Source organism: Neoroseomonas eburnea (assembly GCF_018129005.1).
GTDB classification, from domain to species: Bacteria; Pseudomonadota; Alphaproteobacteria; order Acetobacterales; family Acetobacteraceae; genus Neoroseomonas; species Neoroseomonas eburnea.
On record NZ_JAAEDL010000001.1, the window covers coordinates 111,065 to 166,118 of the forward strand.

53 protein-coding genes, 3 tRNA genes and 2 pseudogenes (2 of these 58 cut by a window edge) are annotated in these 55,054 nt (G+C 71.4%); 36 read left to right on the forward strand and 22 right to left on the reverse strand.

Features of this window, described 5'->3' with window-relative positions:
• From GXW74_RS00540 to GXW74_RS00600, 13 genes and pseudogenes are all read left to right on the forward strand, one after another.
• Positions 1-579 carry the end of a DUF5666 domain-containing protein gene (locus tag GXW74_RS00540; protein WP_211844319.1) on the forward strand. Its footprint begins 696 nt before the window's first position, so the window shows 579 of its 1,275 coding nt (coding positions 697-1,275); the start codon falls outside the window, past its left edge; its stop codon occupies positions 577-579.
• Positions 580-926: 347 nt separating this feature from the next.
• Positions 927-2,153, forward strand: coding sequence for a rhamnan synthesis F family protein (locus GXW74_RS00545; RefSeq protein ID WP_211844320.1), 1,227 nt, complete (start codon positions 927-929; stop codon positions 2,151-2,153).
• A gap of 568 nt (positions 2,154-2,721) precedes the next feature.
• Positions 2,722-2,806, forward strand: a tRNA-Leu gene (locus GXW74_RS00550).
• Between the two features lie 44 nt (positions 2,807-2,850).
• A pseudogene (locus tag GXW74_RS28730) lies at positions 2,851-3,219 on the forward strand (trigger factor); the annotation flags it as partial.
• A 684-nt stretch (positions 3,220-3,903) separates the two neighbouring features.
• Positions 3,904-4,683: pseudogene (gene tig, locus GXW74_RS28735) on the forward strand (trigger factor); the annotation flags it as partial.
• A gap of 297 nt (positions 4,684-4,980) precedes the next feature.
• Positions 4,981-5,751: an ABC transporter ATP-binding protein gene (locus tag GXW74_RS00565; protein ID WP_338148101.1), complete on the forward strand. Its 771-nt coding sequence runs from the start codon at positions 4,981-4,983 to the stop codon at positions 5,749-5,751.
• The gene (locus GXW74_RS00570; protein ID WP_211844322.1) at positions 5,744-6,490 is read left to right on the forward strand and encodes an ABC transporter ATP-binding protein; all 747 of its coding nucleotides are present in this window, start codon (positions 5,744-5,746) and stop codon (positions 6,488-6,490) included. Before GXW74_RS00565 ends, GXW74_RS00570 begins: the two co-directional genes overlap by 8 nt.
• Positions 6,491-6,557: 67 nt before the next feature.
• A complete protein-coding gene (locus tag GXW74_RS00575) occupies positions 6,558-7,799 on the forward strand; it encodes an ABC transporter substrate-binding protein (protein ID WP_211844323.1) in 1,242 nt (413 codons plus the stop codon).
• A 71-nt stretch (positions 7,800-7,870) separates the two neighbouring features.
• Positions 7,871-9,109: an ABC transporter substrate-binding protein gene (locus GXW74_RS00580; RefSeq protein WP_211844324.1), complete on the forward strand. Its 1,239-nt coding sequence runs from the start codon at positions 7,871-7,873 to the stop codon at positions 9,107-9,109.
• A 78-nt stretch (positions 9,110-9,187) separates the two neighbouring features.
• On the forward strand, positions 9,188-10,417 hold the full coding sequence (locus GXW74_RS00585) for an ABC transporter substrate-binding protein (protein WP_211844325.1): 1,230 nt from the start codon (positions 9,188-9,190) through the stop codon (positions 10,415-10,417).
• Between the two features lie 18 nt (positions 10,418-10,435).
• Positions 10,436-11,320, forward strand: coding sequence for a branched-chain amino acid ABC transporter permease (locus tag GXW74_RS00590; protein ID WP_211844326.1), 885 nt, complete (start codon positions 10,436-10,438; stop codon positions 11,318-11,320).
• A 3-nt stretch (positions 11,321-11,323) separates the two neighbouring features.
• Entirely contained in the window at positions 11,324-12,313 is a 990-nt protein-coding gene (locus GXW74_RS00595; RefSeq protein WP_211844327.1) for a branched-chain amino acid ABC transporter permease, read from the forward strand.
• A gap of 186 nt (positions 12,314-12,499) precedes the next feature.
• Complete coding sequence (locus tag GXW74_RS00600; protein WP_211844328.1) at positions 12,500-13,810, forward strand: NtaA/DmoA family FMN-dependent monooxygenase; 1,311 nt, start codon at positions 12,500-12,502, stop codon at positions 13,808-13,810.
• A 143-nt stretch (positions 13,811-13,953) separates the two neighbouring features.
• On the opposite strand, the gene ppk2 is transcribed toward GXW74_RS00600, so the two are convergent.
• Positions 13,954-14,883, reverse strand: a complete 930-nt coding sequence (ppk2, locus tag GXW74_RS00605; protein WP_246522705.1) for a polyphosphate kinase 2 — start codon at positions 14,881-14,883, stop codon at positions 13,954-13,956.
• Positions 14,884-15,252: 369 nt separating this feature from the next.
• On the opposite strand from ppk2, the gene GXW74_RS00610 reads away from it, so the two are divergent.
• The 6 genes from GXW74_RS00610 to GXW74_RS00635 all read left to right on the forward strand — a co-directional run bounded on the left by GXW74_RS00610 (position 15,253) and on the right by GXW74_RS00635 (position 22,004).
• Positions 15,253-16,236 carry an ABC transporter ATP-binding protein gene (locus tag GXW74_RS00610; RefSeq protein WP_211844329.1) on the forward strand — a complete coding sequence of 328 codons (984 nt, stop codon included), beginning with the start codon at positions 15,253-15,255 and terminating at the stop codon, positions 16,234-16,236.
• A 145-nt stretch (positions 16,237-16,381) separates the two neighbouring features.
• The gene (locus tag GXW74_RS00615) at positions 16,382-17,434 is read left to right on the forward strand and encodes an ABC transporter ATP-binding protein (protein ID WP_211844330.1); all 1,053 of its coding nucleotides are present in this window, start codon (positions 16,382-16,384) and stop codon (positions 17,432-17,434) included.
• Entirely contained in the window at positions 17,431-18,954 is a 1,524-nt protein-coding gene (locus GXW74_RS00620) for an ABC transporter substrate-binding protein (RefSeq protein WP_211844331.1), read from the forward strand. The genes GXW74_RS00615 and GXW74_RS00620 overlap by 4 nt, the downstream gene beginning before the upstream one ends.
• A gap of 206 nt (positions 18,955-19,160) precedes the next feature.
• Entirely contained in the window at positions 19,161-20,108 is a 948-nt protein-coding gene (locus GXW74_RS00625) for an ABC transporter permease (RefSeq protein WP_211844332.1), read from the forward strand.
• Positions 20,109-20,418: 310 nt separating this feature from the next.
• Positions 20,419-21,294, forward strand: a complete 876-nt coding sequence (locus GXW74_RS00630; protein ID WP_211844333.1) for an ABC transporter permease — start codon at positions 20,419-20,421, stop codon at positions 21,292-21,294.
• Positions 21,291-22,004, forward strand: a complete 714-nt coding sequence (locus GXW74_RS00635) for a metallophosphoesterase (RefSeq protein WP_211844334.1) — start codon at positions 21,291-21,293, stop codon at positions 22,002-22,004. The genes GXW74_RS00630 and GXW74_RS00635 overlap by 4 nt, the downstream gene beginning before the upstream one ends.
• A gap of 317 nt (positions 22,005-22,321) precedes the next feature.
• Here GXW74_RS00635 and GXW74_RS00640 read toward each other — a convergent pair whose 3' ends face one another.
• Together GXW74_RS00640 and GXW74_RS00645 are read right to left on the reverse strand one after the other, a co-directional pair.
• Positions 22,322-23,110, reverse strand: a complete 789-nt coding sequence (locus tag GXW74_RS00640; RefSeq protein ID WP_211844335.1) for a DUF3592 domain-containing protein — start codon at positions 23,108-23,110, stop codon at positions 22,322-22,324.
• Positions 23,111-23,138: 28 nt separating this feature from the next.
• Positions 23,139-24,068: a 3-hydroxyacyl-CoA dehydrogenase gene (locus GXW74_RS00645; RefSeq protein WP_211844336.1), complete on the reverse strand. Its 930-nt coding sequence runs from the start codon at positions 24,066-24,068 to the stop codon at positions 23,139-23,141.
• Between the two features lie 63 nt (positions 24,069-24,131).
• Between GXW74_RS00645 and GXW74_RS00650 the strand changes: the two genes are divergently transcribed.
• The 7 genes from GXW74_RS00650 to GXW74_RS00680 all read left to right on the forward strand — a co-directional run bounded on the left by GXW74_RS00650 (position 24,132) and on the right by GXW74_RS00680 (position 30,002).
• The gene (locus GXW74_RS00650; RefSeq protein ID WP_211844337.1) at positions 24,132-24,287 is read left to right on the forward strand and encodes a hypothetical protein; all 156 of its coding nucleotides are present in this window, start codon (positions 24,132-24,134) and stop codon (positions 24,285-24,287) included.
• Positions 24,284-25,000, forward strand: coding sequence for a hypothetical protein (locus GXW74_RS00655; protein ID WP_211844338.1), 717 nt, complete (start codon positions 24,284-24,286; stop codon positions 24,998-25,000). The genes GXW74_RS00650 and GXW74_RS00655 overlap by 4 nt, the downstream gene beginning before the upstream one ends.
• Positions 25,001-25,239: 239 nt before the next feature.
• Positions 25,240-25,770, forward strand: a complete 531-nt coding sequence (locus GXW74_RS00660) for a hypothetical protein (protein WP_211844339.1) — start codon at positions 25,240-25,242, stop codon at positions 25,768-25,770.
• A gap of 522 nt (positions 25,771-26,292) precedes the next feature.
• Entirely contained in the window at positions 26,293-26,550 is a 258-nt protein-coding gene (locus GXW74_RS00665; RefSeq protein WP_211844340.1) for a YMGG-like glycine zipper-containing protein, read from the forward strand.
• An 88-nt stretch (positions 26,551-26,638) separates the two neighbouring features.
• A complete protein-coding gene (locus GXW74_RS00670; protein WP_211844341.1) occupies positions 26,639-27,421 on the forward strand; it encodes an alpha/beta hydrolase in 783 nt (260 codons plus the stop codon).
• 296 nt (positions 27,422-27,717) lie between these two features.
• Positions 27,718-28,833: a THUMP domain-containing class I SAM-dependent RNA methyltransferase gene (locus GXW74_RS00675; RefSeq protein ID WP_211844342.1), complete on the forward strand. Its 1,116-nt coding sequence runs from the start codon at positions 27,718-27,720 to the stop codon at positions 28,831-28,833.
• Between the two features lie 101 nt (positions 28,834-28,934).
• On the forward strand, positions 28,935-30,002 hold the full coding sequence (locus tag GXW74_RS00680) for an alcohol dehydrogenase (RefSeq protein ID WP_211844343.1): 1,068 nt from the start codon (positions 28,935-28,937) through the stop codon (positions 30,000-30,002).
• Between the two features lie 79 nt (positions 30,003-30,081).
• Here GXW74_RS00680 and GXW74_RS00685 read toward each other — a convergent pair whose 3' ends face one another.
• Positions 30,082-30,585 carry a cupin domain-containing protein gene (locus tag GXW74_RS00685; RefSeq protein ID WP_211844344.1) on the reverse strand — a complete coding sequence of 168 codons (504 nt, stop codon included), beginning with the start codon at positions 30,583-30,585 and terminating at the stop codon, positions 30,082-30,084.
• A gap of 67 nt (positions 30,586-30,652) precedes the next feature.
• Here GXW74_RS00685 and GXW74_RS00690 point away from each other — a divergent pair, with 67 nt between their 5' ends.
• Positions 30,653-31,243 (forward strand): cysteine dioxygenase family protein, encoded by a 591-nt coding sequence (locus tag GXW74_RS00690; RefSeq protein WP_211844345.1) that lies wholly within the window; start codon positions 30,653-30,655, stop codon positions 31,241-31,243.
• Positions 31,244-31,311: 68 nt separating this feature from the next.
• Here the strand turns inward: GXW74_RS00690 and GXW74_RS00695 are convergent, their stop codons facing one another.
• The 9 genes from GXW74_RS00695 to GXW74_RS00735 all read right to left on the reverse strand — a co-directional run bounded on the left by GXW74_RS00695 (position 31,312) and on the right by GXW74_RS00735 (position 37,290).
• Entirely contained in the window at positions 31,312-32,130 is an 819-nt protein-coding gene (locus GXW74_RS00695; RefSeq protein WP_211844346.1) for a CHAP domain-containing protein, read from the reverse strand.
• 307 nt (positions 32,131-32,437) lie between these two features.
• Entirely contained in the window at positions 32,438-32,788 is a 351-nt protein-coding gene (locus GXW74_RS00700) for a RidA family protein (RefSeq protein WP_211844347.1), read from the reverse strand.
• A 220-nt stretch (positions 32,789-33,008) separates the two neighbouring features.
• Positions 33,009-33,248 (reverse strand): hypothetical protein, encoded by a 240-nt coding sequence (locus GXW74_RS00705; RefSeq protein ID WP_211844348.1) that lies wholly within the window; start codon positions 33,246-33,248, stop codon positions 33,009-33,011.
• A 44-nt stretch (positions 33,249-33,292) separates the two neighbouring features.
• The gene (locus GXW74_RS00710; protein ID WP_211844349.1) at positions 33,293-33,517 is read right to left on the reverse strand and encodes a hypothetical protein; all 225 of its coding nucleotides are present in this window, start codon (positions 33,515-33,517) and stop codon (positions 33,293-33,295) included.
• Between the two features lie 16 nt (positions 33,518-33,533).
• Entirely contained in the window at positions 33,534-34,511 is a 978-nt protein-coding gene (locus GXW74_RS00715; RefSeq protein ID WP_211844350.1) for a Gfo/Idh/MocA family protein, read from the reverse strand.
• A 200-nt stretch (positions 34,512-34,711) separates the two neighbouring features.
• Positions 34,712-35,095, reverse strand: a complete 384-nt coding sequence (locus GXW74_RS00720) for a VOC family protein (protein WP_211844351.1) — start codon at positions 35,093-35,095, stop codon at positions 34,712-34,714.
• A 65-nt stretch (positions 35,096-35,160) separates the two neighbouring features.
• The gene (locus GXW74_RS00725) at positions 35,161-36,405 is read right to left on the reverse strand and encodes an MFS transporter (RefSeq protein WP_211844352.1); all 1,245 of its coding nucleotides are present in this window, start codon (positions 36,403-36,405) and stop codon (positions 35,161-35,163) included.
• A gap of 19 nt (positions 36,406-36,424) precedes the next feature.
• Positions 36,425-36,799, reverse strand: a complete 375-nt coding sequence (locus GXW74_RS00730) for a hypothetical protein (RefSeq protein ID WP_211844353.1) — start codon at positions 36,797-36,799, stop codon at positions 36,425-36,427.
• Positions 36,796-37,290: a hypothetical protein gene (locus GXW74_RS00735; protein WP_246522706.1), complete on the reverse strand. Its 495-nt coding sequence runs from the start codon at positions 37,288-37,290 to the stop codon at positions 36,796-36,798. The genes GXW74_RS00730 and GXW74_RS00735 overlap by 4 nt, the downstream gene beginning before the upstream one ends.
• Positions 37,291-37,369: 79 nt before the next feature.
• On the opposite strand from GXW74_RS00735, the gene GXW74_RS00740 reads away from it, so the two are divergent.
• Both GXW74_RS00740 and GXW74_RS00745 read left to right on the forward strand, forming a co-directional pair.
• Positions 37,370-38,638: an amidase gene (locus GXW74_RS00740; protein WP_211844354.1), complete on the forward strand. Its 1,269-nt coding sequence runs from the start codon at positions 37,370-37,372 to the stop codon at positions 38,636-38,638.
• A gap of 145 nt (positions 38,639-38,783) precedes the next feature.
• A complete protein-coding gene (locus GXW74_RS00745; protein ID WP_211844355.1) occupies positions 38,784-39,620 on the forward strand; it encodes a sulfotransferase in 837 nt (278 codons plus the stop codon).
• Positions 39,621-39,728: 108 nt separating this feature from the next.
• On the opposite strand, the gene GXW74_RS00750 is transcribed toward GXW74_RS00745, so the two are convergent.
• The 7 genes from GXW74_RS00750 to GXW74_RS00780 all read right to left on the reverse strand — a co-directional run bounded on the left by GXW74_RS00750 (position 39,729) and on the right by GXW74_RS00780 (position 46,552).
• Positions 39,729-40,841 carry a glycosyltransferase 61 family protein gene (locus GXW74_RS00750; protein WP_211844356.1) on the reverse strand — a complete coding sequence of 371 codons (1,113 nt, stop codon included), beginning with the start codon at positions 40,839-40,841 and terminating at the stop codon, positions 39,729-39,731.
• 59 nt (positions 40,842-40,900) lie between these two features.
• The gene (locus tag GXW74_RS00755; RefSeq protein WP_211844357.1) at positions 40,901-42,553 is read right to left on the reverse strand and encodes an NTP transferase domain-containing protein; all 1,653 of its coding nucleotides are present in this window, start codon (positions 42,551-42,553) and stop codon (positions 40,901-40,903) included.
• Positions 42,550-43,290: an XdhC family protein gene (locus GXW74_RS00760; protein WP_211844358.1), complete on the reverse strand. Its 741-nt coding sequence runs from the start codon at positions 43,288-43,290 to the stop codon at positions 42,550-42,552. Before GXW74_RS00760 ends, GXW74_RS00755 begins: the two co-directional genes overlap by 4 nt.
• Complete coding sequence (locus tag GXW74_RS00765; protein ID WP_211844359.1) at positions 43,287-43,616, reverse strand: XdhC family protein; 330 nt, start codon at positions 43,614-43,616, stop codon at positions 43,287-43,289. The genes GXW74_RS00760 and GXW74_RS00765 overlap by 4 nt, the downstream gene beginning before the upstream one ends.
• A complete protein-coding gene (locus GXW74_RS00770; RefSeq protein WP_211844360.1) occupies positions 43,613-44,866 on the reverse strand; it encodes a vWA domain-containing protein in 1,254 nt (417 codons plus the stop codon). Before GXW74_RS00770 ends, GXW74_RS00765 begins: the two co-directional genes overlap by 4 nt.
• 172 nt (positions 44,867-45,038) lie before the next feature.
• Positions 45,039-45,923 (reverse strand): AAA family ATPase, encoded by an 885-nt coding sequence (locus GXW74_RS00775; protein WP_211844361.1) that lies wholly within the window; start codon positions 45,921-45,923, stop codon positions 45,039-45,041.
• Complete coding sequence (locus tag GXW74_RS00780; RefSeq protein WP_211844362.1) at positions 45,920-46,552, reverse strand: SRPBCC family protein; 633 nt, start codon at positions 46,550-46,552, stop codon at positions 45,920-45,922. Before GXW74_RS00780 ends, GXW74_RS00775 begins: the two co-directional genes overlap by 4 nt.
• Before the next feature lie 152 nt (positions 46,553-46,704).
• Here GXW74_RS00780 and GXW74_RS00785 point away from each other — a divergent pair, with 152 nt between their 5' ends.
• The gene (locus GXW74_RS00785; RefSeq protein WP_246522707.1) at positions 46,705-48,120 is read left to right on the forward strand and encodes a sodium:proton antiporter; all 1,416 of its coding nucleotides are present in this window, start codon (positions 46,705-46,707) and stop codon (positions 48,118-48,120) included.
• Positions 48,121-48,133: 13 nt separating this feature from the next.
• Positions 48,134-49,054: a methylisocitrate lyase gene (prpB, locus tag GXW74_RS00790; protein ID WP_211844363.1), complete on the forward strand. Its 921-nt coding sequence runs from the start codon at positions 48,134-48,136 to the stop codon at positions 49,052-49,054.
• A gap of 236 nt (positions 49,055-49,290) precedes the next feature.
• Here the strand turns inward: prpB and GXW74_RS00795 are convergent, their stop codons facing one another.
• Both GXW74_RS00795 and GXW74_RS00800 read right to left on the reverse strand, forming a co-directional pair.
• The gene (locus GXW74_RS00795) at positions 49,291-51,219 is read right to left on the reverse strand and encodes a tetratricopeptide repeat protein (RefSeq protein WP_211844364.1); all 1,929 of its coding nucleotides are present in this window, start codon (positions 51,217-51,219) and stop codon (positions 49,291-49,293) included.
• 100 nt (positions 51,220-51,319) lie between these two features.
• Positions 51,320-52,732 carry an AAA family ATPase gene (locus GXW74_RS00800; RefSeq protein WP_211844365.1) on the reverse strand — a complete coding sequence of 471 codons (1,413 nt, stop codon included), beginning with the start codon at positions 52,730-52,732 and terminating at the stop codon, positions 51,320-51,322.
• A gap of 149 nt (positions 52,733-52,881) precedes the next feature.
• Here GXW74_RS00800 and GXW74_RS00805 point away from each other — a divergent pair, with 149 nt between their 5' ends.
• The 5 genes from GXW74_RS00805 to GXW74_RS00825 form a co-directional block, all read left to right on the forward strand.
• Positions 52,882-54,009: an acetoin utilization protein AcuC gene (locus GXW74_RS00805; protein WP_211844366.1), complete on the forward strand. Its 1,128-nt coding sequence runs from the start codon at positions 52,882-52,884 to the stop codon at positions 54,007-54,009.
• A 7-nt stretch (positions 54,010-54,016) separates the two neighbouring features.
• A complete protein-coding gene (locus tag GXW74_RS00810; RefSeq protein ID WP_211844367.1) occupies positions 54,017-54,511 on the forward strand; it encodes a DUF192 domain-containing protein in 495 nt (164 codons plus the stop codon).
• Positions 54,512-54,555: 44 nt separating this feature from the next.
• Positions 54,556-54,630: transfer RNA gene (locus tag GXW74_RS00815), tRNA-Pro, on the forward strand.
• A 21-nt stretch (positions 54,631-54,651) separates the two neighbouring features.
• Positions 54,652-54,975: an ETC complex I subunit gene (locus tag GXW74_RS00820; protein ID WP_211844368.1), complete on the forward strand. Its 324-nt coding sequence runs from the start codon at positions 54,652-54,654 to the stop codon at positions 54,973-54,975.
• Between the two features lie 34 nt (positions 54,976-55,009).
• Positions 55,010-55,054: transfer RNA gene (locus tag GXW74_RS00825), tRNA-Arg, on the forward strand (it continues 32 nt past the right edge of the window).

A 55,054-nucleotide genomic window follows, 5' to 3' on the forward strand; every position in this document is an offset into this window, starting at 1 on the left:
CAGATCGGCGGGCTCGAAGTGCGGCATGCGCCGGCCATGGGTTCGGACGGCTTCGTCACGGCCACCGGCCGCTACCGGGCTGGCGTGCTGGAGGCCACGCAGGTCGAGCCGGACCGGCTGCCGACCGACCCCGCCGCTGCCTTCCCGGAGGCGACAAGGCGCATTCTCGTCGAATCCTACGTGATGGCGGGGGAGGAGGGGCTGCGGCTCGGCTCGGGGGCCGTGCTGCCGGCGCCCGCGGGGCTGGGCGGACCGGCGCCGCGGCGCGCGCTCGTGGAATTCGAGCGCCAGTCCGGCAGCGGCCTGCTCGCGACCCATCTGCGGATGGAAGGACCCGGCCCGATCGGCGACCCGCCGCCGGAGGCCGGGCGCACCGCAGCCTCGGCGGGGGGCCTCCAGCCGGCGCCCGTGCCGGGCCGCCCGCACGGCAATGTCGGGAGCATTCCGCGGCGGGACTCGCCCGCCGGGCGGGGACAGGCGCCGGTTCGGGGCGGTGCGCGGCAGTTGCGTCCTGCCGATGCCGCCGGCGGCCCGCCCGGCCCGCCGCGCATGCCGGGTCGCGCGGCGCCCCCGCGCTGAGGGACGGCTCGGGACTGCCGGCGCCGACCCGCCGGCCGACCCGGCCGCTCCACGACGGTTTCGCGGATACCTGGGGGATTGAGCCTGTGGGTCGGTGCCGGCGGCCGAGCCGGGCCGTCTCGGACGGGCGTTGCGCGCATCGGCCGGGAAAGCCGCGAACCCCGTACTGCCATTCTGTCCCGGCGCGTACCCGGAAAGGCGCGCCCACCCTCGCTTCCGTTCGCCTGCCGTTCATGGCGGCCCGGGGCGCAATGCAACGAATTGTCATTGCCGCTCTTGGCTCATTGATGTGGGAAAAATTCCCACATATGTCTGGCGCGCCTTCACGGAGAGATCGAGGCCCTTCGATGGAATCCCCGACCACCCCTTCCTTCGCCTGCGCCGGGCGCCTGATCTGGGCGGAGCCTGATCCGGCCACGGATGATGCGGCGCTGCCGCAGCGCGGCCTCTCGCCGGTGGTGGACCGGCCCGACCGGCGGGTCCCCGCCTGGCTGCGGGCATGCTCGCTGTTGGCCCGGCCACGGTCCTACGGCGCGACGCTGCGCGAGGCCGGCGCCGTGCTGAGGGAGGAGATCGCGGCCCTGCGTCACGACCTCGCCGAGGCCCTGCGCGACACGCCGCGCCTGCTCGCGATCCATCCGGGCCTGACGGGCCTGTCGCGGGCCGGCTCGGTCGCCGTCTTCGTCCACTATGCCCCGCTGGCGGCGGTGAGCGGCATGGTGCTGCGCCGGATCGAGCAGCTCCGCGCCGAAGGCTTCGCGGTGGTCTTCGTCAGCAATGCGCCCGGCATCCCGCCCGTAGCGCTCGCGCGGCTCAGGTCCATGTGCGGCCTCGTGGTGCTGCGGCGCAACCACGGGCTCGACTTCGGTGCCTGGCACGATGTGGCGAAGCTGCTGCGCGACGCGGCGCCCACGATGCAGGAACTGCTGCTGGCGAACGACAGCGTCTGCGGCCCCTTCCGCGCCGAGGCGCCGATCCTCGAGGCCATGCGCGCCGCCGGCCACGGCCTGTTCGGCCTGACCGAGAACCTGGCGCCGCGGCCGCATCTGCAATCCTACTTCCTGCTCGCGCGAGGCCGGCCGGTCGTGGCGGACCTCCTGCGCTTCCTCGACGGCTACAGCGTGACCGCGAGCAAGCGCCGCACGATCCGCCGCGGCGAGGTCCGGCTGAGCGGCTGGATGCGCCGCCGCGGCCATGCCGTCGCCGCCTGGTGCGGCTACGAGGCCATCGAACGTGCGGCGCTGCTGCGTGTGGCGGCGCGGCGGCGGCTGCGCGCCCTTCTGCCCGTCGTGTTCCGCGGCATTCCGGAGGACAGTCCGGTCGAGACGGCGATGATGGGAAGGGCGCTGCGCCGGCTGCCGGTCAATGCCACCCATGTCTTCTGGCGGGAGCTGGTCGAAGAATTCGGCTTTCCCTACCTCAAGAGCGAACTGCTGCTGCGCAATCCGCTCGGTGTCTCCGACCTTGCCGACTGGCGCTGGCTCCTGCCGCCGCAAAGGGAGGAGATGAACATCATCGTCTCTTCCCATCTCGCGACCATGGCCCTCGCGCCGCGCGGACGGCGCGACGGGTGATCCCGCTCGATCCGGCCCTGTGGCACTGCGCCGGGCTCGCGGCGCGGCAACTCCTGCGGCTCTGCGTCGCCTGTCTGCGCGGCTGCCGCGCCCGGCCATGGTCGCGATCGGCCGCCGGAACCGCCAGGGTCGCGCTTCCGCGACGGGCGCGACGGCGATCCCGGGACCCGCGCCGGTCCGGCGCCAGGTGATGGCTTCCGAAGGCCTTGGGGCCTTTGCGGGGTGGTCCGGAGGGGGGGGGTGCCCCATGCGCGCGAACATGGAGCGACGAGGGAGCCGGCGAGGGGCCTTGCCCCTCTCCGATCGACAGCGCCACAAATCCGCGCGCAGGGGCCTGAACGCTCCCGGCGCGGCCGGTGCACCAAGGCAGGCGCGCCGGCATGCGGGGCGATTCCCACCCCGCATGCGAAGGGCGGATGGCAATGCCCGCCGAGGAAGGTCGTCGGTCTCCGTGTCCCCTGCGGGGGCCGTGGCCGCGCCCCGCGGGGCGGTCATCGTCCGGCGAAGCTTGGAAACCCCGACATCCTGCGCTACACCCCGCCCCCTGCCGCCGCGCGGCGCCTCGCGGGCGGGCGTGGTGGAACTGGCAGACACGCCGGATTTAGGTTCCGGTGGCGCAAGCCGTGGGGGTTCGAATCCCTTCGCCCGCACCAAGGCGCCGCCGGATTTACTCTAGCTGTTGGATGGACGTCCCTCGATGCAGGTCACCGAGCTCGCGAATGACGGGCTGAAGCGCGCCTACTCCGTCACCGTTTCCGCGGGCGACATCGCCTCCACGCGCGACAAGCGCCTTGCGGAGATCGCCAAGACCGTCTCCATGCCGGGCTTCCGCCCCGGCAAGGTGCCGATGTCGGTGGTGAAGCAGCGCTATGGCGCCGCCGTGCTCGGGGAGGTGCTGGAGCAGCAGGTCACCGACGCCTCCCGCAAGGTGGTGGACGATCGCGGCCTGAAGCCCGCGCTGCAGCCCAAGATCGAGGTCACCAACTTCGCCGATGGCGCCGACCTCGAATTCCGCATGGACCTCGAGGTGCTGCCCGAGGTGCCGATGCCCGATTTCGCCGGCATCGAGCTCGAGCGCCTGAAGGCCGAGCCGTCGGACGAGGCGGTGGACAAGGCGCTCGCGTCCATCGCCGAGCGCAACGGCACGCTTGAGGACGCCGAGCCGCGCGCGGCCGGCAAGGGCGACATCCTGGTCTGCGACTTCACCGGGCGCCTGCCGGCGGACCTGCTGAAGAACGGCCCGGGCCTCGGCGCCCGCCCCGGCAATCCGGGGGAGGTGCCGACCGACTGGTCGCTCGACCTCTCGGACGGGCTGGCGCGCGAGATCGCCGCCATCGGCACCGAGCGCGGCATGCCCTGGTTCGACGCCAAGGTGACCGGCACGGCGGGGGAGGGCGCCTTCATCCGCGTCTTCGCCAGCCGGCCGAACGGCCTCGCGGTGAAGCCCGGCGCCAGCTACACGCTGTCGATGCAGGCGCATGTCGCGGCCGGCGCGCTGCCCGAGGGTGCGCGCGCCCAGTTCGGCTTCAACGAGCGTTCGGCGGACGGCTTCCTGCGCAGCACCCGCGCGCCGTCGAGCCTCAACGCCTATGGCGACCGCGCGACCTTCGAGCTGGTGTCGGATCCGGCGCTCGCCTTCGCGCGCCCGGTGATCGAGATCAGCCTGCCGGCCGGCGCCGCGGTGGACCTGACGCTGCGCGTCGGCCCCGCCCGTGTCTTCGCCGGCGCCGAGGAGCCGGAGGCCCGCGCCTTCGCCGGCGGAGCCGCGTCGGACATGCCGATCGAGGTCGGCGGCCAGGGCTTCATCCCCGGCTTCACCGAGCAGATGGAAGGCCTGGCCCCGGGCGAGACGCGCGACATCGATGTCGTCTTCCCGGGCGACTACGGCTCGGCGGAGCTCGCCGGCAAGCATGCGCGCTTCACCGTCGTGGCCAAGGCGCTGAAGTCGCGCAAGGCGCGCGCGGTGGACGACGAACTCGCCAAGGCCGTCGGCATGGACGACCTCGCCGCGCTGAAGGACGCGATCCGCGGCTCGCTCCAGCGCGAGTACGATTCGCTGTCGCGCCTGCGGGTGAAGCGGGCGCTGCTCGACAAGCTCGCCGACAGCGCCTCCTTTGCCGTGCCGGACGGCATGGTGGAGGCGGAATTCGCCCAGATCTGGCAGCGCGTGGAAGCCGACCTGCGCGCCGGCCGCCTCGACGAGGACGACCGGGGCAAGGACGAGGAGACGCTGAAGACCGAGTACCGCGGCATCGCCGAGCGTCGCATCCGCCTGGGCCTGATGCTCTCGGAGATCGGCCGCGTGAACAACGTCCAGGTCGGCGCCGAGGAGATGGCCCGCGCCGTCCGCCAGGAAGCCTCGCGCTACCCGGGTCAGGAACAGCAGGTCATGGAGTTCTTCCGCAAGAACCCCCAGGCCGCCGAAAGCCTGCGCGCGCCGCTGTTCGAGGAGAAGGTCGTCGACTTCCTGCTCGAGCTGGCGAAGGTGACCGATCGCCAGGTCGCGCCCGAGGAACTCTCCGCCGCCTGACGCAGTGCCGGGGGCGGCGCGGGCGCCGGCCGGGATATCCGGATGGAAGGCCGTCGGGGCGCAGGTCCCGGCGGCCTTGCTGTTTCGCGCCGGCACGGTTGCGGCCGAGCCGGCGCCGTTTCCTGCATGTTTTTCATGCAGACGACGCAGGTCATCATCGACGGGTTCGATTGACGCGAGGAAATACGAAGCGGGTCGTGTGCTGCTGCTTGCGCGGCACAGGGCGCCTCGCCTAGATGCGAGGGAGAGAGAAACGAGCGGCCGGACAGGCCGCCAGGAATGGGGAGAGCATACAGGGTGTCCGACGCCATCCTTGAGACGGCGGGTCTGACGAAGGAGTTCCGGGGTTTCGTCGCGGTGAACGACGTCGCCCTGAGCGTCCGTCGCGGAACGATTCATGGTCTGATCGGCCCGAACGGCGCCGGCAAGACCACCTGCTTCAACCTGCTCACCAAGTTCCTGCAGCCGACGCGCGGGACCATCCGCTACGACGGGCGCGACATCACCGGCATGAAGCCGGCGGAGGTGGCGCGGCTTGGCCTGGTGCGGTCCTTCCAGATCTCGGCGGTCTTCCCGCACCTCACGGTGCTCGAGAACGTCCGCGTCGCCCTGCAGCGGTCGCGGGGCGGCTCCTTCGACTTCTGGCGCGCCGATTCGATCCTGCGCAGCTACGACGCCCGGGCGCGGGAACTGCTCGAGGATGTCGGCCTCTCGGCCTATGCGAACCTGACGGCGGGAGAACTGCCCTATGGTCGCAAGCGGGCGCTGGAGATCGCGACGACGCTGGCGCTCGACCCCGTGATGATGCTGCTCGACGAACCGACCGCGGGCATGACGCATGACGATGTCGGGCGGATCGTCACGCTGATCCGCCGCGTCTCCGCCGGCCGCACCGTGCTGCTGGTCGAGCACAACCTGACGGTCGTCTCCGGCCTGTGCGACTTCATCACCGTGCTGGCGCGCGGGCGGGTGCTGGCGGAAGGCGACTACGCCACCGTCGCGCGCAACCCCGACGTCGTCGCCGCCTATCTCGGCACCGAAGCCCCGACGGAGGCCGCCCATGGCTGACGTGCTCGCCGAACTGCCGATCGCGGCGCAGGACGGCAACGCGCCGCTGATGGTCGTGCGCGGGCTCGAAGCCTGGTACGGCGAGAGCCACGTGCTGCATGGCGTGAACCTCGAGATCCACGAGGGCGAGGTGGTCACGCTGCTCGGCCGCAACGGCGCGGGCAAGACGACGACGCTGCGCTCGATCATGGGGGTGGTGCCGAAGCGCAGCGGCTCGGTCCACTACGCCGGGCGGGAACTGATCGGCGCGCGGTCGGACATCATCGCCCGCGCCGGCATCGCCTATTGCCCGGAGGAGCGCGGCATCTTCGCATCGCTCGACGTCACCGAGAACCTGATGCTGCCCCCGGTGGTGCGCCCGGGCGGGCTGCCGCTCGACGAGATCTACGAACTGTTCCCCAACCTCAAGGAACGGGCACGCAGCCAGGGCACCAAGCTCTCGGGCGGCGAGCAGCAGATGCTGGCGATCGCGCGCATCCTGCGCACGGGGGCGAAGCTGCTGCTGCTTGACGAGCCCTCCGAGGGCCTCGCGCCGGTCATCGTGCAGCAGATCGGCCGCACGATCCGCGCGCTGAAGCAGCGCGGCTTCACCGTGCTGCTGGTCGAGCAGAACTTCCGCTTCGCCCAGACCGTCGCCGACCGCCACTATGTGATGGAGCACGGCAAGGTGGTGGACATGGTGCGCAACGAGGATCTCACCGCTTCGCTCGACCGGCTGCACGAATACCTCGGCGTCTGACGCCGGGACACCGACCAGCGGGCGGCGCGCGGACCGCGCTGCCCGATACCGACCAGGGAGACGACCCATGAGCCAGTTGTCGCGTCGCAGCCTTCTCGCCGCCGGGGCGGCCACCGCCGGGGCCGGCGCCCTGCCGCTGTCGCGCGCCCGCGCGCAGGCGGCGAACACCATCAAGATCGGCGTGCTGAACGACCAGTCCGGCCTCTACCGGGACCTCTCGGGGCCGGGCTCGACCGCCTGCGTCCGCCAGGCGGTGCAGGAACTCGGGGCGCTCGGCTTCAATGTCGAGGTGATCCAGGCGGACCACCAGAACAAGCCCGATGTCGGGTCCAACATCGCGCGGCAGTGGCTCGACCGCGACGGTGTCGACCTCATCATCGACGTGCCGACCTCCTCCGTCGCGCTCGCCGTGGCCGGCATCGTGCGGGAGAAGAACAAGGCCTACATCAACAGCACCGGCGCCTCCTCCGACCTCACCGGCGCGCAGTGCAGCCCGAACACGGTGCACTGGACCTACGACACCTGGATGCTGGCGAACGGCACGGGCAGCGCGATGGTGCGCGCGGGCGGCGACACCTGGTTCTTCATCACCGCCGACTACGCCTTCGGCCATGCGCTGGAACGCGACACGGCGAACTTCGTGCGCGCCGCCGGCGGCCGCGTGCTCGGCCAGGTGCGCACGCCCTTCCCGGGCACCACGGACTTCTCCTCCTTCCTGGTGCAGGCGCAGTCCTCCCGCGCCAAGGTGATCGGGCTCGCGAATGCCGGCGGGGACACCATCAACTGCATCAAGCAGGCGGCCGAGTTCGGCATCACCCGCCGCGGCGTGAAGCTCGCCGGGCTGCTGGTGTTCATCACCGACGTGCATTCCCTCGGCCTGCAGACGGCCCAGGGTCTGGTGCTGACGGAATCCTTCTACTGGGATCTCAACGACCGCACCCGTGCCCTCACGGCGCGCGTGCGGCCCTCCATGCCGAACAACGCGCCGCCGACCATGGCGCAGGCCGGCTGCTATGCCGGCGCGCTGCACTACCTGAAGGCGGTGAAGGAGATGGGCGTCGCCGCGGCCAAGGCCGATGGCGCGGCGACCATCGCGCGCATGAAGGCGATGCCGACCAATGACGACGCCTTCGGCGAGGGCACGATCCGCGTCGACGGCCGCAAGATCCACCCGGTCTACCTCTTCGAGGTGAAGAAGCCCGAGGAAAGCCGGGCCGCCTGGGACTACTACAAGGTCCTGCAGACGACGCCGGCCGACCAGGCGTTCCGCCCGCTTGCCGAGGGCGGCTGCGCGCTCGTGCGGACCTGACCGCCACCAATCCAGCGGTGGAGCGGGGCCGAACCCCGCCCGCCCTTCTGCCAACACCAAGGGAGCCACGTATGACGTCCATCGACCGCCGCAGCCTTCTCGCTGCCACTGCCGCGATCGGCGCGCTGCCGCTGCACCGCGCGCGCGCGCAGGCCGCGAACACCATCAAGATCGGCGTGCTGAACGACCAGTCCGGCCTGTACCGCGACGTCAACGGGCCGGGCTCGGTGGCCTGCGTGCGCCAGGCGATCGCCGATTTCGGCGCGGCGGCGAAGGGCATCAACGTGGAGGTGCTGGTGGCCGACCACCAGAACCGCCCCGATGTCGGCGTCAACATCGCCCGCCAGTGGATCGACCGCGACGCCGTGGACCTCATCCTCGACGTGCCGACCTCCTCCGTCGCGCTGGCGGTGAACCAGGTCGTGCGGGAGAAGAACAAGGCCTACATCAATTCCTCCGGTGCCACCTCCGACCTGACGGGGGCGGCCTGCTCGCCGAACACGGTGCACTGGACCTACGACACCTACATGCTGGCGAAGTCGACCGGCGGCGCGATGGTGCGGGCGGGCGGCGACGCCTGGTTCTTCATCACCGCCGACTACGCCTTCGGCCATGCTCTGGAACGCGACACGGCCGCCTTCATCCGTGCCGCCGGCGGCCGCGTGCTCGGCCAGGTGCGCACGCCCTTCCCGGGGACGACGGATTTCTCCTCCTTCCTCGTGCAGGCGCAGGCCTCCCGCGCGAAGGTGATCGGCCTCGCCAACGCGGGCGGGGACACCATCAACTCCATCAAGCAGGCGGCGGAATTCGGCCTGACGCGGCGCGGGGTGAAGCTCGCCGCGCTGCTGATGTTCATCTCGGACGTCCACGCGCTCGGCCTGGCGACGGCGCAGGGCCTCGTCTGCACCGAGACGTTCTACTGGGACCTCAACGACCGCACCCGCGCCTTCACCCAGCGCGTGCTGCCGTCGATGCCGCAGGGGCTGCGCCCGGGCATGGCGCAGGCGGGCTGCTACTCCGGCACGCTGCACTACCTCAAGGCAGTGGCCGACATGGGCGTCGCCGCGGCCAGGGCAAGCGGCGCCGAGACGATTGCCCGCATGAAGGCGATGCCGACCGACGACGACGCCTTCGGACCCGGCAGCATCCGCGCCGACGGCCGCAAGCTGCACCCTGCCTACCTGCTGGAGGTGAAGGCGCCGGGCGAGAGCCGTGGCCCCTGGGACTACTTCAAGCTGCTGCAGACCACCGCGGCGGACGAGGCGTTCCGCCCGGTGGCCGAGGGCGGCTGCCCGCTCGTGCGGAGCTGAAACCATGATCCTGCCGCGGCACGGGGGGAGACATCCCCGGCCGCGGCGCCACGGGACCGAAACAGGGAGGAAGTACGCATGATCGACCGCCGCACATTGCTTGCCGCAGGCACCGCCGCCGCCGTGATGCCCACGCCGCTGTCGCGCGCACGCGCGCAGGCGAACACCATCAAGATCGGCGTGCTGAACGACCAGTCCGGCAGCTACAGCTACATCGCCGGGCTCAACGGCGTGATCTGCGCCCAGGTCGCGGCACAGGAATTCGGCAATCGCGGCTTCAACGTCGAGATCCTCTCGGCCGACCACCAGAACAAGCCGGATGTCGGCGCCAACATCGCGCGGCAATGGCTCGACCGCGACGGCGTGGACATGATCCTCGACGTGCCGACCTCCTCGATCGGCCTCGCCGTCAACGGCATCTGCCGGGAGAAGAACAAGGCCTACGTCAATGTCGGCTCCGCCACCGCCGACCTGACCGGGCCGCAGTGCAGCCCGAACACCATCCACTGGGTCTACGACACCTACATGCTGGCGAAGTCGACCGGCGGGGCGATGGTGCGCGCGGGCGGCGACAGTTGGTTCTTCGTCACCGCCGACTACGCCTTCGGCCACGCGCTGGAGCGCGACACGACGAACTTCGTTCGCGCAGCCGGCGGGCGGGTGATGGGCGCCGTGCGCTATCCCTTCCCGGCGACGACCGACTTCTCCTCCTTCATCGTCCAGGCGCAGGCCTCCCGGGCGAAGGTCATCGGCCTTGCGAATGCGGGCCAGGATACGACCAACTGCATCAAGCAGATCGCCGAGTTCGGCCTCACGCGCCGCGGCACCAAGGTCGCGGCGCTGCTCATGTTCATCGCCGACGTCCACGCCCTCGGCCTTGACGTGGCGCAGGGGCTGGTGATGACCGAGAGCTTCTACTGGGACATGAACGACCGCACCCGCGCCTTCACCCAGCGCGTGCGGCCGCGCCTGAACAACGGCCAGGTGCCGAACATGGTCACCGCCGGCAACTACTCGGCCACGCTGCACTACCTGAAGGCGGTCGCCGACATGGGCGTGCCGGCGGCCAAGGCCTCGGGCGTCGATGTCATCAACCGCATGAAGGCGATGCCGACCGAGGACGACGCCTTCGGCCGCGCCTCCATCCGCCCCGACGGGCGGCGGATCATCCCTTCCTACCTCTTCGAGGTGAAATCCCCGGCCGAATCCCGCGGCCCGTGGGACTACATGAAACTGCTCCAGACCACCCCGGCGGAGGAAGCCTTCCGGCCCCTCACCGAGGGCGGTTGCCCCCTCGTGCGTTCCTGACAGGAGCCTTCCCACCGCATGGACGAGATCTTCGGCATCCCTGCACCGCTGCTCTTCGGGCAGCTGCTGCTCGGCCTCATCAACGGCGCCTTCTACGCGATGCTGTCGCTCGGCCTCGCGGTGATCTTCGGGCTGCTCAACATCATCAACTTCACCCATGGCGCCCAGTTCATGATGGGCGCCTTCGCGGCATGGATGCTGCTGGAATGGGCGGGGCTCGGCTACTGGTGGGCCCTGCTGCTGGTGCCGATCATCGTCGGCGCCTCCGGCGTCATCATCGAGCGGCTGATGATCAGCCGATTGTACAAGCTCGACCACCTCTACGGCCTGCTGCTGACCTTCGGCATCGGCCTGATCATCGAGGGCCTCTTCCGCAACGAGTTCGGCTCCTCGGGCCTGCCTTACCGCATTCCGGCGGAACTCCAGGGCGCCTGGGACCTCGGCTTCATGTTCATGCCGATCTACCGGGGCTGGGTGGTGGTCTTCGCGCTCTTCGCCTGCCTCGCGACCTGGCTGGTGATCGAGAAGACGCGCCTTGGCGCCTATCTCCGCGCAGCGACGGAGAACGCGCCGCTGGTGCAGGCCTTCGGCGTGAACGTGCCGCGCATGATCACGCTGACCTACGGCGCGGGCGTCGCGCTCGCCGCGCTCGCCGGCGTGCTGGCGGCGCCGATCTATTCGGTGAACCCGCAGATGGGCAGCAACCTCATCATCGTCGTCTTCGCCGTCGTCGTGATCGGCGGCATGGGCTCGATCCTCGGCTCGGTGCTGACCGGCTTCGGCCTCGGCATCATCGAAGGCCTCACCAAGGTGTTCTGGCCGGAGGCCTCGGCCACCGTCATCTTCGTCATCATGGCGATCGTGCTGCTCGCGCGTCCCGCCGGCCTCTTCGGGAGGGCCTGATCCATGGCGTCCGAAACCACTGCCGACGCCATCGTGCCCGCCGGGGCGGCTGCCCAGGGCTTCTGGGGCTTCACGCGGCCGCAGCTTGTCGCGCTGGTCCTGCTGGTGGCCGCCCTCGTGGTGGGGCCGTATTTCCTCTACCCCGTCTTCCTGATGAAGCTGCTCTGCTTCGCGTTGTTCGCCTGCGCCTTCAACCTGCTGATCGGCTATGTCGGGCTGCTCTCCTTCGGCCATGCCGCCTATTTCGGCATGGGCGGCTACATCGCCGGCCATGCCGCCAAGGTCTGGGGCTTCAGCCCCGAGGTCGCGGTGCTGGCCGGCGCCGCCGTCGCCGGCTTCCAGGGCTGGATCTTCGGCTGGATCGCGATCCGCCGTGCCGGCATCTACTTCGCCATGATCACCCTCGCGCTCGCGCAGATGATCTACTTCTTCTGCGTGCAGGCGCCCTTCACCGGCGGCGAGGACGGCATCCAGGCGATCCCGCGCGGCAGCTTCCTGGGCAGCGTCGGCCTCGCCTCCGACTGGTCGATGTACTGGTTCGTCGCCGGCATCTTCCTGATCGGCTTCCTGCTGATCCACCGCATCATCCATTCGCCCTACGGCCAGGTGCTGAAGGCGATCCGCGAGAACGAGCCGCGCGCGACCTCGCTCGGCTACCGGACGGACGACTACAAGCTGGTCGCCTTCATCCTCTCGGCGACGCTCGCGGGCGTGGCGGGCGGGGTGAAGGCGCTGGTCTTCGGCATCGCGACGCTCACCGACGTGCACTGGGCGATGTCGGGCGAGGTGGTGCTGATGACGCTGGTGGGCGGCCTCGGCACGGTGTTCGGGCCGGTGATCGGCGCCGCCGTCATCGTGACGATGCAGAACTACCTGGCCGAGATGGGCGCCTGGGTGACGGTCATCCAGGGCGGCATCTTCGTCACCTGCGTGCTGGCGTTCCGGCGCGGGATCGTGGGGGAGATCGCCAATCTGCTGCGGGTGAAGCTGTAGAAGGTCGGGGGAGGGGAACCTCCCCCGATCCCCCTCCCTTCCGTGTCCTTTGGAGACCGACCTCGGAGGTCAGTTCCCGAGTGCCAAAGAAGCTTGGGGGGCTCGGGGGGAAGTTCCCTTCCCCCCGTCTTTACGCCTGCCCCGCCTCTTGCCACGCTGCACCGCAGCAACGGCGATGAGGCCCCCATGGCGGCGAAGAAGTTCCATCTCGGCTGGTTCCTTCAGGGATCCTCGGTACAGGCCTGGGGCGAGCCCTGGACCGGCAACATCGGCACCGAATGGATGATGCCGGAGTTCTTCATCGAGATGACCCGCAATCTCGAGCGCGCCGGCTTCGACTACGTGCTGCTCGAGGATTCCTCCTACATCGGCGAATCCTATGGCGGCTCGCGGGAGATCTACCTCCACCACGGCCTGTCCGTGCCGCGCCAGGATCCGTCCATCGTCGCCGCGCTGCTGGCGCGCGAGACGAAGCGCATCGGCATCGTCACCACGCTCGGCACCTTCGCCTATCCGCCCTACCTCCTGGCGCGCCAGATCGCGAGCCTCGACCAGATCTCCTCGGGCCGCATCGGCTGGAACGCGGTGACCGGGTCTTCCGACTTCGCCGCGCGGAATTTCGGCCTGGACGGCATGCCGCCGCACGACACGCGCTACGATATCGCCGACGAATACATGGAGGTGGTGCGCAAGCTCTGGGGCTCCTGGGAGCCCGGCGCGATCGTCGCCGATCGCGAGACCGGCGTGCTGGTGGACCACACCAAGGTCCACGCCATCGACCATGAGGGCACCTACTTCAAGGTGCGCGGCCCGCTGAACTCCGGCCCATGCGTGCAGGGCCAGCCGGTCATCGCCCAGGCCGGCGGTTCGCCCCGCGGCCGCGAATTCGCCTCCCGCCACGCCGACACCATCGTCGCCATGGTCAAGGGCACGGCGGGGATGAAGGCCTATCGCGACGACATCCGCGCCCGCATGGCGGCCCACGGCCGCAACCCGGACGACTGCAAGGTGCTTTTCCTCGTCTCCCCGGTGATCGGCGACACCGAGGAGGAAGCGCGCGCGAAGCACAAGCGACGTCTCGCCACCACCGAGGGCCAGATCGCCAAGCGGCTCGCGCATCTGTCGAAGATCACCAATCTCGATTTCGGCGCCCTGCCGCTCGACAAGCCGCTCGGCACGCTCACCACCAACGGGCATCAGCAGTCGCTTGACGAGTTCCTCAAGAAGGCCGGCAACAAGACGCTGCGCGAGGCCGCCGAGATCTACTCCGACCACGGCTCCATCCAGCTCATCGGCACGCCGGCGCAGGTCGCCGAGCAGATGGGCGCGGCGATGGAGGAGATCGGCGGCGACGGCTTCCTCATCACCAGCAACGAAACCTCCCGCCGCGTCATCGCCGAGATCGCCGACGGCCTGGTGCCCGAGCTGCAGCGCCGGGGGCTGACCCGCAGCTCCTACGACCACGCCATGTTCCGCGACAACCTGCTGGCGTTCTGATCGGATCCGCCGGCAGGCGGGGCAGGGCGAGCCCCTCGCGCCAAGCGCCTGCTCCCGATCCGCCGATCCATCGGATCGGGAGGAGGCCCCGCGTGGACCCGGGAACCCGCCGGCCGTCGTGGTGACGGTCGGCGGGGCGGTGCCTATTTCGAGCCGTACACGTCCGGCACGTAGAGTTCCTCCGGCAGCGTCGCCCGCTCGTAGTCCGGGTTGAACACGCGCTCGGGCAGGTCCACCGGCTCGTGCGGCACCTCCTCGTAGGGGATCTTCGACAGCAGGTGCGCGATGCAGTTGAGCCGCGCCAGCTTCTTGTCGTTGCCCTCGACGATGTACCACGGCGCCTCGGGGATGTTCGTGCGTTCGAACATCGCCTCCTTCGCCTTGGTGTACTGCTCCCAGCGCACCCGGGACTGAAGGTCCATCGGCGAGAGCTTCCACTGCTTGATCGGATCGTGGATGCGCATGAGGAAGCGGTACTGCTGCTCCTCGTCGGTGATGGAGAACCAGTACTTCACCAGGATGATGCCCGAGCGCACCAGCATGCGCTCGAATTCCGGCACGTCGCGGAAGAATTCCTCGACCTGGTCCTCGTCCGCGAAGTTCATCACCCGCTCCACGCCGGCGCGGTTGTACCAGGAGCGGTCGAACAGCACGATCTCGCCGGCGGCCGGCAGATGCGGAACATAGCGCTGGAAGTACCATTGCGTCTTCTCGCGGTCCGACGGCGCCGGCAGGGCGATGACGCGGCAGGACCGCGGATTGACCCGCTGGGTGATGCGCTTGATCACGCCGCCCTTGCCCGCGCTGTCGCGGCCTTCGAACAGCACGACGACCTTGAGCCCCTTGTGCGTCACCCAGTCCTGGAGCTTCACCAGTTCCGCCTGCAGGCGCAGCAGCTCGCGGAAATAGAAGCCGCGCTCGAGCGAGCTCTTCTTCCGCCGCTGCTCGAGGACGCGCAGCGCCTCGGGGATGCGGCTGTCGTCGATCTCCTGCTCCAGCTCCTCGTCGAAATCGTCCTCCAGCTCGAGGTGCAGCCAGGGGCGATCTTCCATTCGATCAGCGTCGTCGGTCATCCTGCCGTTCCGGACCATGGGGTGCCCCATTGCTAGCGGCTTCGTGGGATGCCGGTGTGACGGTTTGGAGACGGCCAGGAGGCAGAATCGCCCGCGTCCTCCTCGCTCGCTCCCGGGGGGGCCGGTGGGCGCCGCGACCGGACGCGCCCGCCACGCCGGAAAGACCCCGGCGCGCCGCCTGCCGATCGCCGCACTGCCCACCCGGAAGGCAATGATTGCGGCCCGGTTGGGCGGCCAGCCCCGCCGCCGCGGATCGTTGCGCAGCCTGGGGGCTTGCACGATCGGGCTGCGCGGGCTCTTTGGAGCCATGGCTCGGCCGGTCACATCTTCTTGCGCGCGCCACGCGGGCCCCACTCGCCGGGTGAGGCCATGACGCCGGCGCTTGAGGTCATCGGCCTGACCCTCGACTTCCGCCAGGACGGGCGCGCCGTGCGCGTGCTGGACGGCGTTTCGTTCCGGGTGGAGCAGGGCAGGACCCTTGCCATCGTCGGTGAATCGGGCTGCGGCAAGTCGGTCACCTCGCTCGCCGTGATGGGGCTGCTCCCCGGGACGGCGCGGGTGGGCGGGGCGATCCGCCTCGGAGGGCGGGAGCTGACCGCCCTGTCGCCCGAGGAACACCGCAGGCTGCGCGGCGGCGAGATGGCGATGATCTTCCAGGAGCCGATGACCAGCCTGAACCCGGCCTTCACCGCCGGCGAGCAGGTGGCCGAGGCCCTGCGCCTGCACCAGGGCCTCGACAAGGCCGCCGCCTTCGCCGAGGCCGTGCGCATGCTCGACCGCGTGCGCATCCCCGATGCGGCGCGCCGGGCGCGGCAGTACCCGCACCAGCTCTCGGGCGGCATGCGCCAGCGCGTGATGATCGCCATGGCGCTCGCCTGCCGCCCGAAGCTGCTGATCGCGGACGAGCCGACCACCGCGCTCGACGTCACCGTGCAGGCGCAGATCCTCGCGCTGCTCGACGAGATGAAGCGGGAAACCGGCACCGCCGTGGTGCTGGTGACGCACGACCTCGGCGTCGTCGCCGACCATGCCGACGAGGTCGCGGTGATGTATGCCGGCCGCATCGCGGAACAGGCGCCGGCCGCGACGCTCTTCGCGCGCCCCGAGCACCCATACACCGCCGGCCTGCTCGGCGCCGCGCCGGGGGAGGGGGAGCGTGGCGAGCGCCTGGCCAGCATCGAGGGCACCGTGCCGGACCTGCGCAACCCGCCGCCCGGCTGCCGCTTCGCGCCACGCTGCCCCTTCGCGGTGGCGCGTTGCGAGGCGGAGGCGCCGCCACTCGCCGAGGTCGCGCCAGGGCATGTCTCGGCGTGCTGGCGGGCGCCGCTGGATGGCGTGCTGGAGGCGGCATGAGACAGGCAGAAAGGTCGGGGGAGGGGAACCTCCCCCGAGCCCCCTCCCTTCTTTGTCCTTTGGAGACTGACCTCGGACGTCACTTCCCAAGTACCAAAGAAGGTTGGGGGGCTCGGGGGGAAGTTCCCTTCCCCCCGACTTCCCGATGACCCCCTTGCTCTCCCTCGACGGCCTGGTGAAGCGCTTCCCGGTGCGCGACGCCCTCGGCCGCCGTGCCGGTGCCGTGCATGCGGTGGACGGCGTCTCGCTCTCCGTCGCGCAGGGCGAGGTCCTTGCCATCGTCGGTGAATCCGGCTGCGGCAAATCGACGCTCGGCCGGCTGATGCTCAACCTCATCGAGCCCGACGCCGGCACCGTCCGGTTCGCCGGCGAGGATCTGACGAAGCTCTCCCCTTCCGCATTGCGCGCCCGCCGGCGCGACATGCAGCTCATCTTCCAGGATCCTTTCGCGAGCCTCGATCCGCGCATGACGGTCGAGCAGGCGGTGGCCGAGCCGCTCCGCCTGCACCGCATCGTGCCGCGAAACCAGGAACGCGCCCGCGTCGCCGACCTGCTCTCCCGCGTCGGGCTGCGGCCGGAACTCGCGCGCCGCTGGCCGCATGAATTCTCCGGCGGCCAGCGCCAGCGCATCGCCATCGCCCGCGCGCTCGCCAGCCAGCCGAAGCTGATCGTCGGCGATGAACCGGTCTCCGCGCTCGACGTCAGCGTGCAGGCGCAGGTCGTCAACCTGCTGTCCGACCTGATCCGCGACCTCGGCCTGACCTTCGTGCTGATCAGCCACGACCTCGGCGTGGTGCGCCACGTCGCCGACCGGGTGGCGGTGATGTACCTCGGCCGCATCGTCGAGGAAGGCCCGGCGGAGGACGTGCTCTCCGCGCCGCGGCATCCCTACACGCGCGCGCTGCTCGCCGCCGTCCCGGGGCACGGCATCAAGGCACCGCCGATCGAAGGCGACGTGCCGTCCCCCATCGCGCCGCCGCCGGGCTGCCGCTTCCATACCCGATGCCCCTTCGTCGAGGAGCGATGCCGCGTCACGCAGCCGGAACTCACAGACGGCACCCACCGCGTCGCCTGCCACCTGGCCGGGCGCCTGCCGCCGGCCCCGCCGCGGCCGGAACGCCTTGCCGGTGGCGAGCGCCTGCGGCGCCTGCAATCCTTCTTCCGGGCACCTGCCCCCCAACAGGGAGCGCACCAATGAAGACGACCATCAAGGCCATCCTCGCTGCCGCCGCGGCGATCATTCCCGCCGCCGTCACGCTCGCCCCCGCCGAGGCGCAGAACCTGCGCATCGGCCTGCGCGAGGACCCGGACATCCTCGACCCGACCCTGTCGCGCACCTATGTCGGCCGCATCGTCTACATGGCGCTGTGCGACAAGCTGTTCGACATCAACGAGCGGCTCGAGGTCGTGCCCCAACTCGCCACCGGCTTCCGGTGGGAGAACCCGACGACGCTGCTCATCACCCTGCGCGACGGTGTGCGCTTCCATGACGGCGAGGCGATGGACGCCGAGGCCGTCCGCTACTCGCTGAACCGCCACCTGACGCTGCAGGGATCCTTCCGCCGCAGCGAGATCTCGGAAGTGGACCGCATCGAGGTGGTGGACCCGCGCACGGTGCGGATCGTGCTGAAGACGCCGTCCGCCTCGTTCCTCTCGGCGCTGACCGACCGCGCCGGCATGATCGTCAGCCCCAAGGCGGCCGAGGCGCTGGGGCGCAACTTCGGCACCCGCCCCGTCTGCGCCGGCCCCTTCCGCTTCGTCGAGCGCGTGGCGCAGGAACGCATCGTCGTCGAGCGGTTCCGCGAATACTGGGATGCGGCGAACATCCACTTCGACCGCGTCACCTACCTGCCCATCCCCGACAACACGGTGCGCCTCGCCAACCTGCAATCGGGCGCCGTCGAGTTCGTCGAGCGGATGGAGCCCGACGACATGGCCACCATCGGGCGCAACCGCAACCTGCGCGCGCTGGCGGTGGACGAGCTCGGCTACCAGGGCATCACCATCAACATCGGCAACGGGGAACGCGCGAACAATCCGCTCGGCCGCGATGCCCGCGTCCGCCAGGCCTTCGAGCTGGCCATCGACCGCGCGGCCATCAACCAGGTGGTCTATGAGGGCATGTACACGCCGACGCGGCAGCCCTTCCCGCCGGCCAATCCCTTCCACGTGCGCGACTTCCCGCCGACCCAGCGCAATGTCGAGCGCGCCCGAGCCCTGCTGCGCGAGGCCGGCGTGACCACGCCCGTGCAGATCGAGATGACGGTCCCGAACAACCCCGACCTCCGCCAGGTGGGGGAGGTGATCCAGTCCATGGTCGCCGAGGCCGGGTTCAACCTTTCCCTGCGCGCGATGGAGTTCGCCTCCTCGCTCCAGGCGGCGACCCGGGGCGAGTTCCAGACCTACCTGGTTGGCTGGTCCGGTCGCACGGATCCGGACGGCAACATCTACACCTTCACCCGCACCGGCGGCGGTCAGAATGACGGCCGCTATTCCAACCCGGAGGTCGATCGCCTGCTCGATGCGGCGCGCACCGAACTCGACGTGGAGAAGCGCCGCGATCTCTACGCCCAGGTGCTGCGCATCGCCTTCGGCCAGGATGTGGGACGCATCTATCTCTGGCACCGAAAGAACGTGATGGCGCACACCGCGCGGCTGACGGGCTACCGGCCGATCTCGGACGGCATGATCCGACTGCAGGGCATGAGGATTCAATGAGCATGCGCGCCGAGGCCTTCGCCTCGTCGCCCTCGGGTGCCGGCGCCGCACTCACGTGCGGCCAGGCCTGCGCGGTTGCGCCGGCGGCATCTGATCGTCCGGGCGCGGGCGCGCGTTGCGCTCCCGGATCGCGCATGCGCGCGATCCGCCGACTGCCGCGTGTCTTGGCCGCCCCGCTGCCGGCGCCGGCCGCGGGGACGCCCTAGATGGGCATCTGGCTGCTGCGCAGGGTGGGGCAGGTCATCCCCACCCTTCTGATCCTGTCGATCCTGATCTTCGGGCTGCAGCAGCTCATGCCAGGCGACCCGGCCGTCATCCTGGCCGGAGAGGAGCGCGGGGACCCCGCCGTGCTGGCGCAGATCCGCGCCGAGCTCGGCCTCGATCGCCCGATCTACCGGCAATACGCGATCTGGATGTCGAAGGTCCTGACCGGCGATTTCGGCTTTTCCTGGCGCATCCGCGTGCCGGTCAGCGAGCTGATCCTGGCGAAGCTGCCGGTCACCTTCCAGCTCGCCTCCATGGCCTTCGTCATCGCCATCCTGATCGGCGTGCCGCTCGGCATCCTCTCCGCCGTGCGCAAGGACACGCCGGCGGACTGGGCGGCGAACGGGATCGCGCTGTTCGGCATCTCGACGCCGAACTTCTGGCTCGGGATCATGATGATCCTGCTGTTCAGCGTGGAACTGGGCTGGCTGCCGCCGTCCGGCTACGTGCCGCTGACGGAAGACCCGGTGCAGTCGCTCGCCACCACCATCATGCCGGCCTTCGTGCTCGGGACGGGCGTGGCATCCGTGCTGATGCGCCATACCCGCGCGGCGATGCTGACGGCGCTGTCGCAGGACTATGTCCGCACCGCGCGCGCCAAGGGGCTGAAGGAGCGCGTCGTCGTCTGGAAGCACGCGCTGCGCAATGCGCTGATCCCGGTGATCACGCTCGGCGCCATCGAGTTCGGCCGCCTGCTGGCCGGTGCCGTGCTGACCGAGCAGATCTTCACCATCCCGGGTTTCGGCAAGCTGATCGTCGATGCCGTGTTCAACCGCGACTATCCGGTGGTGCAGGGTGTGGTGCTCGCGACCGCGCTGATCTTCGTCCTGCTCTCCCTGGTCGCGGACATGCTCTACATGGCCATCAACCCGCGCCTGAGGAACGCGTGATGGCGTTCCTCAGCCGCTTGTCCTTGGATTGCCTCAGGCGCCGTCGCGCGCATCCGCGCGCCTGGCTTGCGCGCCGCGCACCGGCGCATCGGCGGCCGCTGCCGGTCCGGGCGCGGTCGCGCCTTGCGCCCGTTCTGCCGTGCTGCCCCATGCTTGGCCGGCAAGGGCCGCCCCGCCCCATGTCTGGTCATGGTTTCGGAAGGCCTTTCGGCCCATGCGCGCCCGATGCCGATGCGAGGCACCGGCAATGGGAACCCGGCCGGGGAGGCCTGGGGGGGCAGCGCCCCCGCAATTCCGGACCATCGACGCCATGAGCGCCACCGCCGCCGCCATCCCCGCCGGCGAAAGCCCGACCCGCCGCGCCATCAGGCGCTTCCTGCGGCACCGCCTGGCCGTCTTCGGCCTGGTCGTCGTCCTCGCCTTCGTGCTGGTGGCGATCCTCGCCCCGCTGATCGCGCCCTACGACCCCTTGCAGACCTCCTGGGCGCGCATCCGCAAGCCGCCTTCGATGGAGCACTGGTTCGGCACCGACGAGAACGGGCGCGACGTGCTCTCCCGCGTCATCTGGGGCGCGCGGGCCTCGATGATGGCGGGCGTGGTCTCGGTGCTCGGGGCGCTGCTGATCGGCGTACCGCTCGGGCTGCTGGCGGGCCTTGCCGGCGGCTGGACGGATGCGCTGATCTCCCGCGTCGCGGACGCCATGCTGTCGGTGCCCTTCCTGATCCTGGCGATCGCGCTCGCCGCCTTCCTCGGGCCGGCGCTGGAGAACGCGATGCTCGCCATCGCCATCACCGCGAGCCCGGTCTTCGTGCGCCTGTCGCGCGGCATGGCGCTGGACGCGAAATCCACCGACTGGATCGAGGCCGCCCGCGCCCTCGGCAACCCCGCCTGGCGCACCGCCTTCGTCCACGTGCTGCCCAACATCATCCCGCCGCTGCTGGTGCAGGCGACGCTCGCCATCGCCGAGGCCATCATCGCCGAGGCGGCGCTCTCCTTCCTCGGCCTCGGCCAGCAGCCGCCGAACCCGTCCTGGGGGTCGATGCTGAACTCGTCGCAGCGATTCCTGACCCAGGCGCCCTGGTTGTCGATCTTCCCCGGCCTGACCATCATGGTCGTCGTGCTGGCATTCAACCTGATGGGCGACGGGCTGCGCGATGCGCTCGACCCGCGCGCGGACAAGACATGATCGAACTGCGATCGGCGCCCGGCGACCTGCCGCGCGGGCGCCGCATCTACGCCATCGGCGACATCCACGGCACGGCGGACCGCCTGCGCGACCTGCACGCGCAGATCGCGGGCGACCTGAAGCGCCGCCCGGCCGGCTCGGCGCTGCTGATCCATCTCGGCGACTACGTGGACAAGGGCACCGACAGCCGCGCCGTGCTCGACTACCTGATCGAGCAGGATCCCGTGCCGGGCCTGCCGACCATGTTCCTCTGCGGCAACCACGAGGAGACGATGCTCGCGGCGCTCTCGGGCGACAGCGCCGCGGCGGCGGACTGGCTCTGGGGGGGCGGGCGCGCGACGCTCGATTCCTGGGGCGTCGATCCCGCGACGCCCCGCGAATCCTGGCCGGACCACTTCGCCCCGCAGCATTTCCGCTTCCTGCGGAGGCTCGGGCTGTGGCACCAGGAAGGCGGCTACCTCTTCGTCCATGCCGGCATCCGGCCCGGCATCGCGCTCGAGGACCAGTCGCGGGAGGACCTGCTGCGCATCCGCCACGACTTCCTGGGCAGCGAGCGCGACCACGGCTTCGTCGTGGTGCATGGGCATACGGCAGGTTTCCAGCCGGTGGTGCGCGACAACCGGATCTGCGTGGACACCGCGGCGTGGTCCGGCGGGCCGCTGACCTGCGCGGTGCTGGAAGGCGACCGGCTCGGATTCCTGCAGGCTTAGAACGGCCGCCCTCGGCATCGGGCCACGGCAGCCGCTCCGGTCCTGCGCCGTCACGACTGTCTTGCCCGGCGGGGTGGTCCCAGGCGGTCGGGATGTGCGCAAGTGCCGGCGCTGCGCAGCTCGCGGGATCGTCTTCGCAGGGGGGGCGGTCCGGCAGGCCGCTGAGGGCAGGGGCCGATGGCCCGGGGAGGAAGCCACGGGGAGGGCGGACGGGGAACGCCGGGCGGCGAAAGGGGCGAGGCTCCGCCTCGCGCTCCGCTCGGGGGCGCCGCCCCCGAGACCCCCGCCAGGGGACCGGGTCCCCTGGACCTCCATCTTCAGCCGCGTCGGACCGGGCCGGCGGCCATGGTCGCGTCGGCGCCCGGGGCAGGCGGTGCCAGGAAGGAGAGGTCCATCCAATAGGGGCCATCCGGCTGCGAGGGGTCGAACTGCACCTGCACCGCCGTCATCTGCCGCATCTGCGGCACAGGGTCGAACGGCAGGGGCGCGCTCTCGAACAGACGAGCCACGCCGCTGCGCGGATCCTGCCAGCGCGCCTGCACGTACCATCGCGGTCCCTCGCGCGTCAGTTCCCGCCGCAACCCGGCCAGCGGCACCGCGAAGGAGGGCAGCGCCGCCACGGCCGCCGCCGCGACCCCACGGCGGCCGAAGACGCGCATCGTCAGCACTCCGAAGCCGGCGAAGATCGCGCCCATCCCGCCGAGCAGCGTCGCCACGAACCAGCTCTCCATGAAGCCGGCCATTGCGGCGCGCTCCGGGCGCGCCGGGTCGTAGCGCACCCGCACCGCCTCGCCCACCGTGCAGCAGGGCGGGTTGGAGGCGACCGAGCCCTCGGCCCGCACCTCCTTTCCGTTCGGCAGGTTGAAGGCGAAGACCGGCGTGTAGGTGCGGGAACTGCGCCCGTCACGGTCGCGGCTGCTGCGCGTCAGCATCTGCACCACGCGGCCATCGGTCTCCACGGCGACGCGGCGGAACTGGATCTCCGACCAGGCGGCGAAGCCGGACCCGGCCAGCAGCCCGAACCCGACCAGCAGCAGGATCCAGGAGACGATGCGCGTCATCCTCCCGCCGTGGCTCACCGTCGTCGTCCGGTAGGTGACCTGCATGGGCTCCTGGCCTTGTGCTGCTACCGAATCATCCTGCCTGATTCCGCTTGTGCGCCGCGAGGGCCATCAGCCGCCGGTCGCGCCAGGCGCTGCGTTCGGCGATCGCATCCCGCGCCAGCAGGCCGCGGCGCGCCGCATCCACGCGGCCGACCGTCTCCGCGTCATAGAGGAAGGGCGCCTGTTCCTCCGTGATGCCGCCCATCAGCGGGCCGAAGCGGGCCGCATAGTCGGCGACGCCGCCGGGCGCGTTGAGGTCGATGGTCTCGAACGGCCCCATGAAGGACCAGCGCAGGCCGAGGCCCTCCTTCACGCAGGCATCGACATCCTCGACGCTCATCACCCCGTCGCGCACCAGGCGGAAGGCTTCCGCCACCAGCGCCGCCTGCAGGCGGTTCAGCACGAAGCCGCGGGTCTCCTTCATCGCGGTCACCGGCACCTGGCCGACCTTGGCCATCAGCGCGCGGGTCCGCGCGACGACTGCCGCATCGGTCCACGGCGCGCCGACCAGCTCGACCAGCGGCACGAGATAGGGCGGGTTCACCGGATGCGCGACGAGGCAGCGCGCCCGCCCCGCCAGACCCTCCGTGAACGCGCTCGCCGGAATGCCGGAGGTGGAGGAGGCGAGCACCACCTCCCGCCCGCACAGCGCATCGAGCTTCGCGAAGGTCTCGCGCTTCACCTCGACGCGTTCCGGGCCGTTCTCCTGCACATGCTCCGCGCCGGCGAGGCAATCCTCCAGCGTCGCCGCCACCGCGACGCGCGCGGCGACGGCCTCGGGCGCCTCGACGATCAGCCCGACGGCGTGCAGGTCGGCAAGCCGCGCCCGCACCACCCCCATCGCGGCATCGGAGGCGCCGTGCGCCGGGTCCCAGATCCGCACCGGGTGCCCCGCCCGCGCGAACACCATCGCCCAGGCGCTGCCGATCAGCCCCGCGCCCACCACCGCAATCCGTTCCATGCGACCGTCCTTCCCTGGCCGTGCGCCTTGAAGGCGCGCTCGCCTTGGGCGATCTAAGGCTCCGTGAGCGATCCAAGCAACGCACCCCATGTCGCGCCGCCGACCGCGCCACCGCCGCTCGGCACGCGCATGCTCGGCTTCTTCCTGCTGGCAGGGACGATGTGGGTGGCGGGGCTGCTCGCCCTGTTCCGCGCCGTCTTTGCGCTGGTGCCGACATGATCTCGGCCTTCTGGCGACGCTGGCTGCTGCCCTTCACCGTGCTGCCGCTGCTGCCGGCCACGCTGGTGAACCTGTTCGCGGGGCGGGAGGTCGCGCTCGCCGGCTGCCTGCTCGGCATCGCCCTGCCCATGCTCGCCACCTGGCTGATGCGGCGCGGCCGGGCAGGGGATGCGCAGCTCGCCGCGGCGACGATGGGCGCGGCGGCGGCGCTCGTCGCCTTCCTCGGCGCCGAGGCCGGCCCGGTCGCCGCCCTGCTGCTCGGTGCCGGCGCCTGGGGCGGCACGCGGCTGCTCTACACCGGCGTCGCCGAGGCCCCGGCGCCACCGCCCCCTGCCGAACCCGCCCCGCCCGGCCCGCTCGACGACGCACGCGCGCGGCTGCTGCGGGTGACCGAGACCGCTCGCCGCGTCTCCGAACCCCGCCTCGTGCCGGTCGCGGTCGCGATCGGCGCCGTGCTCGACGAGTTCGAACGCCGCCCGGGGCGGCTCGAGGAAGCCCGCCGCTTCCTCGGCGTGAACCTCGACGGGCTGGAACGCATCGCCGCGCGGCTCGCCGCCGGCGCCGAGCCGCCGCCCGGCCTGCCCGCGCTGCTGGCGGAACTCGAGGCCGGCGCCCGCGGCCTGCGCGATCGCCTGCGCGAGGAGGAAAGCGCCGCGCTGGAAGTCCAGGTGAAGGTGCTGGGCGATCGGCTGCGGCGCGAGGGCTACGGCTAAGAGGCCGTCCGCGAAGTCCGGCACCGGCCCGCACCCCCCCCACCCAAGCCGGCCAGCCCGTCAGTATCCTGGAATGGGTGGCCGGGTGGGGGGCGGGCCGGTGCCGGACCCGGAAACGCGCCGCGATGCGCGTTTCCGAACGGGCGCCAAGCAAGCCCCCGTTTGATCGGCGTCATGGAACTCGCCTTCAATTGCGAGGTAAAAGAATACGCTTAGATAAAATATTTGGGGAGGCAACAATGCTGCGTCGCTTCGTCCTGGCCGCCGTGCTCGCCGCTGCCGCGTGCGCGCCGGCCCAACCGCCACCCACCATGCCGAGTGCGGCAATGCCCACGGCGGTCACCACCGATCCGATCACGCAGGCCCGCCAGGGTGCGGCCAGCTTCTTCCGCGCACCGCAGGCCGGGCAGCCTGCCCAGGCCGCGCGCGCGATCGCCAACATGGAGTATCTGGCGGAGGCGGTGCCGGCCGATCCTGTCTGGCAGACGGCGAGGTCCAGTTCCCTCGTCGGGCTTGCCCAGGCCAAGAACGAGGGGCGCCGTGCCCTCGGCATTCCGGCCTCGGCCCCGTCGCAGGCGGTGATCGACGGGCTTCTCGCCGCCGCAACCGCGCTCGAGGCGAATGATCGCGCCGGCGTCGCCCGCGCGCTGCCGAGCAACGTCTTCACCGCCGGGCCGGACCAGACCGTCCGTCGCCTCTCGCAGCCGCCGCGGATCCCAAGTGCGAGCGGCGCGCTTGCTGCTCTCTCCCTGGGCCCTGGGGGGCGTTAGATCGGATCCCGATCGGGTGGATTCACCTGGTCGGGTGGAGTTGCTCGCGAGGAGGAGACGCCGGCGTGGTTGCCGTGAGCCAGGGCGCGCCGAAAGCGCTCTGGCGTGCTGTCCGCTTCCCTCGCCGGATCTCCGGTGGAGGAAGCGGACCGACCGGTCGCCGGACCAATGGCCAATGGCCTGGGCACGACGTCCGCAGGATTTTCGAACCAGGACAGGACAGCGGTGCCCGGTGGCACGGATTCGGATCACCGGGCGGAGAGGCTTGAGCCATCGAGGTGTTGGAGCGGCTTCCGGCAGCCGGTGCGAAGGATGAGGGCTCCGGCAAGGCCGCCGCGCGAGGTGCTCCGGTTCGCGCCGGGCGGCGTCGGCATGGCTCGACGGCCCTGAACCGCAGCGGTCGGCATCATCCCATCCTCGCGCAGCCGTCGAGCTTCGGGCGTGCCCACTTCGTGGGAACGCGATCCGGCGGGACTGAACTCCGCCATATCCGCGCCCGCTTCGCGAAGGAGGCTCGCCGCGATGAAGCGCCTTCTGCCGATCCTCGCCCTGCCGCTCGCCGGATGCGTCGTCGTGCAGCCGACACCGGTCCCCATTCCCGTGACACCGGTCTGCGAGGACCCCGCCGCCGGCGCAGCCTATGGCGCCGCCATCGGGGCCGGGATCGGCGCACTCGCCGGATCGGCCAGCGCCGATGCCGGACGGGGGGCGCTGATCGGGGCAGGGGTGGGGGCGCTCGCGGGGATGGCGATCGGGACGCAGCCTTGCGATGGGAAGTGACGACAGGGGCTCCGCCCCTGGACCCCGCCAGGAAACCCGGCTTCCTGGACCTTCGGGAACCGCGCGCCGGAAAGGGGGCATACGGGGATTGCTGACGACCATCGCCGTACTGGCCGCGATACCGCTGCTCCTGGTCGGAGCGCTCTGGGCCGGGCAGGAGCGCATGATCTTCCTGCCCGACACGCGTGCGATCGCCGCGCCGCCCGGATGGACACGGGAAACGCTGCGGACCGAGGACGGGCTGAACCTCGCCTTCCTGGTCGCCGAGGCACCGCCAGGCGCCCCCGTGCTGCTGCACTTCCACGGGAATGGCGGCAATGCCGAGGACCGCACGGGGCTCGGGTCGCTTCTCCGCCGCGCCGGCTATGGCGTTGTTCTTGCGGAATACCGCGGCTACGGGGGCAACCCGGGCAGGCCAGGAGAGGAGGCCATCGCCCGCGACGCGAGGTCCTATTTGGCCTGGACGCGGGCGCGCTTCGCCGGCAGCCCCGTCGCCCTGTGGGGCGAGAGCCTCGGCAGCGCCGTCGCGACGCGCCTCGCCGAGAACCAGGCCGGCATCGCGGCCCTGGTGCTCGAAAGCCCCTTCACCTCGGTCGCCGACATGGCACGCGGCATCTACCCCGTCCTGCCCACCGATTGGCTGCTGCGCCACCGCTTCGAGAGCCTGTCGCGCCTGCACGGGATCGCGGCACCGGTGCTGGTGGTGGCGAGCGAGCAGGACCGCATCACCCCGGCGGAGCACGCGCGGCGCATGGCGGAAGGTGCCAGGAACGGGGCATTGGTGATGCTGCCGGGCGAAGCGCACCCAACCGTGCTGAACGACGCGAGCGGGGAGGGGATGCGCGCCGCGCTCGACTTCCTGCGGCGGTGAGAAAGGCCCCCGGGGGTGCCGCCCCCGGACCCTGCCAGGAAACTCCGATCTCCGGACCTTCGGGGCGTGAGGCGGCGGCGCTTCGCTGCGCGGGGATGCCGATGGTGCCGCGGCACACCGGCCGGATGCGGGGAATTCTCCATCGTCGAGGGGATCGCCGCTCTGGGTCCGGACAGCCACGATGGCCGGGCGTCCCGCGTGCTGGTACAAGAGGCCGGCGTTGTTGTTCCTGTCCCTTCGCCGTGCGGAAGGACGAAGTTGCCGCAGCGAATCCCGGCTCCCGCACTGCGGATGAGATGACAAGGCATTCGGATTTCGAGATCTTCCTTGCGACGGCGCCGGGCCTGGAAGCCGCGTTGTGCGAGGAGGTGCGCGCCAAGGCATTCAAGCGGCCACGGCCCGTTCCCGGGGGCGTCGTCACCAGGGGTGGCTGGCCGGAGGTCTGGCGTGCGAACCTCTGGATCCGCGGCGCCGGTCGGGTCCTGGCGCGCATCGACGCCTTCCACGTCGTTCATCTCGCGCAACTCGACGGCCGCGCGCGCCGCGTGCCCTGGGCAAGCGTGCTGCGCCCCGACGTGCCGTTCCGGGTCGAGGCGTCCTGCGCGGGTTCGCGCATCTATCACAGCGGCGCCGCGGCCCAGCGGATCGAGACGGCCATCCGGCAGACGCTCGGCGCCCCCCATGCGCCGGATGCCGACATCGTCGTGATGGCACGCATCGAGCGTGACCTTTGCACCATCAGCGTCGACACCTCGGGCGAGCCTCTGCACAAGCGCGGCTACAAGGAGGCCGTCAATGCGGCGCCGATGCGCGAGACCATGGCGTCGCTCTTCCTTCGGCAATGCGGCTATGACGGCACCGAACCCGTGGTCGATCCGATGTGCGGGTCCGGCACCTTCGTCATCGAGGCCGCGGAGATCGCGGCGCGGCTCAATCCCGGCCGTTCCCGCCATTTCGCCTTCGAGAGGCTGGCGACCTTCGACGCGGCGGCCTGGCAGCGCATGCGCGAAACCAGGAGCGGCCGCACGCCGGCGGCCCGCTTCCTCGGCAGCGATCGCGACGCCGGGGCGATTGCCATGAGCCGCGCCAATGCCGAGCGCGCCGGCGTCGCCGACATCGCCGAATTCCGGCAGGCCACGATCAGCGAAGTCCACCCGCCGCCGGGCCCGCCGGGGCTGGTCATCGTCAATCCACCCTATGGCGGTCGCCTGGGGGATAAGAACAGCCTGCTCCCGCTTTACCGGGCGCTCGGGCAGACGCTGTCGAGCCGTTTCAAGGGCTGGCGCGTCGGGCTCATCACCAGCGAGCCCCGGCTCGCGCATGCGACGGGATTGCCGTTCCTGCCGCACGGGGCGCCGGTTCCGCATGGAGGACTGCGCGTGTTCCTGTTCCGGACCGGCGCTCTCGCCTGATCCCCCGATGCGGCGCGGTGGCACCCGGCGCGCCCTTGACCGCGCCCGCCCCCCTTGGTCCGATGCCGGGCACAAGTCGCTACCCAACCGGAGGAATCGCCATGCGCGCCTGGGCCGTCATCGAGACCGGGAAGCCGCTCAAGGAAATCGAACTGCCGACGCCGGAGCCCACCGGCAAGCAGGTGCTGCTCGAGATCACCCATGCCGGCGTCTGCCATTCCGACCTGCACATCTGGGAAGGCGAATACGACCTCGGCTCGCGCGGCAAGATGAAGCTGGCCGATCGCGGCGTCGTCCTGCCGCTGGCCATGGGGCACGAGATCGTCGGCAGGGTGCTGAAATGGGGCCCGGAGGCGAATGCCGCCGGCCTCAAGGTCGGCGACCACATGATCGTCTTCCCCTGGGTGGGCTGCGGGAAGTGCGACAAGTGCCTGGCCGACGAGGACAACATGTGCCTCACGCCGCGCTCGCTCGGCGTCTATCAGCATGGCGGCTACGCGACGCATGTGCTGGCGCCGGAACCGCGCCACCTGGTGCCGGTCGGCAAGCTCGATCCCTCGCTGGCGGCGACCTATGCCTGCTCGGGCATCACGGTGTTCAGCGCCATCAACAAGGTCATGCCGATGCCGGCGGATGATCCGATCGTGCTGGTCGGCGCCGGCGGCCTCGGGCTGAATGCCATCGCGGTGCTCAAGGCGAAGGGCCATCGCCGCATCGTGGTGGTCGATGTCAGCCAGGCGAAGCTCGACGCCGCGAAGGCGGAAGGCGCGACCGACACCGTGCTCGCCGACGGCCCCGACACGGCCAAGCGCATCATCGAGACCGCCGGCGGCCCGGTCGGTGCGATCGTCGACCTGGTGAACGGCACGGACACCGCGCGCTTCGCCTTCGACGCGCTGCGCAAGGGCGGCAAGCTGGTGCAGGTCGGCCTCTTCGGCGGCGAGATGAACATCCCGCTGCCCCTGATGCCGATCCGTGCCCTGACCGTGCAGGGTTCCTATGTCGGCAACGTGAAGGAGCTGCGGGAACTCGTCGCCATCGCCCAATCCGGCAGGATGCCGGCGATCCCCATCACCAACATGCCGCTGAACCAGGCCGATGCCGCCCTCAACCGCCTGAAGGAAGGCAAGGTCGTCGGCCGCATCGTCCTGACCGCTTCCGCTGCCTGACGCGACCGCGCCCGGCCATCGGCCGGGCGCCCTCCCAAAGACGGGAGGGGGATTCGGGGGAGGTTCTCCTCCCCCGACCTCATTGCCTCGGATACGCCCGGCCCGTCACCGGATCCTTCTGCGGGTCCTGCACCGCAGCGATGGTGCGTTCGGCGCGCAGCCTTTCCTCCGGCGCGCCGTGCAACTGGTCCGGCGGTGCCGAGCCCTCCGGATAGGCCCCTACCACCAGAAGATCCGCGCTCGCCCCGAGATTCCGGTGCCCGGTCCCTGCCGGCAGCACGACAACGTCGCCGGCGCCCAGTTCGAGCACCACGCCGCCATCCCCGCCGAGCTGCACGCGTGCCTCGCCGCGGACGACGGCGAGCGCCTCATGTGCGTTCGAGTGGTAGTGATGCCAGGCGTGGATGCCGTTCCGCCAGGCCGGCCGCCAGCCATGGCTCTGGAACAGCGCCTCGGCGGCGGAGGGATCGCCCGGGGGCACCGCCGCGCGGTGCAGCACCACCGGCAGGCGCGGGTTGTTCGGAATGTCGTGCCCGGCCGGGAGGAAGAGCATCTCCGCCCCGTCCTTGCGGTGTTCGTGCATCGCGCCCCTTCCTTGTCGCGTGGAATTCGCTTCTCCATGATGGCGCGGAGGACAGAAGGGCTCCACCATGACCGACATCGCCCCGCTCAGGGACTTCATCCGCGCCATGACCCGGCTCGCGGACGAGGGTGCCTCGGAAACGCGCTGGCTGACCGAGGGAGCGGCATTGCTGCGCCGGCTGATCGCCAATGACGCCTGGTTGCCGGAGGACTGCGCCCAGGCCGGTCCGCGCTATCGCCAGTACCTGCTGCATTGCGACCCGCTCGAGCGCTTCTGCGTCGTCTCCTTCGTCTGGGGGCCCGGCCAGAAGACGCCGGTGCACAACCACACCGTCTGGGGCCTGGTGGGTATGCTGCGCGGCGAGGAGATCTCCACCGCCATGCACCCCGGCGCGCCGATGACGATGGGCGAGGTGGATCGTCTGCGGCCGGGGGAGGTGGTGGCGGTCAGCCCCAACCTCCAGGACATCCACGTGGTGGAGAACGCGATCCCCGACGCCGCGAGCATCAGCATCCACGTCTATGGCGGGAACATCGGCGCCATTGCGCGCAGCGTCTTCGACCCGGCGACGGGTGCGCAGAAGCGCTTCGTCTCGGGCTACGACAACGCCGTGGTGCCGAACCTCTGGGACCGCAGCCAGGAAGTCCGCGCCGCCTGACCTGCGCAACGAAAAGGGCCGCCCCGGCGACGGAGCGGCCCCTGTTTCCGTGACGGCCCGGCAGGGGCTCAGCGCCGCGTCGAGCGTGCCGGCGCCTGGGCCACTTCCTCGAGCCCGAGGCTCGCGGCCTGTGCCGCATTCACCCGCAGCGGGCTGCGGCCGGCCAGCATGGTGCCGCCGGTCGTGTCGGGCCGGTTGTAGATGAAGCCCTGGACGGCATAGGTGCGCCCGTAGTTCTCGTTGCTGTGGCCGACCTGCACGCGCACCTGGGTCCAGTCGTTGTTCGGGGAGGCATCGATGACCGACACCCCGCGCATGATGCTGCCGCGGCGGATGCCCGGGCCGCCCCAGTTGGCGTGGTGGATCAGCACCTCGCGGGAGGAGATGACGCGCTCCACCACCGCGACGTGGCCGGCGCGCATGCCGCCCGACCCCGGGAAGGCCATGATGGAGCCGATCTCCGGCCGGTTGCCGCGCGCATAGAGACCAGCGGCGTTGTACCACCACTGTCCGCCATTGCCGCTGATGGCCATCCCGGTCGCCTGCCGGGCATAGGGCACGCAGGAGATGCCGGCCGAATAGCCACCTCCGCTGCGGGCGGCGGCGCGGCGGCCGTTGCGTGCCGCCGCACCGGAGCGGTCGGCCGAGGCCGTACGCACCCCGGCATTGTGGCCGCGCTGGCTGGACCCGCGGGCGGTCGCGTTGGCGGCGCTGCGCGTCGTGGGGCGGGCCGCGCCTTGCGCAGCGGAGGGGGCAGGTGCTGCCGCGGCCCGGGTTGCCGGCTTACCCTGTCGCCCATCGGTTGTTCTTGCGGCAGCGTCCTGCGCCAGCAGGCTGAAGCCACCGAACAGGATCGCCAAGGCGATCGCCGCGCCCTTTGCCCTCATGTGCCCCCTGTGCCCCCAATTCTACCCACGGGCGTTTGTGCGCCCGATCACATGAGTCGGGGTAACAAGGCGGCTCCGCGGCTGGCAACCCGGGCAACTGTTACCGGGCGAAACCTGGTGTGATTCCCGTGAATACGGATCGGAATGCGGCGAAGATTAGGAACTTGATCGTATGAATACGGCTAGATTGGGGCGTGGCAACAGTGTGTTGGCCGAAAAGCAACAGCGCCCGGCATGAGATGCCAGGCGCTGCCGCATTGAGTCGAAGACATCATTCCTGCGCGGTGCCGCACCGCGGAAGGCAGCGTCAGCGGCAGGCGGTGACCATGATCTCCACCAGGTGGCGCGGGTCGGCCATGTTGGCCTCCACGCAGGCACGGCACGGGGCCTGCCCGGCCGGCAGCCAGGCGGTCCACAGTTCGTTCATCGCGCCGCGGTCGCGGATGTCCTTCAGCCAGATCTGGGCGGTCAGCAGCCGGGTATTGTCGGTGCCGTTGGCTTCGAGCGCCGCGTCGATCTTGGCCAGGACCTCAGCGGTCTGGCCCTTGATGTCCTTGGAGAGGTCGTCGGCGGTGATGCCCGCAAGGTAGACGAAATTGTGGTACTCGACGGAGGTCGAGAGGATTTGGTTGGTGCCCTGGCGGGTAATCTTGCTCATGCCGGCCGCTCCTTCGCGATGGTGCGCATGTCGCGCGCGGCGCTTCTAGAACACATTTATTGGGCCCTCAAACGCCGGGCGGGCCGCATCCGCGGCCCTTGGCTTCGCGCGCCCTTGTTGCTCCGGGGGTTGCTGACGGTCGCGCGCCGTCGCGCTTCGCGCTCCCGGCCCGAGGCAGGGCCTCGGGCTGATGGACCCAGGGGGGGCGGGCGCGTCGACTTCAGCCGCGGAGCTTGCCGCGAAGCAGGTCCGCGCAGTGCGGGCAGAGGCCCGCTTCGGCCGGGTCACCCCCGTCGATCAGCAGGCGTGTCTTCGCCTCCGCGCAGGCCTCGGCGGGCGCACCGGGCCGGCAGGCTTCGAGGGCCGCGGGGCCGGCGGACTTCGCTGCCGCGCCGCGCAGGGCGCCGGCGAAGAGCAGCACGGGTAGGGCGGTGGCGGTGAGGCGGCGGCGGGTTGTCATGCGCGCATCATGCACCGTCGGCGGGTCAGGCCGCAGGAAACGCTTCAGGGCGGTGCCGCGTGCCGCCGGCCGCACAGCGGGCAGCGGTCCCAGGCCGGCGGCGGCAGGTCGCGCCGGACCGCCTCGCAACTGATGAAGCGGCCGCCCGGGTCGCCGCAATGGCGGGTTTGCTCCGCCGCGGCACGCGCGGCGGGAAGGACGAACGGCATGGCAATGAGCAGGGCGCGGCGCGGCGGCATCGCAGGCTCCATCATGTCCGGCACGATCATGCCGCCGTCGCACCCCTCACGCCACGCGATAGGTGCTGCCTGAAGCGGCTGCGCCGATCATGGCCTCATAGACCGCGACGCCGTGGATCGCGTCCTCCGGCGGCAGAGGATAGGCCGGCCCGCCGGCGACGGCGGCTGCGAAGGCCGCGAGCTCCGCGTGCTCGATGTCGGTGACGGGGAAGACACGCTCCTCGGGCGTGCCGTCGCGCCGGCAGGTGATCAGTGATTCATGCCCGTGCAGCACCGCCCAGGCATCGGTGCCGAACAGCCCGACGCGCCAGAAGCGCGGCGCCAGCGCGAGGGTGGCGAAATTCGCCGTCGCACCGCTCTCGAAGCGGAACAGCCCGGCCGTGGTGTCGTCCAGCCCGTTGTCGAGCACGCGTGCGTGGGATCGCACCGTCACCTCCGCGATGCGGCCGGCGAGGTTGATGAACATGTCCACCATGTGGATGCCCATGCCGCCCATGCCGCCGAGCGGGCTCTCGGCGCGATTGGCGCGCCACATGCCGGGTTTGTAGCCGAGCGCCCCCGGCCCGCTGAACTGCCCTTCCACGTGCAGCAGCGTGCCGAGCCGGCCATCGGCGAGCATCGCCTTCATCTCCGCGACGGCCGGCAGGAAACGGCGGTTGTGCCCGAGCGCCATCACCACCCCGGCCCGGCGACACGCGGCGACGGCGGCCTCGGCGGAGGCCTTGGTCATGGTGAAGGGCTTCTCGACGAAGACATGCTTGCCGGCGGCCGCGGCGGCGATCACCTGCTCGGCGTGCAGGCCGTGGGGGGAGGCGATGGCGACCGCCTGCACCTCGGGGTCGGCGAGCACCGCGGCGAAGTCCGGCAGGATGCGCACGCCCTGCCTGGCCGCCCATTCCGCCGCGCGCTCCGGCCGGCCGGTGCAGCCGGCGACGAAGCGGATGCCCGCACCGTTCCTGCCCTGCACGCTGTCGACCAGCGTCTGGCCCCACTTGCCCATGCCGATGATGGCGGCCTGCAGCATGAGTCGAATCCTTTCCTGTCCACGGGCGCACGTCGCGCGGCGCTGCTTCCTAGGGCAGAAGCCGATCGGGCGGAATTGTCCGGTCGGGTGAAGATGCGCGTCAAATCAAAGGGCTGGGGCGGTTGCCGTGAGCCGATGTGAACGGAAGCCACTCCAGGGCGCCCCCCAGGGCAAGGCGAGAGCCGCCGCAGAGGCCCTGTTCAGGCCGTGGCCGCCGGCACGGTCATCGCCTCGATCCTGTTGCCGTCGAGGTCGCGGATGAAGGCTGCGAAGTACTCCACCATCGTCGCCTGGCGCAGCCCGGGCGCGCCGTCATCTGCGCCCCCCTTCGCCACGGCGCGCCGGTGGAATTCGGTGACGGCGTCCGTGCTGCGCGCACGCAGGCAGACATGGGCGCCGGTATCGGGCGCCGCCCGCGGCGAATCGGGGCGGGCATTGAGCCAGAACTCCGGGTACTTCAGGCCGAACCCCACGCAGCCGGGGCGCTCCGCCAGGCGCCGGTAGCCGAGCGGCTCAAGCACCTCCTCGTAGAAGGCCACGCTGGCGACGAGGTCGCGCACCTGGATCGAGACATGGTCGATCATGGCTTCTCCTTCCCGTTCTCGTGCGCGCTCCGGCGCGATGCGCCGCCGATGCCGGGCGCGCCGCGTCAGCGCCCCGCGGCGCCGCCCTCCAACTCCGGCGCCATGCGCGGCAGCCGCGCCAGACCCCAGCCGACGGCCAGCAACGACAGCGCCACCGCCACCAGTGTCGGCCAGCGCAGCCCGAAAATCTCTCCCGCCGCGCCGAGCAGCAACGCGCCGAGCGCAGGGCAGGCGCGCGTGATCAGCCCCCAGAGGCTCAGCACCCGACCGCGCATGGCGGGGTCCGAGGCGTTCTGCGCCACGGTCTGCACGCTGATGCCGTGCACCGACCCGGCCGCGCCCATGAAGGCGGCGCAGAGCACGCCCAGGGGAAACCAGCCGGTCGCGACGAAGCCCGCGGTGGCGAACGCCAGCGCCGCCACGCCAAGCACCGCAAGCCGCGTCGTCCCGGCCATCCGTCCTCGCGCCGCGACGGCGAGGCCCGCGACCAGCGCGCCGACGCCGAAGGAGGCGGTCAGCACGGCGAGCGCCCCCGCCCCCAGGCCGAAGGTGCGCTCGACGTAGGGCGGCAGGATCTCCTGCACGCCGCGCAGCAGCAGCGCGGCCACGGCGGCGAAGGTCAGGATCGGCCCGAGGCCGGGATGGCGGGCGGCATAGCGGATTCCGTCCAGCGTCTCGCCGAGCAGGCTCGCCGTCGCCGCATGGCCGCGCCGCGCCGCGGCTTCGACGCGCAGCATCGGCGTCGTCGCGGTGGCGACGAGGTAGGCGAGGGCGTTCATCGCGATCGCCGGCCATACCCCGGCCACGGCGATCAGCGGCCCCGCCAGCGCCGGCCCGATGAAGCGCGCCACGTTGAAGGTCAGGGAATTCAGCGCGACCGCCGCCGGCAGGTCGGCGCGCGGCACCAGCCCCGGCATCAGCGACTGCCGCGCGGGCTGCGCGAAGGAGGCGGCGGTGCCGCCCACCACCTCCAGCACCAGCAACAGGCCGATCGTCATCCATCCGGTCGCGACGAGGATGGCGATCAGCGCCGCGTTCAGCCCGATCGCGGCCTGGCTCAGCATGGTCAGGCGGAGCCGGTCGGCACGGTCGGCGACCGCCCCGGCGATCGGGCTGACGACGACCGCCGGGGCGAGGTCGCAGAAGGCGACGAAGCCGACCCAGAGGGCGCTGCCCGTCAGTTCCCAGGCGAGCCAGGACACCGCGATGCGGTGCATCCACAGGCCCGTCCAGGCGGTCAGCGAGGCGCCGAAGAAGATCCGTGCGTTGCGATGCGACAACGCGCGGCTGAGCGTGCCGAAGGTCGCCATGGCGCGGCGGGCCGCGCCGTCAGTTCCTCCGCCCGCGCGGCGCGGCGGCCGGGGTGCGGTCCGTCGGCTGCGGGCCGGCGGTATTGGCGCGGATGCAGTCGCGGATCAGCTCCTCGCGCAGCACGCGGCGGTTGAAGGCATCCGACTGCACGCGCAGCGAGGGGATGGTGTTGGTCTGGTCGGTCTGGCCGATGTCGCGGTCGAGCCGGGCTTCCTGGCCCCGCTCGCGGAAGTTCACCGCGCGCTCGGCCTCGGCTTCGCAGGCGTTGCGCAGGGCCGTGTCCTGCCCGGCCCCGGCGGTCGCGGAGCTGAGGGAACGCGGCGCATCCGCGGTGGCGCAGGCGCCCAGCAGCAGCGCGGCGAGGAGCGGCAGCGAGGACGCCAGGCGGATCATGCAGGTACTCCGGAAGGAATCGGTCGCGACAATAGCCGCCGAAGGTCCCTTTCGTCGAACCTGGCTGCCGCGTCCAGGGGCATCGCCGCGGCGGCGCGCAGCAGGGCCGGGTGCAGTTCGATCCCCTCCGCCGTCAGGCTGTAGAGCCCGGCGAGCCAGCGCGCCCGCGTCATCACCTCGACCAGCGCGAGCAGCCGCAGGCAGAGCGACAGGCCGGAGAGGGTGCCGAGGTCGTGCCTGGCGTCCACCGCCTCGGCCCAGCAGGCGGCGTCGGCATCGGCGAGCAGCAGTTCCTGCGGCGAGCCATCCCGGCGCTGGAAGAGCAGCCGGCGGGGCGCGCCCCAGCGCTCGGCGGCTGCGGCGGCGCGGGCCTGCTCCCAGGCGGCTTCCAGGTCGCGCGGGGCGACGGCCGGCAGGGCCTCGGGGGGCATCGGAATGGCATAGGCGAGCACCCCGTCCGGGCTGCGCGCGACCCGGATGGGGACTGGCATGGCGGTGATATGGCGCCGCGGGGCGCGCGCCGCCAGGGCGGCGACTTGACCGTCCGCACGGCCGGCGCAGTCTTCGCGCATGACCGAGACCGCCGACCTCACCGCCACTGCCGCCCTCGCCGCAATCCGGGGCGGGCGCCTTTCCGCCGCCGGGCTGATGGAGGCCTGCCTCGACCGCATCGCTACGCGGGAGCCGCTGATCCGGGCTTTCGCCTGGCTGGACCCGGCGGCGGCGCGGCGCTCCGCGGCCGCGCTGGGGCAGGGGGCGCTCACCGGGATTCCGATTGGTATCAAGGATGTGCTCGACACGGCTGAAATGCCGTCGCAATACGGTTCGCCCGCCTGGGCGGGGCACCGGCCGCGCTCGGACGCCGCCTGTGTCGCAGCCGCGCGCGCCGCCGGCGCGGTGGTGATCGGCAAGACGGTGACGACGGAATTCGCCACCCGCCACCCCGGCCCGACCGCCAACCCGGCCAATCCGCGGCATACGCCGGGCGGGTCGTCCTCCGGCTCGGCGGCAGGCGTTGCGGCTGGGTTCTTCCCGATCGCCTTCGGCACCCAGACTGCCGGCAGCATCGTGCGCCCGGCCGCCTTCTGCGGCGTGGTCGGCTTCAAGCCCACCTACGGCACGCTGCACCGGGGCGGGATGAAGGTGATGAGCGAGAGCCTCGACACCATCGGCGTCATGGCGCGCAGCGTCGGGGACTGCGCCCTCACCATGGCGGCTGTGACCGGCCAGGATTTCGGCCAGCCGGAGGCAAAGATGGCGCGCGCGCCGCGGCTCGCGCTGGTCATGGGGCCGTCCTCACTGGAAGCGGCGCCGGAGACGCTGGCGCTGATGGAGCGCGCCGCCGAGGCCTGCCGCCGCGCCGGGGCGACGGTGACGCCGGTCACCCTGCCCGCCGTCTTCGAGGCCGCCTACGCCGCACACCCCTATGTGATGAACATGGAATCGGCCGAGGCGCTGGGCTGGGAACTCGCCCATGCCCGCGCGCAGATCTCCGGGGTGCTGCGGGAGCGGATGGACTGGGGCCGTGCGCAACCGCGGGCCAGGCTGATCGAGGGGCGCGCCGCCTTCGCCGCGGCCCGCGCCGCCTTCCCCGCCGCGATCGAAGGCTTCGACGCGGTGCTCTGCCCCGCCGCGCCGGGCGAGGCGCCGGAGGGCCTCGGCTGGACCGGCGATCCCGCCTTCAACACGCTCTGGACCCTGTTGCACGGGCCCTGCCTCACCGTGCCGGCGGGCACCGGGCCGCGCGGCTTGCCGCTCGGCGTGCAGGTGGCGGGGCGAATCGGCGATGATGCGGCGGTGCTGGCCTGGGGCGAATGGGTGCGCGCGGCGCTGGCTTGATGCGCCCGGGGCGCGGGGCTGGCCGCGGGTCCGCTGTCCCGGCCGGCTGGTGGATGTTCCGGCGCGGGGGCTGCGCCGTTTCACGGTGCGGCGGGACATTCCCCGGTATGGCGGCCCGCACCCAACCCGTGGCAAGGGACTTCGCATGACGACCGCCGCACCCGCCGCCGAACTGCGTTTCCCGGACTTCCTCTGCATCGGCGCGCAGAAGGCGGGCACGAGCTGGCTCCATGCCAACCTGCGGCGCCACCCGGGCGTCTGGATGCCCTGGATCAAGGAGCTGCAGTACTTCAACGACGTCCACCTGCCGGGGCATCGCGGCTGGACCGCGAGGCACCGGACGACCCATGCGGACGCGGCGGCGCGCCGCCTCGTCAGGGAAGCGGGGGAAGGGCCGCTGGACCTCGCCGCCCTGCATCGGATCACCTCCATCGCCATCGAGCCGCTGTCCGACGAATGGTATGGGGGCATCTTCGCCCATGCGCAGCCGGACCAGATCTGCGGCGAGGTGACGCCGGCCTACGGGCTGCTGCCCCGGGCGGGCATCGAGCATGTGAGGCGCCTCAACCCCCGCATGAAGGTGATCCTGCTGCTGCGCGATCCGGTCGCGCGCTGCTGGTCGCAGCTTCGCATGCTGGGGCGCGGGCAGGAGGATTTCGACTACATGGCGGCCGCCTCGCAGCCCGAGGTGCTGGCGCGCGCCGACTATCCGCGCATCGTCGAGGGCTGGAGCGCCGTCTTCGGCCGCGAGAACATGCTGATCCGCAAGATCGAGGACATCTCGGGCGATGTCGAAGGGTTCCTGCGCGAGCTGGCGGGCTTCCTCGGCGTGCCTTGGCATGAGGCGCTCGGCCGCAACGCGGGCGTGCCGGTCTTCGTTGGCCCGGAGGTCTCCCTGCCCGGCACGGTGGCGGTGCGCTTGCGGGAGAAGCTGGCCCCCATCTATGACCGCATGGGCGGCTATGAGGCCTATCATGCCTGATGCCGTCCGCGCGGGGCCATCCTGCCGGCCCTGCGCGCCGTCCCGCCCCGCGCCGCGCCGACCACGTCATCGGCAGGGTGCGGCGCCGGCGTCGCGGCACCGGGCAGGTCAGCGCCGGCCGGCCGAGCCGTCGAGCGTCGCCCGCAGCAGCGGGTCCATCCGCCCGGCGCGGCACGAGGCCGCGGCGCGGGTGACGAAATCGCCCGGCGGCATCGGGCTGCGGCGGCTCCGCCAGCCCGCGGCATAGGCGGCGAGATCGGCCTCCAGCAGGCCCGGCTCGTCGAGGAACCGCTCCTCCGGCACAGCTTCGATGAAGCCTTCCTCCGCCAGGTGGACGAGGAAGTCGCGCGGTTCGACGCCGGTGATGGCGTTCGCCCGCGGGTGCGTGGCGTCGAGCGTGCCGATGATGAAGTGCGGCCGGAACTGCGCGAGCCGCCGCACCTTTGTCGCGAGGCAATGGCCCGCCATGCCGCTGCCTGGGCGCCGGACCAGCACCGCCACCTCGGCGCGGATCGGCGGCAGCACGTCGAAGAGGTGCATCGCGCTGCCCTCCGACATCACGATCCGGTCGGCCGCGGCCAGCGCCGCGATCTGCTCGGCGAGCGAATGCGCCTCCGGGCGGAAGATGCGGTAGCCCTGGGTGGCGAGGAAGGATTCGATCCACGCCTCGCCGACGCAGCGGCCCGTCTGGAGATGGCCGCGCATGATCGCGAGACGGCTCGCCCCTCCGGAGGGCGCGAGCAGCGCCGGCGGCAGCATGCCGCCCAGCACCGCGCCGTACTCCGCGCTGGTCGCCGTGCCGAGCACCCTGCCGGGCTCGCCGACCACCACCTCCTCGAGGCGCATCGGGCGGTCGACCAGCAGGGGTGGCCGCGCGCCGACCAGCCGGAGCCACTCCGCGAGGAATCCCGGGATCCCGGCGCCCTGTTGCCGCGTCGCGACCAGCAGGGGCACGAGGTCCGGATCGTCGCGCAGCACCCAGAGCCGGTGCACGAACTCGCCGAGCATGTGCCCGAAATGCGCCAGGCAGGGGCCGGCGAAGGCGTAGCGGCCGCGAACCTCCTCGAAGGCGACGCCGGCGGGGACGCTCTCCGGACCGCGCGCCCAGATGCGGCCGGCGCGGGCGGGCATGTGGACCCAGCCCGGCGCGGCGGCGGGAAAGACCGGGCCACCCTCCAGCCGCCCGTCGGGCTCCGAGGGCTGCCAGCGCAGATAGGGCATGACGTGAAGGTCGTCGAAGGCTGTCGCCCGAAGCCCGGACCCCGAACCGGGCGCCGCGCTCACCCGGGCCGGCCCGTCGCCGGCAATCCCTTGAGGGCATCCGTCGTGTCGAAGTCGCGCAGCACCGCATCATCCGCCATCTCGACCTCCACCATGCGGTCGGCATGGCGGCCGATCAGGTGGCGGGCGCCGACATCGCCGGTGATGGTCATGATCTCGGGCAGGAACTCCCGCGCCCACAGCATCGGGTTGCCCTGCTTGCCGCGGAAGGTCGGCATCACGATGGCGCGCCCTTCCTCCGGGTCGAAGGCGGCGATCAGCCGGTCGAGCATCGGCCCGGAGACCAGCGGCATGTCGCCGAGGCAGACCAGGACGCCCTCCGCGCCCGGCGGCAGCGCCGCGAGGCCGGTCTTGAGCGAGGCCGAGAGGCCCTCCGCATAATCCTCGGCATGGGCGAAGATGACGGGGCGGCCGGCCAGCGCCTCTTCCACCCGGTCGCGTTCATGGCCGGTGACGACGACGACGGGGCGGGCGTGGCTCGCCAGTACGTTGTCCACGACCCGCGCGACCATCGCGACGCCCTGCGTGTCGGCGACCAGCAGCTTGTTGAGCGGCGCCATGCGGCGGGACCGCCCGGCGGCGAGGATGATGGCGGCGACGTTGCGCGCCCTGCGCGGCGCCAGCGCCGGCGGGGCGACGCGCGGCGCCTGTTCGCGCGGCAGCGGCCGGACCTCGATCTCCTTCAGCAGCCCGCCCACGCCCATCGCCATGATGGCGGCCGAGGTCACCGGCACGCCGGCGAAGAGCCGCTGCAGCACCCAGTCGAAGCCGTTGAGCTTGGGGCTGCGCGCGCAGCCCGGCAGCACCAGCGCCGGGATCTCGCCGATGCGGCCGAGGCAGAGCAGGTTGCCGGGATCGACCGGCATGCCGAAATGCTCGATGACGCCGCCGGCGCGCACGATGGCGCCGGGGCCGACATCGCGACGGTCCACCACGGCCGAGGCGCCGGCGATCAGCAGCATCTCCGCCCCGGCGCGCTTCAGGCGGCCGAGCGCCTCGACCACCGGCGTCTCCTCGTGGCGGACGCGCTCGACCGGCAGCATGCTGCCGCACAGCGCCTCCACCCGCGCGGCGGTCGCCTCCACCGCGCCTTCCATCACGCTTTCCTTGATGCCGGGCAGTTCGGTCAGCACCAGGCCGAGCTTGAGCGGGCGGAAGGGATGGATGGCGAAGGCCGGGCCCTTGCCGCTGCGCGCCACCACCTCCGCCACGCCGAGCACCGGGCCGGGCACGGTGAAGGGGATGACCTTGATGGTCGCGATCATCTCCCGCGGCACCACGGGGGTGTAGTTCGGCAGGGTGGCGACCGTCAGGCTCTCATCCACCGCGTTGATGGCATCGAGCCGCTTGGCGTCCAGCACCAGCAGGCCGGCGGTCTCGGCGAGCAGGTTGACGCGGCCGGTCGCGGCGCGGGAACGCGCGATGAGCGGCGCCGTCAGCGCCGAGGCGAGCCGTTCCGCCGCCTCGTTCTCCGGCACGTCGCCGGCTTCGAGCCGCGCGGTGACGACGTCCCGCTTGCCGGCCTCGCGCAGCGCGGCGATCGCCTCCTCGTCGAGGACGGTTCCCTTCTTGAGCACGCGGCCCGGCAGGCGCAGCGAATGGGCGAGGATGGCGCCCTTGGCTTCCTCGAGCGGTGTCGGGCCGAAGATCATGCCGACAGGCCGATGCTGATGCGGCCCTGTTCCGGGGCAGGCTGCGGGCGCGGCTGGCCGAGCGCCGCGCCGCGGCGCGCCGCGACGATCTCCGCCATGACCGAGAGCGCGATCTCGGGCGCCGTCACCGCCTCGATGTCAAGGCCGACCGGGGCGTGGATCCGCGCGAGGACGTCGTCCTCGTGGCCGAGTTCCTTCAGCCGCGCGACGCGCTTCGCATGCGTCCGCCGGCTGCCGAGGGCGCCGATGTAGAAGGCGCGGCTCCTGAGCGCCGCGTCCAGCGCGGGGTCGTCGAGCTTCGGGTCGTGGGTCAGCGTCACCACGGCGCTGCGCGCGTCGGGCTTGAGTTCCGCCATCGCCTCGTCCGGCCAGTCGGTGCGCAGCGTGACGCCGGGCAGGCGTTCCTCGGTCGCGAAGGCGCGGCGCGGATCGACGACGATCATCTCGAAGCCGAGCGGTGCGGCCATCGGCGCCATGGCCTGCGCGATGTGCACCGCGCCGACGACGATGATGCGCAGCGGCGGGTTGTGCGGGTGGACGAACCAGGTCTCGCCGTCGAGCGTGACGTTGTCGGCCTTCTCGCTGCCGAGCGCGGCGCGGGCCGCCTCGGCGAGGCCGGCGGGCAGCGCCTCCTGCGGCCAGAGGTGCTGCTCCCCGTCCGACAGGCGGGTCAGCAGGACAACCGCACGTTGCGCGGCGCGTTCGGCCTGCAGCCGGGCCAGGATATCGGCCTTCACGACAGCGGCTCCACGAAGACCTTCACCCTGCCGCCGCAGGACAGGCCGACTTCCCAGGCGCGCTCGTCCGAGACACCGAAATCGAGAAGCTGCGGCGTGCCGGTCGCCATCGCCTGCTTCGCGGCATCGGCCACCGCGCCCTCGATGCAGCCGCCGGAAACCGAGCCGGCGAGCCGGCCCGAGGCGGTGACGGCGAGGCGCGAACCGGCCGGGCGAGGGGAGGAGCCCCAGGTCTCGACCACGGTCGCGATCGCGACCTTCTCGCCTTCCGCGCGCCAGGCGGCGGCGGTGGCGAGGATGTCCTCGGAATGCGTCGTGTCGGTCATGCTGCCATCCTCCCGCGCTGCGCGGCGTGCGGGTCGGACAGGGTCGCGACCAGGTCCCGCAGGCTGTTCAGGTTATGCACCGGGCGGAAATCGTCCACATGGGGCAGCATCGCCCGGATGCCCTGGGATTTGGGCTGAAAGCCCGAGAATCTCAACAGGGGATTCAGCCAGATCAGGCGCCGGCAGGATCCGCGCAGGCGTTCGGTGGCCTCGGCGAGGCCTTTCGCACCTTCGCGGTCGAGCCCATCGGTGATGAGCAGCACCACCGCGCCCTGGCCGAGCACGCGCCGCCCCCAGAGCCGGTTGAACAGGGCGAGCGATTCGCCAATGCGCGTGCCGCCCGACCAGTCCGGCACGATATGCGAGACCATCTCGAAGGCGACTTCCGGATCACGGTGCCTGAGCTGCCGCGTCACGTTGGTCAGCCGCGTGCCGAACAGGAAAGTGTGCACGCGGTCGCGGTCGTTCGCGACGGCATGGAGGAAATGCAGCAGGATCTGCGCATAGCGGGACATGCTTCCGCTGATGTCGCACAGCGCCACGAGCGGCGGCGGCCGTGTCACGCGGCGGCGCCGTTCGAGGTCGAGGATCTCTCCGCCCGTGCGCAGGCTCTCGCGCACCGTCGCGCGCAGGTCGGCGACCGGGCCGAAGGGGTCGGGGCGGAAGCGGCGGGTGCGCTGCTCGTCGAGCGGCAGCGTCAGCCGCCTGATGGCCTGCTTCGCCTCGGCGATCTCGGCCGCCGACATCGCCTCGAAATCCATCTGCTGGAGGCGTTCGCGCTCGCTGACCGTGAAGGTCATGTCGTGCTGCGGGGGTTCCTCGGCCGGCTTCGGCGGCTTGGGCTTGTCGCCCTGCATGGCCTCGGCGAGACGCCGCGACACCGGCGGTGCCTTTTCGTCCTTCGGCTTGTTGGCGTCCATCAGGGCCATGGCGGCGGCGTGGGCGGCGGCCTCCGGGTCGCGCCAGAAGAGCTGGAAGGCCTGGTCGAAGATCTCGAAATGCTCGCGCCTGTGGACCATGACGGCGCGCAGCGCGGCGTGGACCTGGCGGCGGTCGGCGATGTCGACCTGGGTCAGGGCCTCGAGGCCGGCGATCGCCTCGCCGGGGCCGAGCGGCAGGCCGGTGCGGCGCAGCAGGCGGGTGAAGGCCAGCAGGTTGTCGGCGAGGTGCCCGCCAGGGGCCAGAGCCGCACCGGCGGCGCGGGCCTGGGCGGCGCCGATGATGCGGGAGGGGTCGCGGTCGGGGGTCATGGTCGCGGGGGAGGGGAACCTCCCCCGCACCCCCTTCCTTCCGTATCGGTCGCCAGGGCAGTCCTGGCGCGCCAGCCGGGGCCCATCCAGGTGATGGTTTCCAAAGGCCTTTCGGCCTTTGGCGGGAGGGGGCCGGGGAGGGCGGCGCCCTCCCCGGGCAGCACCCCTCGGCTCACCCCACGACCTCCGAGAGCAGCTTCGCCGCCTCCGCGCCCTTCAGCTTGGCGATGTCGTCCTGGTACTTGAGCAGCACACCAAGCGTTTCATCCACCGCGCCGGGTTCGAGTTCCTTGGCGTCGAGCGCGGCGAGCGCCTGCGCCCAGTCGATCGTCTCGGCGACGCCGGGCAGCTTGTAGTAGTCGCCCTCGCGCAGCTTCTGCACGAAGGCGACGATCTGCGCCGAAAGCTGCTCGGGCAGTCCCGGCGCGCGCACGCGCAGGATGGCGCGTTCGCGCGCCGCGTCCGGGTAGTCCACCCAGTGATAGAGGCAGCGCCGGCGCACCGCGTCATGCACTTCCCGCGTGCGGTTGGAGGTGATGATGACCACCGGCGGCGTCATCGCCTTCACCGTGCCGAGTTCCGGGATGGTGATCTGGAAGTCGGCGAGGATTTCCAGCAGGAAGGCCTCGAAGGGCTCGTCGGCGCGGTCGAGTTCGTCGATCAGCAGGACGGAGGGTTCGCCCTCCAGCGCCTGGAGCAGCGGGCGGGCCTGCAGGAAGCGGCGGTCGTAGATGCCGCGTTCCAGCGCTTCCCGGTCCGTCTCGCCGGCCGCTTCCGCGAGTCGGATGGCCATGAGCTGGCGGGCGTGGTTCCACTCATAGGCGGCGGCGGAGAGGTCGAGCCCGTCGTAGCATTGCAGGCGCACGAGATGCCGCGGCAGCATCTTCGCCAGCACCTTGGCGATCTCGGTCTTGCCGGTGCCGGGCTCGCCTTCGAGAAAGAGCGGCCGGCCCATGCGCAGCGCGAGGTGCACCGTGGTCGCCAGCGCGCGGTCGGCGATGTAGCCGCCGGCCGCGAGCAGCGCCTGGGTTTCCTCGACGGTCCGCGGAACGCTCACAGGAACATCAGCGCCAGGATGACGACCATGATGGCGCTGCCGACCCAGGCCATCAGCGGGATGCCGAGCGGCGCCTCCGGCAGCAGGTCGAAGATCGAGATGCCGGCAGGCGCGGCCGGCACCGGGCGCGGCGCGGCCGCCGTGGCGGGCGTGCCTTCCGCCGCCGCGACGGGGGCTTCGACGGGCGGCGGGGCGACGGCATTGGCGAAGCGGTCGAAGAACTGGTCCGACATCTGCTTCGCCGTGCTGTCGATCAGCCGGGCGCCGAGCTGCGCCATCTTGCCGCCGACCTGGGCCTTCACCGTGTACTTCAGCAGCGTCTCGTCCGGCCCGAGCTCCTCGAGCGCGACATCGGCGCCGCCCTTGGCGAAGCCCATGGCGCCGCCATTGCCCTCGCCGGTGATGGTGTAGGAGGCGGGGGCGTTGATGTTCTCGAGCTTCACCTTGCCGCCGAACTTCGCGGCCATCGGCCCGATCTTCAGCGCGACCTTGGCCTCGAAGGCGTCCTCCGCGGTGCGGGTGACGGACTCGCAGCCGGGAATCGCGGCACGCAGCATCTCGGGGTCGTTCAGCGCGTCCCAGACCCGCTGACGCGGGGCGGGAATGCGGCGCTCGCCGCTCATGTCCATGGGGTGGCCTCCTGTCCGGGGGCAACCTAGGGCCGGGGGGCGGGCCGGAAAAGGGGTGCCCCCCTTGTGGCGGCGCCGATCATCCTGCAAGGACGGCTGCCGAACAGGGACCGGGGGCCGCGCCTCCGCCCTGGAAGGGGGACGGAGAAACGATGCGCCTGCGCCGAGCCGCATCCGCCTGCATGGCCAGCGCCGCGCTGATGCTGGCCGGCGCAGTGTCGCCGGCGGCCGCGGCGGCCGCCTCGGGGGCGGACCTCTCGCTCGCCTGGGGCATCCCCTTCGTCGGGCTGCTGCTGTCGATCGCGCTGATGCCGCTGGTCGCCGGCCATGTCTGGCACCACCACTACGGCAAGATCGCCGCCGGCTGGGCGGTGCTGCTGGTGCTTCCCTTCGCCATCGCCTTCGGGCCGGAGCGCGCGGCCGCCGAGGTCTGGCACATCGTCCTGCAGGAATACGTCCCGTTCATCGCCCTGCTGCTCGCGCTCTACGTCACGGGCGGCGGCGTGCTGCTGAAGGGCTCGCTGGTCGGTACGCCGGCGACGAACACCGCGCTGCTCGCCTTCGGCACGGTGATCGCGAGCGTCATGGGTACCACCGGCGCCTCGATGCTGCTGATCCGCCCGGTGCTGCGGGCGAATGCGTTCCGGGCGCGCAAGACGCACACCTTCGTGTTCTTCATCTTCCTGGTCAGCAACATCGGCGGCTCGCTGACGCCGCTCGGCGACCCGCCGCTCTATCTCGGCTTCCTCAAGGGCGTGTCCTTCTTCTGGACCACGACGCACCTGTTCGGGGAATTCCTCACCTGCGCCACCATCCTGCTCGGCCTCTACTACGTGCTGGATTCCTGGGCCTGGGCGCGGGAGAAGGCGGCGCCGCGCGATACCGGCGCGAAGGAGCCGCTGCGCGTCGAAGGGCTGATGAATCTCGCGCTGGTCGGCGGGGTCGTCGGCATGGTGCTGGTCCAGGGCTACTGGCGGCCGGGTGAGGTCGCCCTGTTCGGTGACCACATCGGCATCGAGCGCCTGGTCGGCGTCGCGGTCTTTCTCGCGATCGCCTGGGTGTCCATGCGCGTCACCTCGCCGGAGCTTCGGGAAGCGAACGGCTTCGCCTGGGGCGCGATCCTCGAGGTCGCGAAGCTGTTCGCCGCCATCTTCATCACCATGGCGCCCGTGCTTGCCGTGCTGCGCGCGGGCATGGAGGGCGCGGCCGCGCCGCTGGTGGCGCTGACCTCGGACGCGGCGGGGCAGCCCGTGCCCTGGGTCTACTTCTGGCTGACCGGCGCGCTTTCCTCCTTCCTCGACAATGCGCCGACCTACCTGGTGTTCTTCAACCTCGCGGGCGGCGATCCGGTGCGCCTGATGACGGATGGCGCGCTGACGCTCGCCGCCATTTCCTGCGGCGCGGTGTTCATGGGCGCCAACTCCTACATCGGCAATGCACCCAACTTCATGGTCAAGGCCATCGTCGAGGAGAACGGGGAGCGCATGCCCTCCTTCTTCGGCTATTGCGGCTGGGCGGTGGTATTCCTCGTTCCGCTCTTCCTCCTCATCACCCTCGTCTTCTTCTGAGAAGGGGTTTCCCATGCCCTATGTCATCGCCGACGACCTGCCCGAGGAACCCGCGGGCATCCGCTTCCGCCGTCTGCTCGACCGGCCGGAGATCCTGCAGATGCCGGGCGCGCATCTCGGCATCGCCGCACTGCTGGCGAAGCAGCAGGGCTTCGAGGCGCTCTACATGTCGGGCGCGGCGATGTCCGCCACGATGGGCCTGCCCGATCTCGGCATGATCACGGTGGACGACGTCGCCTGGCACATCCGCCAGGTGGTGCGCGCCTCGGCGCTGCCGGTGCTGGTCGATGGCGACACCGGCTACGGCGAGGCGCTGAACGTCATGCACATGGTCCGCACCTTCGAGGAAGCGGGTGCTGGTGCCGTGCACCTCGAGGACCAGCTGCTGCCCAAGAAATGCGGGCACCTGAACGACAAGAAGCTCGCTTCCGCCGAGGACATGGCGGCGAAGGTCGCGGCCGCCCGCAGGGCGCGGAAGAACCTCGTCATCATCGCCCGCACCGACGCGGCGGCGAGCGAGGGGATCGACGGTGCCGTGGCCCGCGCCAGGCTGTACCTCGATGCCGGCGCCGACGCGATCTTCCCCGAGGCGCTGACCACGCGGGAGATGTTCGTCGAATTCGCGAAGCGCATGCCGGGCGTGAAGCTGCTCGCGAACATGACCGAGTTCGGCCGCACCCCCTTCTTCACCGCCGCCGAGTTCCAGGAGATGGGCTACGCGATGGTGATCTGGCCGGTCAGCCACCTGCGCATCGCCGCACGCGCGATGGAGGAGCTGTATGTCGCCATCCGCAAGGACGGCGGCACGCAGAACGCGGTCGGTCGCATGCAGACCCGCGCGCAGCTCTACGAGACCATCGGCTACCACGACTACGAGGCACTCGACGCGAGCCTGATCAAGACCGTCGTGCCGGAAGGCATGCCGCAGGGCTGATCCCGGCTGCGCGGAGGTCCGTCCTTCGCGCTTCCCGCAGCCGGTTCCGTCCTGCGCGCGTCCGCGGCGGCGCGGCCTCGCTCTCGGTTCGGCCGGGGCGGGCCGATCCGCGTGCATCGCCGCTGCGAGGATGCGCGGGCCGGGCGGTCCGCCGGCGGGGAGGGCCTCGGGAGACCATTCTCGCATCGGCCCACGGCAACCGCCCGGTCGCTGGCGTCGCCGGCAGCATCACCCGATCAGGCGGTTCCGCCTGATCGGAATCCTTCGGCGCCTCCGAGTTCCCCAGGGAAACGCGCCACCAGGTCCCGGCCGACATGGGCCGCGACGCTGTCCCAGTCGCCGAGGCGCGGCTGGCGGAACAGCCGCGCGCTCGCATACCAGGGGCAGGACTCGCCCTCGGTCTCCCAGCGCCAGTCGGCCGCGGCCGAGAGCATCACCCAGGTCGGCCGGCCCAGCGCGCCGGAAAGGTGCGCGAGGCTGGTATCGATCGAGACGACCAGATCGAGCGCCTCGATCAGTGCCGCGGTGTCGGCGAAGCTGCGGAGATCCTCGCAGAAGAAGCGCAGACCCGTGGCGGCGCGCACGAATTCCTCGTCGGCCGGCCGGATATCGTTCTGGATGTAGACCCAGTCCGCATCCAGGGAGAGCAAGGGCGCGAGCCGTTCCGGCGGGATCGAGCGCACCGGGTCGTGCCGATTCGCCGGATTGCCCCGCCAGGCGAGGCCGATGCGCGGGCGCCGGCGCGGGCCGAGGCGCTGCTCCCACGCCGCGCGCAGCACCGGGTCGGCGCGCAGGTAGCCTTCGGGATGGGGAATGGCCTCGCGCCGCGGATCGCAGGCGAGCGGCAGGCTCATCACCGGCACCTGCCAATCGTAGCTCGCCGGCGCCTCCTGGCTGCCGATCACCTCGATGCCCGGTTCGAGCTGGCGGTACAGCGCGGTCAGCGGTTCCTGCACCGCGAGCACGACGCGCGCGCCGCGGTCCCGCAGCGCCAGGGCATAGCGGGCGAACTGGATGGTGTCGCCGAGGCCCTGTTCCCACCAGACGAAGACCGTCCGGCCCGCGACCTCCTCGCCCCCCGTGAGTGTCGGCCGGTCCGGGAAGCGGTTGGCGATCGCGTCGCGCTTGCGCTTGCGCCATTCGTAGAGGCGCCAGCCTTCCTCGAACTCGCCGTTGAGCAGCAGGCCGAAGCTCTTGTTCCAGTAGGCTTCGGCATAGCCGGGGCGGAGCGCGATGGCGCGGTCGAAGCTCGCTGCCGCTTCCGGCCAGCGGCGCAGCTCGCGCAGGGCGTTGCCGCGGCTGTTGTGGGCATCGGCGAGCGCGGGGTTCAGCGCGATGGCGCGGTCGCAGGCCGCGAGCGCCTCCTCCCAGCGCCCCAGCTCGAACAGCACCTGGCCACGATTGCCGTGCGCCTCGGCGAAATCCGGGCGGAGGGCGATGGCGCGGTCATGGCTGGCGAGCGCCTCCTCCTCCCGCCGCAGGGCCGACAGGGCATTGCCGCGGTTGGTCGCCGCCTCGGCGAAGTCGGGCCGCAGCCGGAGCGCCGCGTCGTAGCTCGCCAGCGCCTCCTCCCAGCGGCGCAGCGCGAGCAGGGCGTTGCCGCGGTTGTTGTGCGCGCCAGGATAGCCGGGATCGAGCGCGATCGCCCGGTCATAGGCGGCGATCGCCTCGTCCCAGCGGCCGAGGGCACGCAGGGCGTTGCCGCGGTTGCTGTGGATCTCGGCGGCAGCGGGGCGCAGGGCGAGAGCGCGGTCGAAGCTCTCCAGCGCCTCCGGCCAGCGGCCGAGATCGGCGAGGGTATTGCCGCGGTTCGAATGCGCCTGCGCGTCGCCGGGTTGCAGCGCGACGCCGCGGTCATAGGCTGCCAGCGCCTCCTCGTGGCGCTTCAGCGCGCGCAGCGCCGCACCCCGGTTGGTGTGCGCCGCCACCAGGTCCGGATTGGCGCGCAGCGCGCGATCCATCAGCGCGAGCGCCTCGGCCGGCCGGCCGCTCTGCAGCGCGACCATGCCCTGGAGATGCAGGATCTCCGGATGGCCCGGAACTGCCTTGAGGATGCGGTCGTAGAGCGCCGAGGCTTCCTTCAGCCGCCCGCCGCGATGCAGCGCGATGGCCTGCTGGAGCAGCGCGTTGAGCCCGGCGCCTGTCTGGGGCCTCGATGCCGTCATGTCGATCCGACCCTCCTTCGCCGCCTGCCGCCGTGGCGGCGCCCCTGCCGGCACCGATAGGCAGGCGGCCGCCTTGCCGTAAAGGGCGCCGGGGCCGGGCTCAATCCACCAGGAGGTTGCCGAGCGCGAAGTCGATCGTCTGCTCGTCGGCGATCGGCGGGCGACGGAGGAAGGCGCAGAGATCGGCGATCTGCTGGGGGATCTCGGTCGCCTGGTAGAAGGCGAGGGCGGTGCCGTGGGTCCTGATCCGCTGGATCGTCCAGGCGATGGCCTGGGCGGAATAGGCGACGCCGCGCTCCTCGGCCGCGGCCAGCATGAGTCTCGCGAATTCCGCCTCGTCCGGCCCGTGGACGTGGATCTTGTAGGGCAGGCGGCGGAGGAAGGCGCCGTCCATCAGGTCCCGCGGCGAGAGGTTGGTCGAGAAGACCAGCAACTGGTCGAAGGGGATCTGGAAGGACTGGCCGGTGTGCAGCTTGAGGAAGTCGATGCGCCGGTCCATCGGCACCACCCAGCGGTTCAGCAGCGCCTCGGGGCGCACGAGCTGGCGGCCGAAATCGTCGATCAGCAGCACGCCGTTCATCGCCTTGACGTGCAGCGGCGCCTCGTAGAAGCGCGCCGTCTCCTCGAACTTCAGGTCGAGCATGTCGAGGCTGAGCTCGCCGCCGGCCGCGACGAAGGGGCGGCGGCAGGCCACCCAGCGGGGATCGAACTCGTCGGCGAGGAGGCTTGAGGAGGTCGCCCGGTCCGTCGCGGCGCCGAGCCGGCGATGCACCGAGGGGTCGAAGACCTTCACGATCTGCCCGCCCACCTCGAAGCAATGGGGCACCAGCACCATGGCGCCGAACATGCGGACCATGCGCTCGGCGATCGAGGTCTTGCCGTTGCCCGGCGCACCGTAGAGCAGCATCGAGCGGCCGGAATTGGCGGCGATGCCGACCTTGGCGAGCAGCCCCTCCGGTATGGCCAGGGGCTCCATCGCCTCGGCGACCTGCTGCGGCACGATGGTCTCGCTGCGGATGGTCTGCTGCCGCACCCTCTCGGAATAGGCGTTCAGGGAGACGGGCAGGGGGCCGATATAGGCGTTGCTGGCGAAGGCCTCGACGGCCATCGAGCGGCCGCGCGGCGTCAGCTCGACGCGCAGCTCGCCGGCGACGATGCCGGGCTTCAGCTCGACGATGCCCTGCGCGCGCGCCTGCTCCATCAGCACGCTCGACAGCCGGCGGGAGATCGCCAGCGTCTCGGCGATGCTCGCCGTGGTGCCGTGGCCGGCGGTGCTGAGGAACTTGACCAGGATGTCGAAGACGATGCGGGCCTCGATCCCGAGCTGCGCCAGGTTGTCCGGCGGGGCGGGCAGGCCCTCCTGCAGTTCGTTGACCTGGCGCGCGCTGAGCAGGCCCATCTCGACCAGCACCTCGCCGAGCGGGCGGCCGCTGAGGGACTGGCGTTCGAGCGCATCATTCACATCGTGGCGGGACAGCAGCTCGAGGGCGACAAGCAGGTCACTGAAACGCAAGGCGTGTCTCCGGCTACCGGGTCGTGGCGCGCGGGCAGGGCGCGGCGAGTCTCGGATTCGTGTGCACGCTATCCGGGTGGCGCCCGCCGGTCCATCGCTCCGACAGGCTTGCGCGCCGGGCGCGGCGCGGCATGCTTCGCGGCAGCGCCATGGCTGCCCTCCTGATCGGTTCCGAGATCTACCGCCACTCCAGCTACGGGCCGAAGCACCCGCTGGCGATTCCGCGCGTCTCCGCCATGCTCGACCTGGTGCGCGCGCTGGGCTGGCTGCCCGAGGAGCAATACCGCGACAGCCCGATGGCGAGCCCCGAGGCGCTGATGCGCTTCCACCTCCCGGAATACATCGAGGCGCTGCGGCGGGCGGAGGCGACGCAGGACGTCAGCCCGCAGGACCGCGCCCGCTACCGCATCGGCGCCGACGGCAATCCGGTCTATCCCGAAGTGTTCCGCCGCCCAGCGACCAGCGCGGGCGGCACCATGCTGGCGGCGCGGCTGACGCGCCATGGCGGGATCGTCCATGTCCCCGGCGGCGGCACGCATCACGGCCGGCCCGACCGCGCGAGCGGCTTCTGCTACCTGAACGACGCGGTGCTCGGGCTGATGGAGTGGCAGGCGTCCGGCCTCACCAACATCCTCTACGTCGATATCGACGCGCATCATGGCGACGGGGTGCAGGACGCCTTCCATGACGACCCGGGCGTCTTCACCCTCTCGGTGCATGAGGATGGGCGCTGGCCCTTCACCGGGGGTGTCGCGGATCGCGCCGGCGGCCATGCGCGCAACATCCCGGTGCCCGCCGGCTTCAACGACAGCGAGATGCTGTGGGTACTGCATGAGGCGATCTTGCCGATCATCCGCCATCTCCGCCCACAGGCGATCATGCTGCAATGCGGCGCGGATGCGCTGGAGGAGGACCCGTTGGCCCGGCTGTCGCTGTCCAACAACGCGCATCGCGCGGTGGTGGACGTGCTGATGGGGGCGGCGCCCCGGCTGATCGTGCTCGGGGGTGGCGGATACAATCCCTGGTCGGTGGCACGCTGCTGGGCCGGGATCTGGGGGCGGCTGAACGGACGCGAGTTGCCGGATCGCCTGCCGCCGGCCGCCGAGGCGGTGCTCCGCGACCTGGACTTCCACCGTGCCGCCGGGCGCAACCCGCCGGAGCACTGGTTCACCACACTGGCCGACGCACCGCGCCCGGGGGTGGTGCGGGCGGTGGTGCGGCGGGCCGCGGCGGCGGCGCTGGCGGAGCTTCCCGCCGCCCCCGGCGCCGTGGCATGAGGCGGGCATGATGCTCCGCCGCACGTTCCTCGCCGCCGCCGCCGCCGTCCCCGCTGCCCTGCGCCCCGAGGCGCTGCGGGCCCAGCCGGGGGTGGATGCGCCACAGCCGCGGCTGCCGACCGAGCCGCTGGTGATCGTCACCCGCGACGGGCGCCGGCACGGTTTCACGGTGGAGATGGCGGTCGACCCGAGCCAGCAGATGATCGGCCTGATGTTCCGCCCCTCCGTGAAGCCGGATGAGGGGATGCTGTTCGACTGGGGCGCCCCGCGCGAGAGCAGCATGTGGATGCGCAACACCATTGCCTCCCTCGACATGGTGTTCATCGCCGCCGACGGGCGCATCCACCGCATCGCGGAGCGCACCGTGCCGCAATCCCTCGCCACGGTCGCGAGCAACGGACCGGTGCGCGCGACCCTGGAACTGGCCGCCGGGGTGACGGAGCGGCTGGACATCCGGGCCGGCGACCGGGTGCTGCACCGCATCTTCGGGACGGCGCCCTGAGGCGGCTTGCCCGGGAGCGTCCCCTTCCATAGGGTGCGCCGCGACGGGGCGTGGCGCAGCCTGGCTAGCGCGCCTGTTTTGGGTACAGGAGGTCGTGGGTTCGAATCCCGCCGCCCCGATGGCATGCAGGAACCGGTTCGATGTCGCAGCAGAAGGGCCTTGCCCGCATCTACCAGCCGCCCAAGTCGGCCATGCAGTCGGGCCGCGCCAAGGCGCAGGGCTGGCTGCTGGAGTATGCGCCGGCCGAGGCGAAGCGGCTCGACCCGCTGACCGGCTGGGTCGGCTCGGGCGACATGCACGGTCAGCTCCGCCTGCGCTTCGACACGCGGGAGGAGGCGATCGCCTACGCCGAAAGGCAGGGCATCTCCTACGAGGCGGAGCCCGAGGCGGCGCGCCCGGCAATGACGCCCAAGGTCTATGCCGACAATTTCCGCTTCGGCCGGGCCGAGAACTGGTCGCACTGACCGAAGCGGCCGAGGCGTGGTAGAAGCGCGCCGGGCGCCCTTAGCTCAGTTGGATAGAGCAACGACCTTCTAAGTCGTG

Coding starts and splice junctions, on each gene's coding strand:
- GXW74_RS00545 (WP_211844320.1), top strand. CDS start 927: ATGGAATCCCCGACCACCCCTTCCTTCGCCTGCGCCGGGCGCCTGATC.
- GXW74_RS00570 (WP_211844322.1), top strand. CDS start 5,744: ATGGCTGACGTGCTCGCCGAACTGCCGATCGCGGCGCAGGACGGCAAC.
- GXW74_RS00575 (WP_211844323.1), top strand. CDS start 6,558: ATGAGCCAGTTGTCGCGTCGCAGCCTTCTCGCCGCCGGGGCGGCCACC.
- GXW74_RS00580 (WP_211844324.1), top strand. CDS start 7,871: ATGACGTCCATCGACCGCCGCAGCCTTCTCGCTGCCACTGCCGCGATC.
- GXW74_RS00585 (WP_211844325.1), top strand. CDS start 9,188: ATGATCGACCGCCGCACATTGCTTGCCGCAGGCACCGCCGCCGCCGTG.
- GXW74_RS00590 (WP_211844326.1), top strand. CDS start 10,436: ATGGACGAGATCTTCGGCATCCCTGCACCGCTGCTCTTCGGGCAGCTG.
- GXW74_RS00595 (WP_211844327.1), top strand. CDS start 11,324: ATGGCGTCCGAAACCACTGCCGACGCCATCGTGCCCGCCGGGGCGGCT.
- GXW74_RS00600 (WP_211844328.1), top strand. CDS start 12,500: ATGGCGGCGAAGAAGTTCCATCTCGGCTGGTTCCTTCAGGGATCCTCG.
- ppk2 (WP_246522705.1), bottom strand. CDS start 14,883: ATGACCGACGACGCTGATCGAATGGAAGATCGCCCCTGGCTGCACCTC.
- GXW74_RS00610 (WP_211844329.1), top strand. CDS start 15,253: ATGACGCCGGCGCTTGAGGTCATCGGCCTGACCCTCGACTTCCGCCAG.
- GXW74_RS00615 (WP_211844330.1), top strand. CDS start 16,382: ATGACCCCCTTGCTCTCCCTCGACGGCCTGGTGAAGCGCTTCCCGGTG.
- GXW74_RS00620 (WP_211844331.1), top strand. CDS start 17,431: ATGAAGACGACCATCAAGGCCATCCTCGCTGCCGCCGCGGCGATCATT.
- GXW74_RS00625 (WP_211844332.1), top strand. CDS start 19,161: ATGGGCATCTGGCTGCTGCGCAGGGTGGGGCAGGTCATCCCCACCCTT.
- GXW74_RS00630 (WP_211844333.1), top strand. CDS start 20,419: ATGAGCGCCACCGCCGCCGCCATCCCCGCCGGCGAAAGCCCGACCCGC.
- GXW74_RS00635 (WP_211844334.1), top strand. CDS start 21,291: ATGATCGAACTGCGATCGGCGCCCGGCGACCTGCCGCGCGGGCGCCGC.
- GXW74_RS00640 (WP_211844335.1), bottom strand. CDS start 23,110: ATGCAGGTCACCTACCGGACGACGACGGTGAGCCACGGCGGGAGGATG.
- GXW74_RS00645 (WP_211844336.1), bottom strand. CDS start 24,068: ATGGAACGGATTGCGGTGGTGGGCGCGGGGCTGATCGGCAGCGCCTGG.
- GXW74_RS00655 (WP_211844338.1), top strand. CDS start 24,284: ATGATCTCGGCCTTCTGGCGACGCTGGCTGCTGCCCTTCACCGTGCTG.
- GXW74_RS00660 (WP_211844339.1), top strand. CDS start 25,240: ATGCTGCGTCGCTTCGTCCTGGCCGCCGTGCTCGCCGCTGCCGCGTGC.
- GXW74_RS00665 (WP_211844340.1), top strand. CDS start 26,293: ATGAAGCGCCTTCTGCCGATCCTCGCCCTGCCGCTCGCCGGATGCGTC.
- GXW74_RS00675 (WP_211844342.1), top strand. CDS start 27,718: ATGACAAGGCATTCGGATTTCGAGATCTTCCTTGCGACGGCGCCGGGC.
- GXW74_RS00680 (WP_211844343.1), top strand. CDS start 28,935: ATGCGCGCCTGGGCCGTCATCGAGACCGGGAAGCCGCTCAAGGAAATC.
- GXW74_RS00685 (WP_211844344.1), bottom strand. CDS start 30,585: ATGCACGAACACCGCAAGGACGGGGCGGAGATGCTCTTCCTCCCGGCC.
- GXW74_RS00690 (WP_211844345.1), top strand. CDS start 30,653: ATGACCGACATCGCCCCGCTCAGGGACTTCATCCGCGCCATGACCCGG.
- GXW74_RS00695 (WP_211844346.1), bottom strand. CDS start 32,130: ATGAGGGCAAAGGGCGCGGCGATCGCCTTGGCGATCCTGTTCGGTGGC.
- GXW74_RS00700 (WP_211844347.1), bottom strand. CDS start 32,788: ATGAGCAAGATTACCCGCCAGGGCACCAACCAAATCCTCTCGACCTCC.
- GXW74_RS00705 (WP_211844348.1), bottom strand. CDS start 33,248: ATGACAACCCGCCGCCGCCTCACCGCCACCGCCCTACCCGTGCTGCTC.
- GXW74_RS00710 (WP_211844349.1), bottom strand. CDS start 33,517: ATGATCGTGCCGGACATGATGGAGCCTGCGATGCCGCCGCGCCGCGCC.
- GXW74_RS00715 (WP_211844350.1), bottom strand. CDS start 34,511: ATGCTGCAGGCCGCCATCATCGGCATGGGCAAGTGGGGCCAGACGCTG.
- GXW74_RS00720 (WP_211844351.1), bottom strand. CDS start 35,095: ATGATCGACCATGTCTCGATCCAGGTGCGCGACCTCGTCGCCAGCGTG.
- GXW74_RS00725 (WP_211844352.1), bottom strand. CDS start 36,405: ATGGCGACCTTCGGCACGCTCAGCCGCGCGTTGTCGCATCGCAACGCA.
- GXW74_RS00730 (WP_211844353.1), bottom strand. CDS start 36,799: ATGATCCGCCTGGCGTCCTCGCTGCCGCTCCTCGCCGCGCTGCTGCTG.
- GXW74_RS00735 (WP_246522706.1), bottom strand. CDS start 37,290: ATGCCAGTCCCCATCCGGGTCGCGCGCAGCCCGGACGGGGTGCTCGCC.
- GXW74_RS00740 (WP_211844354.1), top strand. CDS start 37,370: ATGACCGAGACCGCCGACCTCACCGCCACTGCCGCCCTCGCCGCAATC.
- GXW74_RS00745 (WP_211844355.1), top strand. CDS start 38,784: ATGACGACCGCCGCACCCGCCGCCGAACTGCGTTTCCCGGACTTCCTC.
- GXW74_RS00750 (WP_211844356.1), bottom strand. CDS start 40,841: ATGCCCTATCTGCGCTGGCAGCCCTCGGAGCCCGACGGGCGGCTGGAG.
- GXW74_RS00755 (WP_211844357.1), bottom strand. CDS start 42,553: ATGATCTTCGGCCCGACACCGCTCGAGGAAGCCAAGGGCGCCATCCTC.
- GXW74_RS00765 (WP_211844359.1), bottom strand. CDS start 43,616: ATGACCGACACGACGCATTCCGAGGACATCCTCGCCACCGCCGCCGCC.
- GXW74_RS00770 (WP_211844360.1), bottom strand. CDS start 44,866: ATGACCCCCGACCGCGACCCCTCCCGCATCATCGGCGCCGCCCAGGCC.
- GXW74_RS00780 (WP_211844362.1), bottom strand. CDS start 46,552: ATGGACATGAGCGGCGAGCGCCGCATTCCCGCCCCGCGTCAGCGGGTC.
- GXW74_RS00785 (WP_246522707.1), top strand. CDS start 46,705: ATGCGCCTGCGCCGAGCCGCATCCGCCTGCATGGCCAGCGCCGCGCTG.
- prpB (WP_211844363.1), top strand. CDS start 48,134: ATGCCCTATGTCATCGCCGACGACCTGCCCGAGGAACCCGCGGGCATC.
- GXW74_RS00795 (WP_211844364.1), bottom strand. CDS start 51,219: ATGACGGCATCGAGGCCCCAGACAGGCGCCGGGCTCAACGCGCTGCTC.
- GXW74_RS00805 (WP_211844366.1), top strand. CDS start 52,882: ATGGCTGCCCTCCTGATCGGTTCCGAGATCTACCGCCACTCCAGCTAC.
- GXW74_RS00810 (WP_211844367.1), top strand. CDS start 54,017: ATGATGCTCCGCCGCACGTTCCTCGCCGCCGCCGCCGCCGTCCCCGCT.
- GXW74_RS00820 (WP_211844368.1), top strand. CDS start 54,652: ATGTCGCAGCAGAAGGGCCTTGCCCGCATCTACCAGCCGCCCAAGTCG.